This is a genomic window from Psychrobacter sp. 1176_08, assembly GCF_052850615.1.
This window is the reverse complement of record NZ_VXCU01000004.1, coordinates 115,343-173,013: the sequence shown is the minus strand read 5'-3', so window position 1 is coordinate 173,013 and position 57,671 is coordinate 115,343. Positions and strand designations below refer to the sequence as shown.

The following is a 57,671-nucleotide window of genomic DNA, read 5'->3' as shown; positions in this document are numbered from 1 at the left end:
GTACGAGTTTGTTCAGCGGCTGCATTATCGCTTTTATCTTCAGAGTCATTACGCTCATCTGCATTGCGTTTATTGTTCTGCTGATTGTTGTCTTGGCGATTACTGTCTTGACGATTGTTGCGATTACGGTCATTAGGACGTCTGTTGTCCTGCTGACGCTTATCTTGATTATCAGACTGTTTGTCATCGCCATTGTTTGAAGTTTGGCTACCAATATTGTCATTTACTTCAGTATTGGCGTCATCTGTCTGCTCTTTTCTTTGACGAGGCTTAGATGATCTGGACTTACGTGACTTACGTCTTCTTCTATCTTCGTTATTACTGTCGTCTGTATCACTGTCCGAAGTACGGCGAGCTTGCTGACGATTGGCATTGCTCTCTGATGATTCGGCATCTTTCTTTTGCGAGTCATTTTGCTGAGTGACTGGCGTACTGTTGGGGGCAGTGTTTAACGCATTACTATCTACTTGTCCAAACGAACCCAAGCTTTGTGCACCAGTATTAACCAATGCTTCAATCGCTTCTGCGGCATCTCGGCTACTGACACTAGGTGTCGTAGTAGCTTGCGGGGCTTGAGCAAACAGATTGGATAACCAAGCAACCGCTTGCGGCTGGGCGTTTGCAGGAGTATTAACAGGCTGCGGTGCTACGGGCGCAGGTGCAACATTTTGGCTGGGCTGCGGTGCCTGCGTAGCAGGAGCGTTGTTAGGATTTTTTTGGTTACGATGATCGTTGCTATAATTGGTGCTATGCTCAACGGTATCGCTTTGCTTATTAGCAGATTTGTTGTCTGCCGCCTGACGTGGCTGGCGCGTTGGCTGCTGTTCTGGACGCTCTTTTTCAGCCGTCTGCCAATCGACATTGTAGCCAAGATCACTGTGTTCTTGTTGTTGAGTATCCGTGATACGCTCATAGCTCGATGGGGCAAAACCATCACGGTTGAAGTGCAGCTTAAAGTTAGGAGACTCTAGATGTGCGTGTGGCAAAATCGTGATACGAGTACCGCTATCTTGTTCAAGATAAACCAAACTATCGCGCTTTTCATTCAATAAGAAGGCGGCGATGTCGGTGGGTACTTCTGCTTGCACTTCACCTTGACGCTCTTTTAATGCAATTTGCTCAATCTGGCGCATAATCGATAGCGACAATGAACGCAAATCACGAATCATACCGTTGCCATGGCAGCGTGGGCAGATATAACCCGTTGACTCTTCTAATGACGGACGCAAGCGCTGACGGCTCATCTCCATCAGACCAAATTTAGAGATATCACCAAACTGGACGCGCGCGCGGTCATATTTGGTGGCATCGACCAATCGTTTTTCGACTTCTTTTTGATGCTTGTTGTCATTCATGTCAATGAAGTCAATAACAATCAAACCACCCATGTCACGCAGACGTAGCTGGCGGGCAATTTCATCGGCGGCTTCTAGGTTAGTGTGGTAAGCCGTTTCGGCAACGTCTGAGCCTTTGGTCGATTTGGCTGAGTTGATATCGATAGATACCAAAGCTTCCGTTTGGTCGATAACAATTGAGCCGCCTGATGGCAGACGTACTTCACGCTGATAAGCGGTTTCGATTTGTTTTTCGATGTTAAAGCGCGAAAACATTGGCTCATAATCAGTATATTTTCGCAGTTTTTCTGCTTGTTTTGGCATCACTGCGTCAATGAAACCTGCCGCTTCGATATAAGCGTTTTCGTTATCGATCCAAATCTCAGCAATATCATCACGCAGATAATCACGGACAGCACGTGTGACCACGCCCGCTTCTTGGTGAACCAAGCGTGGTGATGGATATTTTTGGTTTTGTTCTTGAATGGCTTGCCAGATATTGAGTAGATGGTTCAAATCGTGCTGTAAGTCTTCTTGGGTTTTACCAATACCGGCGGTACGAATAATGACGCTCATACCTTTTGGTAGATCAAGATTGCTCAGCATACGCTTCATGTCTTCACGCAGTTTACCTGAGATTTGACGCGAGATACCACCGCCACGAGGGTTGTTTGGCATCAATACCAGATAGCGTCCCGCCAATGATACGTAAGTCGATAAGGCAGCGCCTTTGTTGCCACGCTCTTCTTTTTCCACTTGGACGATCAGCTCGTCGCCTTCTTTAATAAGTTTTTTGATGTTTTCATCACGTGGATTGCCGCTTAAATACTCAGCAGAAATTTCACGAATCGGTAAAAAGCCTTGGCGCTGTGAACCATATTCGACAAACACCGCTTCAAGCGATGGCTCGACACGAGTCACATGGCCTTTATAGATGTTGGATTTTTTTTGTTCACGAGTACGGTTTTCTAAGTCGAAATCGTACAGATGATTGCCTTTGCATAAGGCAACACGAATTTCTTCGTTTTGAGTAGCGTTGATCAAGATGCGTTTCATATTGGTATCCTATGAGTACGCACAACAACGATTCGACGGGCTTTTTAGCGGGTGACAAGTATGGCCAATGGTTACATTAGCGTTGACGGATTTTCATTAACAGTAGAACGTAAATGGTGGGTTTCATAAAACACATTGGTTTTTCAATGGCTTGTTTTTACCTAAAACTATTTGCATTGCTAATATTGTCAATGCGAATATAAATGCTATAGGGTGTAAGGCTATACATTTATACTCTATTATTGGTAGGCTTGGTCCAAATTTTAGTGCGTAAGCATACTTAAACTATCAGTGAGCTAAATCATCAGTAAGTTCTTATGGTCGCTAAGCGTGCACACTTTGTAAGAGTGAGCGGCTCAATTACTGACTTAAAAATACTGATACTGAAGCAGTATCGTGCTGTTGCAATTCATCCATCAAAGTCTAGCAATAATATCGCTGTGAGCAGAGCTGCTGTTAGAAGATCAATTGTATAAAATAGTCGTATCAGCAGTTATTCATGTAGGTAAAGCAATTGGTTACACTTTATTTATCGTTCTGTCATACATCACGTCAATAATATCTGGGGCGTTTTAACATTAAGTATCGCAGCTTCAGTGATCAGCGGGGCGTACTTGGCAAACAGAATACACAACCAAACTATCGGCATGGTGCTGTATTTACATCTTATTCATCGTTATCTGTTTGACCACCAATACTTAGGCAGCTATCGATATACTTCTCGATCCTAACGTTAAACCATCCATACTTGCTCAGCTTTGCTCGCGTAAGAGACCATCAGATAAGTAATTATTAAATAATAAATAGTTATCGGATAAAGTCGTTGTCGTGCGGGTTGTGAGTCAATATCGTGTCATTATCAGTCAATGAACAGGCATTTTGCCAAATTCAATCACATTGATTTTATGAGCACAAAGTTATGTAGTGTCACTATTTATTTTATAGCACTGACGATCTCGTGTAATTGATTACAATCAGTGCGGTTTCCTCAATTTATGGGGGCTTATCTATGAATATCTATCATTGATATCTGCAAATAAACAATGCGCCCTAAAATCAGATGAAACGTCCAATCTCTACAGGGTATATAGCGTATACCACTCTACTAACAAGTAGTAAAAATAGTCATAAACTATCTGAAACAACAATGATTATTGCTACAGCTTCTGCTTAATTGTCGCTCAACATGCTAAACTATAACAAATCTTTGCGTAAATACCTAACTAAAAATGACGAACTCAAAAATGACTGATGAAGCCCCCGCTCACGAAGCTCCTGCTATTTTCAATAGTAAAACACGCCCACAAAGCGCTGACGATGAGATCAGCAACTTTGGCAAGGTGAACTACCTTGAAGTCACACGCCATCAGCACGACCAGCGTTTGGATAACTTTTTGCTCAATCGCTTAAAAGGCTTGCCAAAATCACACATCTATAAAATGATTCGCTCTGATGAAGTGCGCGTTAATAATAAGCGTTGTAAAGCGCATGATCGAGTACAGCGTGAAGACGTGGTTCGTATTGCCCCTGTGGAGCTGGCAACGCGTGATAAGCCAATCATCAGCACCGAGTTTGCCAACAGCTTGCTGGCGCGTGTGGTTTATGAAGATGAAGGCATGATGGTTCTCAACAAACCTTCTGGCATTGCGGTGCATGGTGGTAGCGGTCTGGACTTTGGTGTCATCGAAGCCATGCGCGAAGTGACAGGTAAAAAATACCTAGAGCTGGTACATCGTATCGATAAAGATACCTCAGGGCTGCTCATGATTTCCAAAAAACGCTCAGCACTCAAAACGTTGCAGCAGCATTTGGTGGACAAAACCATTCAAAAGCATTATTTATGTCTGGCAAAAGGTCAGCCTGTGCTTAATGAGCAACGTATTGATGCACCATTGCTACGCTATACCCTTGCCAGTGGTGAGCGCCGTGTCAAAATTGATGCTCAAGATCCGCAAGCCAAAGAAAGCCAAACAGATATCATCGTCCATAATCGCTTTATGCTGGCAGGCCAACCTGTGAGCTTAATTGAAGCCAAGCCACTGACAGGTCGTACCCATCAAATCCGTGTGCATTTGGCCCATATCGGTCATGCGATCTTAGGAGATGATAAGTATAACGTACACGACAAATCAGGTGTCCACCGTCTGTGCTTACACGCGTGGCGCTTAGATATTCCAGGCTACGAAACCATCACAGCGCCATTGCCAGATGACATGGCAGACTGGTTGCCCGAGCAAACCAAATTGCCTGAGTAAGACTGAAACGTAGAAATCATTATCCAAAGATTGATTCTATTGAAAAATATCTTCTTAAACGTCACGATACCTTATTATTAATGCTTAATAATTTGCCGTGACGTTTTTGTATCTACTATTTATTACTGCTATTCGCTAAGGTCAATTCATGAGTAAGTCATCCATCGCCCATAATCGAGTACCTACTAAGACCAGCCTGTTACCAGACCCTCATCTTTTAGCAGATAAAACGCTGATTATTTTTGATTGGGATGGCACGTTGATGGATTCAATTGGCTTGATTGTTGAGTCTATGCATGTGGCAGGAGAAGCTCATGGATTTCAGACGACGGATAAAGAAGTACAAGATATTATTGGACTGAGCTTGATGAATGGTATTGAGATTTTATACCCTCAAGCGAATGACGCGCAAAAGCTCGCCATTCAACAAAGTTATGCGGAGTATTATATTCCCAATAGTCATCGCACGCCGTTCTTTACACCAATAAAAGATATGCTTCAGAGCTTACAACATCAGGGAAAAAGCCTTGCGGTCGCCACTGGCAAAAAAAGAAAAGGGCTGGATCGAGTATTGGATGCCTCTAACAGTCATCATTATTTTGTCATGACACGCTGTGCTGATGAAGCAGGATCAAAACCTGATCCGCAAATGCTGACCGACATTTTGAATGACACACAGCAGCCAATCGCCAATGCCGTTTTTATTGGTGATAGCATTTATGATATTCAGATGGCCACGCAGTTAGGAATGACCAGTATCGCAGTGAATTATGGTACAGCATCAAGTGCAGAGCTTGCCGCTCAGCAGCCGACTTATCAAGTGGATACGCCGCAGGCCTTGGTAGATCTATTATGTGGATAGTGCAAAAAGCTATAACTGTTCAATAAATACACCAATAAAAAAGGGTTTATCGCAAATAACGATAAACCCTTTTTTATGACAGACGGTGCTTAGTTAGCGCTTTTTTACTTATCGGTATCTTGTGCAACATTTAATAATTCATTGTCGCCATTTTCAGTCTCGTTTGGCTCACTAAGATCGGTCTCAATGAGTTTGTCATCGTTAAGCTGATAGTCATACCAGTTACCCATCACGCCTGCCAACTCATCCAAACCTTCTTTTCGTAAAGCAGAAAAGAGTTGAATGGTGCACTTTAATCCCAGTTTTTTGAGACGTTTACGGGTATTCAAAAGCGCGTTTTTAGATGCACCATATTTTAGCTTATCTGCTTTAGTGAGCAAGATATGTACAGGTAGTTCGCCATCTTTTGCCCAGTGCAGCATTTGCTCGTCAAAGAACTTGAGGGGATGACGAATATCAGTCATCAATACCAAACCTGCAAGACTTGAGCGTGATACCAAATATTCTTCTAGCTCCACCTGCCACTCTTTTTTCATCTCAAGTGGCACCGCAGCATATCCATAACCAGGTAAATCAACCAATCTTCTATCCGTACTGCCAATACTAAAGAAGTTAATCATCTGCGTACGCCCAGGTGTTTTGGAGGAGCGTGCCAGCTGGCGCTGATTGGTCAAGGCATTAATAGCCGAAGATTTTCCTGCGTTTGAGCGTCCTGCAAAAGCAACCTCTAATCCTATATCAGGGGGACAGAGGCGAAAGGTAGGCGCTGAGGTCATAAATTCTGTTTGCTGAATTTTTTGACGAGATTTGGTGTTGAACAACGCATGTTCTGCGGCAACATCTGTAAACGGGGTACTCATAAATGGCTCATTAATCTTTAAAAAATGGATACAGTCGTGAAATTTAGTCCGCTGGCTATTTTGATCGAACATGAGGCAGAAGAACTATATACAGTGATGAGAAATTATCCGAAAACTCTATGGTCTTATAAGCAATCAGACAGTCATCTCATATTATCGACTATTCTATACTATTACAGGTCTTACTGATTGAAATAACAATGATTAACATCATATAAATGTCATCGTAACAATAAGTCTCAACAGTCATTTCTAGAATTTATCGCTCGCTAAAACACGTTACCAAAGCCAAACTATATTTATCTAGGTTTATATGACATACATTGTTACAATGTTTATTAAGATATGTTTAGTTAACTATATTGAATGAATGCCGTTTAATAAAATGATTGATTAAACGAATGACGCACTAAATGGAGGTGTCCTATGTTCTCAATCACCACGCTTCTAAACCAAACTCATCGTCTTTTAATTGGTAGCGGCGCTGCCTTACTATTAGGGGGTGCGATGATGATCAGCGCTAGTGCGGCCGACATCGCTACTACCTATGATAACTCATGTGCCGCCTGTCATGATAGTGGGGCGCTAAATGCTATCAAAAAAGGGGATAGTGCCAAGTGGCAACAACTTATGAAACAAAAGAGTATGCCAGCCCTGATTAATTCAGTGAAAAATGGAATGACTCAAATGCCAGCTGGTGGTCTCTGTAACAATTGTAGCGATGATGATTATCGCAAGCTGATTGAATATATGAGCAAGTAATAAACTTATTGGTACCACCAAACCCTACAAAATAGGGAGGTAAGAACTCAGGCAGTGAATGCATTGTATATTTAGTGCTTGCTTTGATATGTCGTTGAAAAACTGATGAATGTAACGATTAAGTAGGCAAATACTACAAAGTCTTGCTATAATAATTAAAAATAAACCCTGATGTTAGTAAGTACTTTCAGACTGCTTGTGTCCAAGACCTTAAAATACATGTCTGCCTATTAAGAAAGGGGTAGCTTATACTAGGTATCTTATCAGTACAATCATTCTAAATAATGCTTACGCCGAGCTAGTAGGATTTGTATCAATGAAAAAGTTAATCGCTGCTGCCAGCTTATGCGTTGCAAGTTTCAGCGTACAAGCTGCTATTATTGTTCCTGAATACGATGTCAATGCTGGTAAGCAAGTTGCAGAAGCTGTTTGCGCGGCTTGTCATGGTGTCGACGGTGTCAGTGTGGTTCCTGCGCAGCCTAATTTAGGTGGTCAAAACGTAAAGTATCTTTATAAACAGTTGGTCAACTTTAAAGCAGGTTACCGTAAAAATGGTATCATGCAATCGCAAGTAGCAAACCTGTCTCAACAAGACTTGGCCAATGTCGCTGGTTACTATGCCAGTCAAGCGCCTTGGGGTGTGGGTTTTGGTAATCCTGCAACCAATCAAGAAGCAACCAAGCTTTTCTTGGGTGGCGATAAGTCGCGCGGTGTGATTGGTTGTGCAGGCTGTCATGGTCCAGATGCTGCTGGTAATGTGTGGGCTGCGTTCCCAAAACTTGGTGGTCAGCATGCTCAATATATCGCCACTCAGCTAAAACTATTCCGTGCCGCAGGTCGTGTGGATGATATTGATAGTGATGAGCAAAAACGTGTCAATGATGCTGCAAAAGAAGGCGAGATGGGCATGATGCAGACAGTGGCATCAAAACTGTCGGATCGTGACATTCGTGTCTTGTCAGACTACATCAGCGCTATTCACTAATTCATTGGTATCACTTACAGTACTTGGTGCTGACTTTTGATTTAAGTTGCGCGCCACTTGAGTACACATTGGTTATTATTTAGTTACTAAACCCCGATTTCGGGGTTTTTTTATAACTGTCCGTCCCCTATATTATAGAGACAATACCAAAGTAAAATCATATACAGGCGTTTGCCATTGCTCTGTGTGATTATACATTGTCGTTATTCCCTTTAGATCGTTTGGATTTATATTATGATGATCCGTTATGCTTCTTACTTTATTGCCGCATTGCTACCGTTACTACTATTCCGCTGGTTTGTGCCAGCATCAGTTGGCGAAATCGATTTTTGGCTGCTCTGGCTATTAGCCATGATAGTGGTATCACTGCCTGTCGTTTATGCCGAAATAGCATTGGCGTATCGAAGTGTTGATGCACCATTGGCAGGTATGCAAAAGCTTACTCGCGAAGCAGATGCCAGTCCAGTGTGGCGCAGTTTTGGTTGGTTGGCAGCGCTCGTGTCTATTGTTATCGCCGCCTTAGTAATATCTGGTGCTAGCACGGGTATATTGGCAGCACTGACGGAACTTAATAGCGTGCCTGATGTGCCAAGTTTTGCGTTAGCAGCAGGCTTGATTGTCATCACTGTGTTACTTAGCCTGCTAGGCGTTGCACCTTTACCTATTGGACTCGGGTTAATGGTGGTAGGACTGCTAATGGGTCTGACAAACGGCTTGCCCACGACTCACTTTGCTATGACTGGCATTAGTTTAAGCGAATGGGCACGTGCTGTCGCATTAGCATTGGTCAGTGTGGGCGCAGGTACCGGTTTATATTGGTTCGGTCAGAATCTGGTCGCCAAACAAGTAATCACAGCAAACACCCATAATGTGCAAAAGCGTGCGACCAGCGAGTATCGTGCTACCAAGTCGGTATTGCCGATTTGGATATTGCAATTGTTGGTTGGGGTAGTGGTGCTACTACTTAGTGGCATGGCAGTGCCGCCGATTGGGCAGCTTTTGTATTGGGGCGGCGTATTGTTTGTGGCCAGTTACTTGCTGCACTATAGTACTCAGCAGTTAGCGCATAAGTTTGGCCTAATGATCAGTTTGATGGCTACTTTTGTATTGGCATTGGTATTAGTAGTGGCTGTTCCGACCACGTGGCTAGTCGGTATTTTGGTCATTGTAAGTACCGTGGCAGTCTTATTGCTGTCAATCTTCGCAGGCTGGCAAATGAAAATCAGTCATTTACGTAAGTCATTGAACTTTGGTAATGAAGCATTTTATAACTTATGGCGGGTGGCGATACGTTTGGTCGTACCATTGGCTCTTTTATCAGCGCTAATAGGTTGGGTAATGCAGTGGTTGAGCTAACGGTGGACAGTCATGAGGCGGCAATAGGGTCTGATCAACAACCCATGCTAATGACCGTATATTTGGCATATGCCGAGGATGCAAAGCGTCAGCATTATCTGACTTTACCGGTGAGTCAAGGCAGCAGTTTGTATGACGCGCTCAAGCAGGCGGGCTGGCTAGTTAAGTTTCCAGAGCTTGCACGCTGGTGCCAAGAGGTTATGAACAATGCCATACCAACCGCAAAACAATGGCATGTTGGCGTCTATGCAAAAAAACAGCCGCTTAGTTATATATTGCAGCCGCTTGATCGTATTGAGGTATATCGTAGCTTAAGCGCTGATCCAATGTCTCAGCGCAAAAGCAAATCTCGTGGTTAATAGAACAGTCTTTAGAGTCAGTTTCTACTATTAAGAAATTGATAGCAATTAAGAAGCTGGCAGACTGTCAATACCTTCGATACGATTAACCAAACCGTTGTCATCGAAGTAAATAACCAAATGCTGGCTGGCATCTTTGACATCAGCGATACCTTTGCGGCGTCCTTCTGTACCAGCTTGATAGTCGTAAATATAGTCCCAACGCTTGGGTTCAAGTGTGTCCCTGATGGCTGGACTACCAAGAATATAGAGCACTTGGTTTTGGTTCATACCCACTTGTATTTTTTGTGCTTGGGTTTGAGTAATCGCCGTGCCTTGTGGCAAATCAATCTTATAAACACTCAATAATGAGCAGCCAGACATCGCAACAGCAGCGCTAAGCATACTGGTGATAGCAATCTTGCGTAATGCGCTGGTACGGCTTAATGGACGAAAATTTAATGTCTTTATCATGGTAAGATGACTCATAAGCAATGAATTAGGCGCGGCCAAAGTTGATTGAAGCTGATCTGACCGATAATCTTGGACAAATGATACGTCATTTACTTGCAATTTCCTACCACTTACGACATTATTTACCAAACACTACCTGAGTAGGTTTATTATTTATATTTTAAATTCATGGACTTGCATTCATATTCCAAAAAATAAGAGCTTGGCCATTTATTTATAAAAACTCAGTGAGTCCTTATTAAAAAATTTTATATTGAATAGAAAATAATCACTAACGATTGTTTATTTTATATTTTTGGATTTTTATTTGCTAAGACTGTCACAGTCAGAAGGAATATTATGGCTTCTTTTACCAATCAAGATTTACGTAAAGCCGGCTTAAAGGTTACGTTACCTCGTATCAAGATTTTAGAGTTGCTTGAAAGTGCTGAGTTGCATCACATGAGCGCAGAAGAAATTTATAAGGCGCTGATTGATCAAGGCGAGGATGTGGGCCTAGCGACTGTTTACAGAGTGTTAACGCAGTTTGAGCAAGCAGGAATCGTCGAGCGCCATAATTTTGAAAACAATTTATCTGTGTTTGAGATCACTCAAGAAGGTCATCACGATCATCTGGTTTGTGATGTTTGTGGCAAGATTATAGAATTTCATAACGAAGTAATCGAAGAAGAACAACTCAAAGTAGCAGAAAAACATGGTTTTAAACTGTCAGGCCATTCATTGGTATTATATGGCATTTGTAATAACCAAGAATGTCGAGATAGTGCCAAATAATCAGGCCTAGCTTGATTTTCTTAAGCCAAGCGTGAGCATTGCACTCAAACTAGAAAAAGCCTTTATTAATGATAATAAAGGCTTTTTTTGTGATGAAAGGTTTTGCTCTGTTGTGAGGAAGACAGGTTAAAAATATCTAAGTGATGTCTAACGATAAACTATCAGCGCCTTCGTCCAGATTCGCCATACCATTTTTACTACTTAGTTTGATTTTTAAGCGTAAGTCATTGGGAGAATCCGCATGAAGAATCGCTTCTTTGTATGTGATTTCTCCTTGCTCATATAAGTCAAACAAAGCTTGATCAAAGGTTTGCATGCCACTCTCACGCGAACGCGTCATGACATCTTTGATTTCATGAACCTCACCTTTACGAATATAGTCACTAATCAGTTGGGAGTTTAATAAAATCTCAATAGCAGCACGTCGCCCTTTACCGTCTGGAGTTGGAATGAGCTGCTGAGCAATAATGGCTTGTAGGTTTAGGGACAAATCCATAAATAGTTGATTGTGACGACTGGTTTCAAAAAAGTGAATAATACGGTCAATGGCTTGGTTGGCATTGTTTGCGTGTAATGTTGCAAATACCAGATGGCCTGTTTCGGCATATTGAATCGCATAGCTCATGACCTCTCGGTTGCGAATCTCACCAATTAAAATAACATCAGGCGCTTGGCGCAAAGTATTTTTCAGACCCGCTTCAAACGAGTGGGTATCGAGACCGACTTCACGTTGGGTGATGATACAGCCACGATGTTTGTGAACAAATTCAATCGGATCTTCAATGGTGATGATATGACCGTGAGAATTTTGATTGCGATGTCCGATCATAGCAGCAAGCGTAGTAGATTTGCCTGTACCAGTAGCACCAACCAACAAAATAATACCCCTTTTTTTCATTGCCAGCTCTTTTAGGGCAGGTGGTAGGCGTAGCTCTTCGACGGTTGGGATTTTATTTTCAATTTTTCGTAAAATCATTCCTGCCATATCACGCTGTATAAAAGCACTAACCCGAAAACGGGCTTGTTGAGCCTCATCAGAGATAGCAAACTGGCATTCATTGGTCTCTTCAAATTCTTTTTGCTGAGAAGGCGTCATTACCCCTTTGACCAGTCTCATGGTTTGATCAGCACTCAACGGTGTTTTACCTACTGGCAGGATTTTTCCATTTATTTTCATGGAAGGGGCCACATCAGCGGTAATAAAAAGATCAGAGCCATTTTTATTGATCATTAGCTGCAATAGTTTATCAATATCCATATCGTACCTGCACTCGATGTAAATCGATTAAAGAGAAGTCTAAAATTATGTGTTCAAAATCGCTAATAATGATCAGTGAGAATAAATATCCTACATTGCTAATGCTTCTATCAATAACGAAGGGCTGGCAATATAGGATCGATGATACTACAAAAATGCCTCAGGCTGTTTGGCATAAGGGCGAGCCACATCTTTACTGATGGTGCCTTTTCCTACTAAGTTCTTCAAGGTTTGATCAAGGGTAATCATGCCGTCACCTGCCCCAGTCTGAATCGCTGAATACATCTGAGCGATTTTATTTTCACGTATCAAGTTACGAATAGCAGGTGTGCCCAGCATGATTTCGTGTGCAGCAACACGCCCGCCTGTTTGACGACGTAGCAGCGTTTGTGAAATCACCGCTTGTAATGATTCAGATAACATGGCACGAATCATGTCTTTTTCTGCTGCAGGAAATACATCGATAACTCGGTCAATCGTCTTGGCGGCTGAGCTTGTGTGTAGTGTGCCGAATACTAAGTGACCAGTTTCTGCGGCCGTCAATGCCAAACGAATGGTTTCAAGGTCACGTAGCTCACCGACCAAAATAACATCTGGATCCTCACGTAGGGCAGATCGAAGTGCTGGCTCGAAGCCTAATGTATCGCGGTGAACCTCACGTTGGTTGATAAGACTTTTTTTGGATTCATGGACAAATTCAATGGGGTCTTCAATGGTTAAAATATGCTCTTTACGAGTTTCATTGATATAGTCAATCATGGCTGCTAGTGTGGTAGATTTGCCTGAACCTGTAGGGCCTGTCACCAATACGACACCACGCTTAAAATCTGAGACACGTTTAAACACATCGCCCATCCCCAAATCTTCCATGGTAAGAACTTTAGAGAGAATGGTCCGAAAAACAGCGCCAGCACCACGATTTTGATTAAAGGCGTTTACCCGAAAACGGGCTAAATTGGGAATCTCAAAAGAAAAATCTGTCTCAAAAAACTCTTCAAAATCGGCACGCTGCTTATCATTCATGATGTCATAAATAAGCTGATGCACCACTTGATGCGTCATTGAAGGCATATTGATTCTAGTCATCTCACCATCGGCGCGAATCATAGCCGGCATACCAGCTGAAATATGTAAATCTGATGCTTTATGCTTGACGGTGAAGCGAAGCAAATCTTCAATACTTAAAGGGTTTTTTTCAGCCATGATCAGATATTCCTATCAATGAAAGTGGGACAAAAAAGCATAGAATATACGGTTGCCAATCGATAGATGCGCTTTTAGAGCAAGGACTTCGATGAAGAGTAAGCGAGGAAATGAACGCTAGTAATTGGTTGTATTTGTTAATCCATGTAACAATATAATAACAAGACTATTGGCATTTAACCATCTACTACATCAACAAAATGCAAAATTAGTTATGCTTATAATTAAAGCGCTTTTTATTTAATATTTGATCAAATTATCCTTGTGAGCTTTATATGAAAAACGATGAAAATAATATAGATAGTCAAAGCCTCATTAATAATTGGCAGCAAGTCAGTGAACAGATGAGTCAAGCTTGTGATAAAGTCGAGAGACAAACCAAAGATGTTGTCCTATTGGCTGTCTCTAAAACCAAACCTGCTGAGATGATTGCGACATTGGCTCAGCAAGGACAAGCACATTTTGGCGAAAACTACTTACAAGAAGCGGTAGAAAAAATTAATAGCCTAAAAGCACAGCATGACTGTACCACTATTATTTGGCATTATATTGGCAGTATCCAGCGTAATAAAACTCGTGATATCGCTGAGCATTTCGATTGGGTACAAACGGTCGAACGTGACATTATTGCCAAGCGCTTAAATGATCAACGCCCAGCTGAGATGTCGCCATTGAATGTATTGATTCAGCTAAATATTGACAATGAAACGAGTAAGTCAGGGTGTTTGCCAGAGCAGCTACCTGATTTAATCAAGGCGATTAAAGACTATGAGCGATTAAAGCTTCGCGGCTTAATGATCATTCCTGCTAAGGCAGACACTGATGCATTTGCTCGAACCAAGCAGTTGTTTGATGAGATCAAACAGCGTCACCCAGAGCTGAGTGGCTGGGATACTTTGAGTATGGGAATGAGTGGGGACATGACAGAGGCAATCGCTAACGGTTCTACAATGGTACGCGTTGGAACTGCCATCTTCGGCGCAAGAAATCAGCTGTAAACCAAGATATTCCCACATAGTCTATAAATACTGGGCGTTTGCTGTTCTTGCAAACGCCTTTTTGCATCTATGATTTATCAAGGCTTATATATCGCTTTATTGTCTTGGTGCCTGAACGGTCCATAACTGAAGAAAAAAATGCTTTGTAGGGCATGACCAAGATGTACTTGGCTTGAGCGTTGCCATCGTATCCATTCAAGCACCAATATACAAAGTGTCAACCAGATGATGCCTGCGATATAACCGGCAATAATATCACTGGGAAAGTGGGCGCCCAAGTAAATTCGACTCGTACCGATAAGCAAAATGAGTAAACCCAATGCCAGAGAGGAGCCTATTTTTATGACTTTGTTTTGCTGGCTTCTTACTATCAAATAAATGAGGAATCCATAAAAAACCAGCGAGCCCATCGAGTGACCACTCGGAAAACTAAAACCAATCGCGTCGATTGCTTCGTTAATAGAAGGTCGCCCTCGCTCATAAATTTGCTTTAACAACCAAGTCAGCGCTCCAGTACCGCCGACGGCTATGATAAAAAAAAGCGTTGCCCATTTATCTCTGGCTTTGAACCAAAGTGATAAAATCACAACGACAGATAAGCTGGTTACAAACCAGACAGAGCCCATATGAGTGACCGAGGTATAAATAACATCAAGTGTTGAGGTTTGCAGTGTTTCAAAAAATCCAATGGCACTACTGTCAAACCTTTCGAGCTTATCTTCTAACACGTTTTCTGCCAATTGAGAAAACAGCCAAATAAGTAACAGGGCTATTCTCAAGCCTATGATCAAAACAATAGACAAAAAGCCTGCTTTTTTGATGTCTGCTTCCATAATATACGCGCCTTTTGATCAACCCATTTTTATGACAATAACCATAAAAAAGCGCTTACCTTAACATTTTCAGAGAGCGTCTCGCTTTACTCAATCATTATCAAATGTTGAAAAGATTGTATGTAGTGGTGAATACTCAATGTAGGGACAAATTCCACGTAACGAGAGTAGTTACTTTATTCAGGGTCTTCAAACTTGGTTACCAACATCTGAGTGATTTTGAGGTTATCAGTGGCGATAATCTCAAACCGATAATTGGCATACTCAATCGTGTCCGTTTTCTTTGGAATTTTACGTAGCATGTACATCATAAACCCGCTAATGGTCTCATAGTTCTGACTACGCGGTAAGCTGACAATGTCCAAGGCACGAACCACATCTTCAATCGGAGTCATACCGTCGATCAACCAAGAATTATCTGTACGTTGGACAATTGGCTGCTCCTCGGTAGTCACAAGCTCGCCCATAACGATGCTCATGACATCTTTGAGGGTAATGACGCCCACCACCAATCCATATTCATTGACGATAACCGCAAAGTCCGCCCCAGTAGATTTAAACATCTCTAGAACTTCGAACAAAGATAAGGTATCAGGAACAAATAGCGCGGGCTTGAGGAGCGCTTTATCGGTCAAGCTGACCTGTTGTTGGTTTAAAACCAACGCCAAAAAACTGCGTGACTCTACATAACCCAAGATTTGTTCTAAGTCATCTTCATAGCACACCAAAAATTTATTGTGTGGCTGCTCAATCATCACTTCAACAACGTCTTCGGTAGTGGTCTTGGTATCGAAATACACGATGTTTTCGCGCGGATTCATGACGGAGGTGACGGTGCGCTCTTGCATATCAAAGATGTTTTCGATGAGATGATGTTCCTGCTTCTTGATGACGCCTGCTTCTGCACCTGCATCCATTACGGCATAGATATCTTCTGGTGTCATATCATCTTGGCGTATGGTTGAGATACCCAAAAGCTTAAAAACGATATTTGCCGCACCGTCAAATACCCAAATCACAGGTTTAAAGAAAAAAATCAATAGCATCATGGGCCGTACAAGACGTACCGCGATGATTTCACCATTGGACATCGCAAAACGTCTGGGCATCAAGTCAGCAAGTAGGGAAAATAAACTGGTAATCAGAATAAATGATATGACAGACGCGACGGCTTCATTATCCAATAATTGCTCTAGATAAGGACTGATAGCAGATTCTCCGACTGCCCCTGCTGAAATCGCGACTGCATTGAGCACCACTTGTACGACGGTAATAAAACTGCCAGGATGTTCTTGCATTTTAAGCACATCAAAGGCACGAACATCGCCTTCTTTTGCCATGATTTGTAGTTTAATCTTACGAGCCGCCGCGATGGCAATCTCAGCAGCAGAAACAAAAGCACTTAAGGCTAGCAGTAAAATAAGAAAAATACTGGCAGTTAGCAGACTCATGACATACTCGGTAAAAAATGTGGGGGTTAAAAATAATAGTGAGAGAATTCATTAGAAGGAGACGTAAAGCATGGTTTATAACAAATTTGAAAGCATAAAAACGGAAAAAATAAGTATATAGAAACCAAAAAAGCTGGGAGAGCTCCCAGCCAATGGTAAAAAATCCAATTCTCTATAAAATGGTTAGGCCATCAGCACAGCACAACTTTTAAGAATTAAAAGTTGCGTGAGCAGAAGCGGTTAGCCTTTTATGGACCATTTATTGACCAGAGGATAACGGCGCTCACGGCCAAAGGCTTTGTGGCTAATCTTGGTGCCAATAGGTGATTGCAAACGTTTGTATTCGTTATGATCGACCATCTTGATCACTTTTGCGACCAATTCTGCATCAAAACCTTTATCGACGATGTCTTGATAACCCATGTCCTCGTCGATATAAGACATCAAAATACCATCCAATACATCATAGTCAGGCAAGCTGTCTTGATCTTTTTGATCTGGGCGTAGTTCGGCTGATGGTGGACGTGTGATGACACGCTCAGGGATGACAGGCGTATCTTCTAAACGGTTGCGATAGCTGGCTAACTTATAGACTTGGGTTTTGTACACGTCTTTTAAGACGTCAAAACCGCCCGCCATATCACCATATAGCGTCGAATAACCAACCGCCAATTCGGACTTGTTACCAGTCGTGATAACCAGATGACCGAACTTATTGGACAATGCCATTAGCACAACACCGCGTGCACGGGCTTGGATATTTTCTTCAGTGGTATCGGCAGGTGACTTATTAAATAGTGGCGCTAGGGTATGACGAATGCCTTCAACAGCATCAAAGATAGGACAAACCGTATAAGAAACATTTAAACGGCGGGCTTGCGCCTGCGCATCTTCTAAGCTGATTTGAGAGGTATACTCGTACGGCATCATGACCGCATATACTTTGTCAGCGCCTAAGGCGTCAACGGCGATACATAGCGTCAATGCCGAATCAATACCGCCTGATAACCCAACGATAATGCCAGAGAATCCTGAGTGATTGACATAGTCGCGCAGACCAACCACCAATGCCTGATACATCTCTGACTCACGACTCAAGGTCAAAGGTGCTTTAGGTTGATTGTTGAACTTGGCTGTTTTGACATCCAAAGTCGCCAATAACAGCTGATTCATAAAGCGCGGCGCTTCATGGGCAACGCTGCCATTAGCTTGTACGGCCATAGAGCCACCATCGAACACCAAGTCATCTTGGCCACCAACGGCGTTGACATACAAAATAGGTAAGTTGTTTTCGCGGCTACGTTTGGCTAGCATGGTTTTGCGGTTTTCTTGTTTTTCAATCTCAAAAGGGGAAGCGTTTAAGCTGACAATCAGATCAGCGCCTTGTTTTTTCAGATCAGAGATTGGACCTTTTTCCCACAAGTCTTCACAAATGAGAAGACCAATGGTGATGCCTTTATAGTCGAATAAAACTTGATTGCGACCTTTATCGAAGTAGCGACGCTCATCAAATACGCCATAATTTGGCAAAACTTGCTTGTGATAAAAACCCTTTTGATGACCATTGTGCAAAATGGCGGCAGAGTTAAAAGTGCCATGATGGTCCACATGTGGATAACCAACAATCATGACGATATCGTCGATATCACTTAAGTTTGATAAGGCGTTTTTGACACGGCCTGACAAGCTTGGGCGTAACAATAAATCTTGAGGAGGGTAGCCCAATAGCGCAAGCTCTGGGAAAACGATAACGTCTGCGCCTTGTTCGCGTGCTTGCAACGCAAGGGTACGCATTTTTTCGGTATTGGTCGCGATATCGCCAACTAAGAAGTGCGATTGCGCCAAGGCAAAGGTAACAGTCTCTTGTGGCCTGCTGGTCTCATTTGAAGTAGTGGTATTGGGATTATCAGTGTCTTTTGACATCGTTATTTTTCCTATCGATATAGTATTTAAAAACAGTATTTAAAATTTGGTCGGTCAGTGTTGATCTATAATAAAATCAAAGTCGCCCCGAAACTCACTCAAAATAACACTCTTTCATATTTAGTTCTAATATAGAACCTATATGATGAGTCTCAATCTTACTTAATCCGCTATACGATACCGATGCATAATATCTAAAATTATGGCATGACTCTAAAAATCAGATACGACAGTCTAGAGAAAGGTATTGAATAGGTTTTTGGTTTGAAAAATGCTATGTCTTTATAACCATCAAAATAAATGCGCTCAAATGAACGTAACTATGTTGAAAAGCTCAAGATAATACTCTTAGTATAACATCAATTGTCCTGACAAATAGAACGCGCCAGTGAATTACCTTTCAAGATATATGTTTCATGCATAAAGATAAAAGCGGTTTGGTATGCTTTGTTTTTATAGACTAAAAGTATGTATGACGTTTTGAATACTGTTGTCATGGTCTAGTAAGTTAAGATAGAGAAAGTTGTAAGTAAAAATTACAACATAGCGTTATAAAATGGTCTTTTTTTGCTGCATAATAAATTAGCTTAATAGCAATATTTTGACTTTATTTTAATAGCATTTGTAGACAGTGATAGCGTAGGGTATGCTGTTATTGAATGCCGATCAAACAGCGGTTTGCCGCTATATTACAACCCGTAACCCTCGTTAATGGACACAGTTTATAGATAAGCTCTGTAAATTGGCGTTCATCATATATTTATAAACTTGCCAGCAAGGCGATGATACGCCTTGCTACCTGCTCTTGGCTTATACGCTATGATTGAAAATTGGACAAAAGAGTTTATTATTCAGCGCTTGCTGGCTATTACTTTATTGGTTGTATTATTCGTATTGTGTTTTCAGGTCATACAATTTTTTATTGTACCGGCACTTTGGGCAGCCATTCTGGCATACGTGACTTTTCCGGTTTATAACTTTTTTTATGAAAAAGTGAAGCTCAGCCCCAATTTTAGCGCTGCCATTATGACGGTGAGTATATCTTTGATAATAGGTGTACCACTTGTGATTGGGGTGTTTATTCTTCAGCAAGAAGCCCTGAGCTTGATTAGTAATCTAGTATATCGTGTCAAAGTCGGCTATTTGGATGTACCCAATTCTATTAAAGATTTACCAGTTATTGGTCAACAAGTCAAAGATGTGCTGTGGCGAATCAACAAAAACCCTGAAGGAACACTTGAAGCTTTTCGAATGTGGGTGCAGTCCCATTTGTATTATGGCAAAGTCGCTTTAGATGTGGCGTTCAGTAGTCTTGCCAAGCTTGGTATGGCATTGATGACCTTGTTCTTTTTCTATCGCGATGGGACCAGTTTGATTCGTCAAATTCGTCAAGCGTTACGCAATATTATTGGTAATCGCATCGATGGTTATATTGATTCGGTGGGTACGACTACACGTGCTGTGGTATATGGTATTGGTTTGACTGCCTTAGCACAGGCACTATTGGCAGGTGTCGGTTATTACTTCGCTGGCGCGCCAAGTCCTATTTTATTGACCATTGTTACTTTTATTATTGCCTTGATTCCTTTTGGCACACCATTTGTGTGGGGCGGGGTGTCCATTTGGTTGCTGAGCAAAGGTTACACGGTAGAGGGAATTGGTTTGGCGCTGTGGGGCACTTTGGTGATTAGTTGGGTTGATAACTTAATCCGTCCTATAGTGATCAGTGGCGCGACCAAAATTCCTTTTATTATTATTTTCATTGGCGTATTGGGTGGTCTAACGGCCTTTGGCTTTGTTGGTTTATTTATCGGCCCTGTGGTCTTAGCCATTGGACTTGCGGTATGGCGTGAATGGATCTCGAACCACAAGAATGAGCTATTTGCGGCGCAAGAAAAGGTTCTGATTGATAGCCAGACTTTGCCTCCAGAAGAGAAAATAGAATGAGTATCGCAGTCGTTAATAATTGACTGCAAAAAAGTAACTTAGCAATTCTGAGACAATTTCTGGCAGCGTGATTTTAGATAAAAACTGTAAATCAAAACAGCCACAATAATGCTGCAACTATTATGAAGGGTAATATGGATACGACCACACCTATTACGATCATTGCCGATAGCAATATCGCAAGCTTAGATGAGTTTTTTAATGCTTCAACGCTTGGACAAGCAACTGGCCAAACTGTCAATATCATCACAGTGGCTGGACGGGATATCAATGCAGCTCTTTTAGCAGAGTTGCAGCCTGAGATCTTATTGATACGCTCGGTGACACCAGTGGGTGAGGCATTATTGGCTGCTAATAAAAGTGTACGATTTGTGGGCTCTGCCACCATCGGTACCGATCATGTCGATCAAGAGTATTTGATGACGCGCCAGATAACGTTTGCCAATGCGGCTGGCTGTAGCAAGCATTCTGTTGCGCAATATGTGTTGACGGCTATCTTGACTTTACGACCGCAGTATTGGCAACAGGCAATGACGCTTGGCATTATTGGGCTGGGTAATATTGGCAATACCTTGGCTGATTATGCCAGCGACTTAAGCTGGCAGGTGCTCGGTTATGATCCACTGCTACCACCTTCCGATATAAACAATGCCAGCCTAGAGCAAGTTCTGAGTCAGAGTGATATCGTCAGTCTGCATGTGCCATTGACCAGTCACAAAAATACAGATACTCAGCATACTAGCAACGGCAGCGACTATCCAACGCACCATCTAATCAATGCAGAGACATTAGCAATGATGCCTGTCCATACCATGTTAATTAATAGCGCGCGTGGTCCTGTCATTCAGGCAAGTGACCTTGAAGCAGATATCAAACGTACTAACAGACAAGTGGTGTTAGATGTGTTTGAGCATGAGCCACAAATTTCAGAGCGATTACTCTCTAAGCTTGCCATTGCTACGCCGCATATTGCTGGTTATACCGTAGAAGGTAAGCTGCGTGGTACACAAATTATTTATGATGCACTATGTGAGAAATTATCAGTCACACCGACTCAATCTATGCAGGCATTATTGCCGCTGAATATGTTCTTGTGGTCGGAGCTAAAGGCACATCCAGATAGATTGAGTAAGTTTTACGATATTAAGCAAGATGATTCGGCTCTAAGAGAAAAGGTAGTCGATGGTCAAGTAAACGGTGCTGACTTTGATCAGCTGAGACGTGATTATCATCTGCGCCGTGAGTGGCAGCCTTAAACATTCAATCACAATGTATACGGTCAGTCTAAAAACCATCATTCGAAAACGATTATTCGTCAGTTGTAGTAAATAATAATGAATCAAGCCAGCCATTCTTCGCACAGATCCAGCTACGCACCTACGATGTCACTTGCGGTGGCACAGCAACGCGCGCAGTTTATGAGTAGCATTCGTCAGTTTTTTCTTAAGCAGCAAGTGCTAGAAGTACAGACGCCGCTGCTTTCTCAAGCAGGTAATACAGATACGTTTTTACAATCAGTGGCGGCGCAAGTGACGTGTCAAGACAAGCCCAGCACGTACTATCTGCACACGTCACCTGAATTTGCCATGAAACGTTTGCTGGCGAGTTGGCAAGTACCTATCTATCAGATTTGTCCTGTATTTCGAGACAATGAAATTGGCACAAGGCACAATATAGAGTTCACCATGCTCGAATGGTATCAGCCAAATTATAGCTTGGCAGACATGGCGGCTGAGGTCGGCGAATTGTTAGAAGTGCTATACGGCTATCCTGTTGTGATGAATCACTATCGTTATGTTGATGCGTTTATGGATTTTGTTGGCATACATCCATTAACGGCAAGTCTGGCTGCGTTGCAAGCAGTCGCTGAAGACAAAGGACTGATGGGGTTTGATTTCAATAGTGAGCACAGTAATGACAGTGAGGCAGATCGTCGTCAAAGCTGGCTGGATTTGCTGTTTAGCCATGCGGTCGAACCACATTTGGGCCATGACTTACCCACGTTGATTATAGAGTATCCGCCTGCGACAGCGGCATTGGCCAAGACAGCACTGGATAAAGAGGGCAATGAGGTTGCCAAGCGTTTTGAGTTATACATCAATGGTATTGAAATCGCCAACGCGTATGACGAGCTGGCAGATGGTCAAGCATTAAGAGCGCGTTTCGAAAAAGACAATCAACTGCGAGAGCGACACAATTTGCCCGTCATGCCAATCGACGAACATTTGATTGCAGCCTCTGACAATCTTATACCTTGTAGCGGTATTGCGGTTGGTATAGACAGATTGTTTATGGTCATTGTAGGGGCCGGCAGTATAGAAGAGGTTATTTCTTTTCCTAGCAGATTGGCCTAATCTTATAGCTGAGTCTCACCCTATCAATCAATACTATATAAGATTTCGTACAAAAAAATGGTCACTTATCATTCAGTATAACTATTGCTGAATGACAAACGACCAGGTCTTATGGGTAATTTGCGCTCATCTTTTTTCGAGCACTCTGTTCATATCGGATTTATACCGTCGCGATGGCTTCGCTGATATCAATATCACCGTTATGCATGTTAAACGCTTGCTTGATGGTATTATCTGCGGTTAATACAGCAGCCAACGTTGTGGCGACATCTTCAATCGAGTTTTCACCAGCACTTTCATCAATGGCAATTTTACCTGTGCCTGCGCGTTCTTTTAGCGCTCCTGGCTGCACAATGGTGTAGTCAAGCGTGCTATTATTTACCAACCACTGATCTGCATAATGTTTGCAGATATAGTATTCTTTTAGGTTTGCAATACCGGGGCTATCCCATTTGCTGGTATCTAAAGAAAACGCTGCGCTAAGCATAATGTAACGTTTGATACCTTTATCTTGTGTTGCCTGAATGGTTTTGACAGCGCCATGCAAGTCGACTTCTAACACATCCTTACCACCAGAACCAGCCACAAAATACACTGCATCAATGTCTTGATCCATTTGGTCTTGAATGGCATCTTTTTCAGCCGTGATATCCAAATCAAGCTGACTATAATTGGCATCATCAAATAAAACTTCTTTTTGACGCGTAGTACCAACCACTTGATGATCATCTGCTAATAGTTGTTTTACCAGCTCAGTACCTACACGACCACTTGCACCAATCACTAAAATTTTCATAATCATTCCTATTCTTATATATGCGTTGTTTAAAAACTAAAACCAGCATAGCAAAAAAATTGGCACGCTTCGTTATGATGCGTGCCAATTGGATTGCGTTTGGTTAGTGAATGTATACGGTTTGCAAGAAAAGAAAATATTGATAAGAGTAGAACAAAAATGAATGAGAAGAAAAAATATCAGCGAATCAAGCGATTTAAGCCATCTGCGAAAGCTTTTTTGTCACGGTCGCCATAAGGTTTTTGCCCGCTCATCTCTTGTAGCTCTAAGACACCAGTACCGCGCATGGTATCCATAAAATCGCGCATATTAAGCTTTTGCTTGATATTATTTTTGTCGTAGATCATACCGCGTGTCGTCAACACTAAACCTCCTTTGTCTAAAATATCATTAGCTAAAGGAATATCGCTGGTAATCGCAAGATCGCCCGGTTGAATTTGTTCGACGATATAGTCGTCTGCTTTATCAAACCCTGATGGCACCACAGTCATAATAAGCAGCGGTGACTTACGTAGTTTGATTGGCTGATTGGCGACAAATATCGCCATGGTCTTGGTACGCTCAGCGGTCTTGATGATCAAGTCTTTGGCAATCAGAGGTACAGAATCTGCATCTACCCAAATCTGCATTATTTTTGAGCCTCATCTGATTGAGAGTTTTTAGTCTTAGTATCCATATGGTCTGAGGCTTCATCAGTGTCAGCAACAGTCAGATCATCTGCCATCTTTGCTTGATCATCAACGGCAACGATTTTTTTATCAAGCCCCACTTTATTGGGCAAGATGGCGACAAGTTGGGCTAAAGCGGGTTCTAAGTTTGCGACATCGTTGGGCATCAAGGTGATATGCGCAATTTTTCGATCGTCACGCTCTGCCTTATGATAACTGTGATAGTGAGCGCCATCAATCTTAAGAACTGCGCTGATATCAGGGTACTGTCCCAATACATTGAGCATGATTGCTGGGTGCACATTGTCTGTATCGCCCAGCGGTAGGTTAACCACTGCGCGAATGTGATTTTCAAATTGACTGGTGATAGCGCCTTCGATACTCCAATGTCCAGAATTGTGCACACGCGGAGCAATCTCGTTAGCGAGGACAGTATCATTGCCGCGCGCATCTTTGACAACGAAGAGCTCAAGTGCCATCACACCAACATAATCCAAATGATTCATGACGGTCGTGATCGCATCGGTGGCCTGCTTGAGCAAATGACTGGTGCCAACGGCAGGCGCTTGAGTTTTGGCTAAAATACCCTGATGATGATGGTTCTCGACCAAATCATAGCCACGTACCTGACCGTTTTGTCCTCGTGCCGCAATGATAGAAACCTCACGGCTAAAGTTAATAAAACCTTCCGCTATTAATGGTGCAGGTGTTGGCGTTAATGCGCCTTTGCCGCTGACGGCATCTTTGAGGTCTTGCCAAGCAGCTTTGATGTCGCTGTCTTCTTTGATGACAAACTGACCTTTACCGTCATAACCACCACGGCTCGTTTTCAGAACGATTGGCAATCCTAACGTTTGACAAGCTTGTTGTAGCTCAGCTTCAGAGTTGACGGCCATAAACGGGACGGTCGCGATATCGAGCTTCTGAAACATCTGCTTTTCTTTTAAGCGATCTTGGGCGATATCAAGCGCAATCAATGGGGGAAACATGCCTTGCTTGCTACCAGCCGTTGATAAGTTGGTCAGATGCTCAACAGTAGAGGTGGGTGTGTTTTCAAACTCTAGTGTGAAGACGTCTGCCGCTTCAATAAACGCGTCTAATTGTTCGCTGTGAAAAACGCGTCCATATAAACTGGCAGGGCAGTCGGCATTGTCTTCTAAAAACACGCACTGATACCCTAATGGAATGGCGGCTTCGGCAAGCATCATACCAAGCTGACCACCGCCTAAAATACCGATGGTACGAATGGTTTGGATAGTAGGGTAAGCGTTCGCTGTAGTCATGGCAGGCTCTTTAAATTAAAAATGAAAGGTATTTTTGGTGTGGCACAATTTAGAAATCAATCTAGTAAAATAGGAAAAGGTGCATCGTATGCACCTTATATTCAGTAAAGCTCAATTCAGACTTATCTAACCATATGTATACTATCAATATTATTTACTATCAAAATTATTCAAGGTGATGGGACAAGTAACAATAAGGTCTGACAACCATCAAGCATTTTATAGCGATGATCAATGATTGATGATCCCTGGTGTTGGGCTAGCAAGAATGGTATCGGTTTGAGTCGTGCGCAACGTATCAAGCTTAGTCGCTAGCGATTCATCGTGCAAGGCGAGCACTTGAATGGCAAGGAGAGCCGCATTATAAGCGCCAGCTGTGCCAATTGCTAACGTTCCAACAGCAACGCCTTTAGGCATCTGTACGATAGACAACAAACTGTCCCAACCGCTGAGCATAGAGGATTTTACCGGCACGCCAAACACAGGCAGTGGCGTTTGGCTGGCACACATACCCGGCAAATGAGCGGCGCCACCTGCACCAGCGATGATCACTTGTAAACCATGAGATTTTGCGTTTTTGGCATAATCAAATAATCGATCAGGCGTACGGTGTGCTGACACCACTTCACACTCAAAGGCAATATCAAAGTCTGCTAGCAACTGTGCTGCAGCGCTCATCGTAGCCCAATCAGATTGTGATCCCATGATAATGCCAACTTTTGGCTGACCAGTAGGAGAGGTGATAGGCCCGTTTGTTTCAGCAGCATTGGTGGTAGCCGATGTTGTGCTCATGCGTTAATATCCTCAAAAAGACCATCATACAAAAATTTTGCCGCTCTCGTAAAGCCAAGTTTCAAGTTTAATCAAAAAGCAAAAAGAATCGTGCCGATTTATGGGTTTTCATCAGTGGGCTTATCATGACGATGCTGTAAAAAATTACTGGGTTTTAAGGGCAGCGGCTGTTCAGTATCAAACTGATAACACGTCAGATAACCACTATCTATGGCTGCTGAATAATCGGTGCAGACCACTTGATGGCTGAGTGGTTCAGGCGTACCAGTCAGCCAATAGTGACCCACGAACACAGGTTTATGAGTTTTGATGGCAAAGTCGATGTTTTCGGCCAATGCATCGCTTGGAATTTGTGCCAAGGCAGAGGTAGGCGCGCGAGCAACTTCATAAAGCGTGCGTGTGTTCAGCTCATCAAGCCACCAACGCACTCGCACTCGCGTGCGCCTAGTACCTTCTTTATCTACCATTGCCATACCTTCGGGCAATGGCGTTTCCACCCCTTTTAGCACACGCTCAAGGGCGTCGAACGGCACACTAGGCTCGCTTGCAGTGGCTATCAGGCCTTGCGGTGTAAGACAATTATCTTCTGTCAAAAAAGGCTGTAATATGGCCATACTATCGACATCCCAGCAAGCATGTACAAAGCAAGCGTCATCGCTCTCAAGCCATAATGGAATCTCATAAAAACGCTGTAACCAATACTGATGTTTGTCTGAACCAAATGGTACTTCAGCTAAAAACGCTTCATGCTGGCGTTTATGCACGTCGCTATGTGAGCGTAAATATTGAGTAGAATCATTAGGGTCAAGCGTGGCAAAAGCCAAAGCATTGTATTCATGATTACCCATGACCGCATCAGCCACATCGGCATCCAGCATGGCAAACACAATCTCTAAAGTGGCCAACTGCTGTGGACCGCGATCAATTAAATCGCCAATGAATAGGGCGCGATGACCGATTGGTGGGACAAAATATTGCCCATTATGGCGATAGCCCAACTGTGTTAGTAAGCCCACTAACTTATCTGCATAACCGTGAATGTCACCAATAATGTCTATAATCATAATAAATCAGCAAATCTCAATGTAATATATTAAAGGTCAAAAAATCTTCATATGACAATTTAGAACGGTTTGCCAGTCAAACAAATGCTAACAAGGTAACGTTATTGACGTCCTGTCTAACATCGTTTTCACGGTTATCAAGACATTCAAAAAATAACTTATAAAAATTGCCTTAAAAACCAGGTGACAACAACGCGCTCAAAAAGTGAGGCAACACTCTTGGCTCTAAAATAATCGTCGCGATGATACCGAACGCACCGCCCCACATATGTGCCATGTGGTTAATGTTTGAACCACCGCGTTTATCAGCGTAAATACTATAAGCGACGTAAGCTACCGCAAACAATATCGCAGGGATAGGAATAACCGCAAATAGATAGATTTTTTCCCAAGGGGCCAACAAAATAAAAGCAAACAAGACTGCTGATACACCACCTGATGCGCCAAGGCTTAAGTAACTGGCATTGTTTTTATTTTTGATATAGCTTGGAATCATCGCAACGACAATCGCCAAGACATAAAATACCACAAAACCATAGCCAAACAAGAAGGACTGATATAAGCCTTCAATAGCACGACCAAAAAAGTATAAAGTAAACATATTGAACAGCAAATGCATACTGTCAGCATGGATAAAACCATGCGTCACAAAACGATCCCATTGACCATTATTTACCGCTGGTGGATAAAAAATAAGTCGATTGAATAGCGTCTTGTTTTGCCATGCCAGTAAGCTAACAATAACGGTAATAATAATGATAAGGGTCGTATGGTTAAACAAAGGATAATCCTTAGGCCTCGCCTGATGGGTGACAATGTTATATAAAGGTTATAAATGACAATGTTCAACGCCTAAGCGTTACGGCTGAGTGAAAAATAAACATAACCAATGACAAATTATTAAACGTTAAGTCTTAATAGTAAGTTCATACTAACAGTAGTTAGAATCTCGAAAAAATATATTGTGTGACAAAACGATGCATTTTTATGCTTTTATAGTGAATAATAGAGCAAGATGTTAAGTAACGTGAAAAATACCTCGTATCTTAGAGATAGTGGTGCATGAATAATAAAAGTGTCCCAAAGTATGACAGTAATAAATAAAATAAATACTTAATTTTTTATAAAGTTAAAAAAGGCCGACAGAGGCAATTGTTTATGAGTATTATCAATCAATTAGAAAAAACCGTTACACCTGCTATATTAGGTAACAGTGACGATAAAAATACGGTGGCTTATGTCGTTTTGCTTGAGCAGTTTTATGCTCTTTTGGTGGCGCGTTTGGCATTACCACAGGTTTACTCGCACATTATGCGTGCCGATGAGGGAGTAACGTCTGATATTTCGGTAGAAAGCCCACTGTTTGAACAGCTGTGGCAAGATCAAGCTGTACAGCGACTGATCATTCAAGAGTTGGCTGACACGCATCATATTGACTTACTGACGACCTCGCAGCTACTGATTAACGCAGCTCCCTTGGCTTATCGCGAGCTAAAAATATTGGCTGATGGACAGTTCTTGCCAGCTTTTTTACAGACAGAACAGACAGCGTTGCGTCAGTATTTGCCAATATGGTCGGCACCCGCGATTGCAGCACCTCAAATCTCTAATAGCGACTCATATCAAAAACGTGGCGTTGATGTGGCTACTGTACCAGTGAGCGAGGCTTCTTTGGCTGCGATAAAGGCGTCCAATATAGACCAAGAAGCAGTCGCCACTTCCACAGCATCTTATGTAGAAAGCGCAAGCTACTTAGAAGATGCGGATAAAGAACGTATCACCGACAACTTGGTAGCCAATATGGATGGCATTCATGTCAATCCATCAGCGCATCATTGGGGCGACAACAGCAGCATGAAGCGAGAAAAAGTACGCACTCGCAATCAACGCAATGACTTACTGGTACGGGTGTTTTTATTAATCATAGCCATTGCTGGTATCGGACTTGCCGCATGGGCATTACTGATTAAACCCAATAATACGCCACCTTTAGAACCAGTCGCCGCAGAGCCAGTGGTCGCCCCACCTGTAGAAGTGCCAGCCCAAGTAATGACACCCGTTGAGTTGATCGTTGGCGTAGACAACAGTGGGAGTTTATATACTTGTAGCGCAACGGTTGGCAACGAAGCATTGCAAGCGACATTGCAGCAGGCTCTGAATACCAGCTTTGGTGAGCAAGCTAGTACTTGTGAGTTGACCATCAAAGCAGGGGTAGCAACTGACATTGCCACGATTCCGCCACAAGTATTGCCGAATATCTTTACGACACTCAGGTCAACGCCATTTGCCCGTCTACAGCTACAAAATGATCGTCTTACATTAGAGGCCCCGGACAGTATGCTACTGCAAAAGATGGTCGCAGATATACAGTCTTTAGCGCCGACGATGCTGATTGATAGCACAGCTCCTTTACCCCTACCAAATAACAGCAGTGACGGTGCCGCTATCAATAATATGGCAGTTATGAACGGAGCCAATATGCAATTTGAAAACGGTGATATAGCGCCCAATAGTCAATTCAATAATAACTACAATGGCAGTGGGTCTGGAGAGTATCAAGCATCAGATGATAATACGGGTGATAGGGTAACGCCTGTGCTTCCTGCACCGAACAATGGAAGTTTTAATAATAATAACAATGTGCCTGCTGATATTCCTAGTAATATTCCCCGCAACACACCGACCAATACGACACCAAATAGATCATCAGGTCTTATCTCCCAAGAGGAAGCAGATGACATGGCAAATAGTGTTATCGTGGTAGAGCCAGCTCAGGTGAGGTGACCACAGTTTAAATAAAAAGCATCATCTCTAATGAATATTAGTGAGCAAAGCGCTTATAAAATTAAGCGGGCGGTGTGAGCGTTCTCTTATACCGTTCGTTTTTCTTTCCTGCCCTCTGTAGTTCTATCTATGTTAGCGATATTAAACTAAGGTCACCATAATCAGAAAATAAGCCTTCGCTGTATTAAGTGACAATAAGATAATGACTTATATTAGGTACTTCTTTTGGTTACGAGTCATAACTGAAACATTACTTAACGTATCATTTGTACAACAACGTGTTGATTGTGAATGTATGCTTAAAATTTTTATAATAACACTGGTTAAATGCAGTCATTAACAGTATGACCTGTTATGACTCGTCATTTTGTATCAGAATTTTTTATGAGCCGTTTATGGTTTGAATTATTTTTCACTACCGATTTTTTTGATATTAAAAGCTTCTAACTAACACTCAAATTATATTAATAATTAATGGAGAAAAAACATTATGGATATTATCAATCATCTGACAAGAACGGTAAGCCCAGCCGTATTAGGAGACGATCATAGTCCCGCTAAGCAAAATCTGCTTGAACAATTTTATGCGATTTTTGCAGCCCGTCTTGCTGACGCAAACACGTATAATCGCTTTGCTAATGAAAACATTGGACGTGATGACCAACAATTTTATGATCGCGTTTGGACAGAGGATACTCATCGTGATCAAATTGCTCGCGAATTAGCGACCAAACACGGTGTCGATCAGACGGCCGCTCGTGGTTTAGTGGCAATGGCAGCACCACTTGCTTTTCATGAAATCAAAAGCTTAGCAGGCAATACGCCAGTACCGCAATTTTTAAATGACAATCTTGACAGTTATCAGCATCATATACCGGCTTGGGCGAGCACGGTTCTGCCAGCGGGTATGTTGGCCGCCACACCAGCAGTTGCTGGCGAGCATATTTCTGATACCGTGAGCACAGCGCCTTTGCAGCGCGAAGAAGAGCAAAAGGGCAGCTTCTTAAAGGCTTTATTGCCAATTATTGGTTTGATTATTTTAGGGGCGCTAGCTTGGGCACTGCTTCGTGGTTGTCAAGAGAACCCTGAGCCTGTGGCAACGCCTGCTGTGACCGAGCAGCAAGCAGCTGACGGTGATGAGCAAGTAGCGGTGGCAGCAGATATTGAACCTGCTTCATTAAGTATTGCTACAGGTGAAAACAATGAATTATACGCTTGCCGCATGAATGTGGGCAATGAGACATTGCAGACCAATGTGATGAGTGCGTTGACCAGTGCATTTGGTGATGAAGCCAATAAATGCCGTGCTGATGTAGACGATAACTTTGCAGCGGATATGCCAGCAGCAGCACAGCTTGCTACTATTTTGCCTATCGTCAAAAACGTACCAAACGCTAGCATGATTATCAAAGGTGACAACATCACCGTCAATGCGCCAGATGCCGCCGCTCTAGAAAAACTAGTATCTGATCTACAAGCAGCCGCGCCAGCAATGACCGTACAAGCTGAAGGTCCGTTAGATTTGCAAGGTGAGATTGATGATAGCTTGGCTGCGGCTGATGCAGCGATGATGAATTTGGGCGAAAACCCAGATCCTCGTGATGTGGCTCGTGCATTGAGCATACAGGTCATTAATTTTGAAGTAGATGAAGCCGTTATCCCTGATGTGAATAAAGCGTTTCTTGACCGTGCTGCCAAAATCATGGCAGAAGTGCCAGATATGAACTTGGTGATTATTGGTCATACAGACAGTCAAGCGTCAGATGCTTATAACATGGAATTATCACGTGAGCGTGCTGATTCAGTCAAAGCATACTTAGTCTCTCAAGGCATTGATGAAAGTAAATTGTCTACGAAAGGTATGGGTGAGACCGATCCTATCGCTGACAACTCGACTGAACAAGGGCGTTTCCGCAATCGCCGTATTGAGTTTATGGTAAATGATCAAGATGTGAATGCCAATGAAGCCATGGCTACTGGCAGCGCTGCACTGGGTACAAATAATTCAATGGACCCTGACATGAACCCGCTTGATAACAATAATGATGATCTGCTACCAGATGGTGATGACGCCACCCAAGGTACAGCGTTAGATCCAACCAACTAAGCCTGCATTATTTAAGCTCTTGTATAAAACCTTTATCAATCACTAAAAAACCGCTCCTTATTCAGGAGCGGTTTTTATTTTGGCAAAAAATAAGTAATGAATGGAACATACTTGATAGACAAAACGATTATTTTTAATAAGATTTATTAAAGCGCTACTTATAATTGGTAGGGTCTATCGATTCAGCCGTGTTATCAGTTGCTGCCTTTGTCGAAGATTGTGTATCAAAGAAAGTTTGCGTAACATTCTGTTTTGCTTGTTCCCAATAATCGAACTGCTGGCAAGTCGAGATAAGATCACCTTGCCACATGGGTATTTTGCCACACATGGTTTTGATACGATTTTGATGAGGGTAAGACAGTTCTTGAGCAGCTGCTGCCGCTTCATGGGCTGCGACACGATCATTACAAACCAGGGCAATGTCGCACCCTGCCTCAATAGCCGCTTTGACACGAGCGCTGATATCACCGACTGCTTTTGCGCCAGCCATAGATAAGTCATCCGAAAAAATGACCCCTTCAAACTTAAGCTGATCGCGAAGAATGTCTTTTAGCCAAATTTTTGAGAAGCCAGCTGGCTTATTATCGACTTGCGAAAAAATTACGTGTGCGGGCATAACGGCATCTAGCCATGGCAACGTTTGCGCAAATGGCTGCATATCACTATCGATAATATCCGCTAAACTACGTGTGTCAATCGCTTCTGACACATGCGAATCAGGCGCAATAGCACCATGACCAGGAAAGTGTTTGCCTGTGGTTGCCATGCCGGCGGCTTTCATACCTCGCATAAACTGAGCTGCTAGTGCGGCGATAGCGGACGTCCCATGATGAAAGCTGCGATCTCCAATCACTTGGCTAATACCACCTCTGTCAAGTACTGGCGCAAAACTTAGGTCAATTCCCACCGCCATGACTTCGGTTGCCATGAGATAGCCACAGTCATAAGCACAGTTAAGGGCACGGTTTGGGTCTTGGTCAAATAAGTCTCCAAGTCTACCCATCGCTGGTAGTGGGGTAAAGCCTTCACGTAATCGTGCGACGCGGCCGCCTTCTTGATCAACCCCGATTAATATATCAGGATTGTGATAGCGGATGTCATCGCACAATGCGCGCACCTGTGCCGCATCAGCAACATTGCGGGCAAACAATATTACGCCCCCAACTTGTGCTTGTTTAATCAAGCTTACGTCCTCAGCAGTCAAGGCGGTACTATCGATATCAATCATTAAAACGCCATACATAGCCTAATCCTTATTGTGTTATATCGTGTCGTATTATATGTTTAATGGACAAAAGCGAATGCTAATCAAAGGCTGTCGCCATGTCACGATGACATTATTATGACAGTTATTGTGACCGTCGTATAATCCGATAACATCATCTACTAAAAGCGTGATATTAAGTCGAGGTAATTTTACGCAAAAATTATGAGAAAAATCGCTAGAATAAATATGATAGAAAGTTTGGTATGCGTAGACGTAGGGTGTAAGATTGCTTATACAGTTTGAGACAATTCGCTCCCTAGGCTCATGATAAGATTGAGTGATTTGTAGCGTCACATGGTAAGCTGCTAATGATAGCGATGAAGTGTTTCTACAGTATAGAAACTATAATGAGATAAAAAACCGATAGTTAATGGCAAACAAGCAATGGCGTGCAATGTAAAAAATAGGGTTGATAGGCAGAGATTGACCCAATAATTTTTGTTCCTGATACAACAGACAATATTAACTTAAAATAACTAGGTACATATATGAAAAAACAACCAGCGCAGTGGTTACTCAGTGCAGCGTCAGTGGGTGTGGCCGGTATTATACTTGCTCAAAGCTATGGCACCGCAGTAGCAGAAACCAATACTGAGGGTTTTGTACAGACACCAGAACAGAAAATCACCACTCGTCAGGTTGCAGCTTTGCTGGATCGAAGTCATTATCTCAATCAGCCATTAGATAGTAAGACTGGTAGCGAGATTTTGTCTATGTATATTGATAGCCTCGATACCAACCACACGTTATTTTTACAATCTGATGTGGATGAGTTTAAGAAAAAATACGGTGATGATTTTGGCGATCGTCTTAAGCGCGGTGATTTGTCTGCAGGGGTAGACGTTTTTGAGCGTTATCGCAAACGTTCAAACGAATATTTTACCATGGCAAGTAAAATGCTAAAGACGGATATCGATTTGACTGGTAATGAAACCATCGTGCTCGATCGTGAAAAACTGAATCATTTTAAAACCAAAAAAGAGCAGCGCGACTATTGGACGCGTCAGTTGAAATTTCAGTTGATGAGTATCACATTGGGCCAAGAAGATGAAAAGGCCAAAGAAAAAGTATTTTTGAGTAATCCAGATATCACGCGCGGACAGGATCTAGTACGTAACGATCAGCGTACGCCTAGTGAGATTTTGCAAAATCGTTTATCACGTCAGCAAGAGCAGTTCAAACGTCTCACCAATGATGAGATTATGGAAACCATCTTGAATACGGCAATGCTGACCTATGACCCGCACAGCAACTATTACGCGCCAGTACAAGCAAATGAATTGCAGATTCAGTCTAGCTTACAATTAGAAGGCATTGGTGTCTCCATTCGCCCTGACCGTAAAAACCCAGATTATACCCGTATTGTCACGTTAGTCGACGGCGGTCCAGCAGCCAAATCAGGTCAGATTAAGCCCAATGATTTGATCATTGGTATCGCCAAAGATGGCGAAAACATGACTGATGTGGTCGGCTGGTCAACACGTGAGATTGTCGGTTTGATTCGCGGCAAACGCGGTACATCAGTGACGATCAAGGTGCGTCAGCCTAATGCACCTGACGCTAGTGCTCGTAACGTGACCGTGGTTCGTGACATTATTCAACAAGAAGAATCTGGTGTCACTCATCGCGTGGTAGAAGTGCAGCGCCCCAATATTGATAAAACGCCAAAACGTATAGGCGTTCTTGAGATACCAAGTTTCTATTTAAATTATCGTGCTCGTCGCAATGGAGAAGATTATCGCAGCGTGAGTATCGATACCGAAAAAGCATTAAAGGCATTGAACGAAGAAAATATCGATGGTTTGGTTGTCGATTTGCGCAATAACCCAGGTGGTTCCTTGGATGAAGTTGCCAAGATGCTGGGCTTCTTTATTAAGAGTGGGCCAATGGTGCAAATCCGCGACAATCGCGGCAATGTGCAAGTCTATCGTGATGATGATGGTGGCGAGCAACTCTATGACGGTAAGATGACCGTGATTACCAATTTGGCTTCTGCCTCTGCCAGTGAGATATTTGCTGCTGCTATTCAAGACTATGGCCGTGGATTGGTTGTCGGTAGCACGACCACTGGTAAAGGCTCAGCTCAGATTCAGCTCGACAATCTAGCGCTGGGTTCAGCGACATTGACTCAGCGTAAATTCTACCGTGTCACTGGTGGTAGTACGCAAAATAAAGGGGTTGTGCCTGATGTTGAATTGGTCAATATCTACGATGATGCAACCTTTGGTGAGCGTGCGCAAAAAAATGCCCTACCTTGGGATACTATTAAGACGGCGCCCTACAAACCTGAAGGTAAGTTTACCGATACGACGCTTGCGACACTCAATCAGCAGTCTAAAATTCGTCAAGAGCAAAACCCACAGTTTGTGTATCTGTCCTCATTGAACGATATTCGCGATATGGAAGATGAGAAAAAACCCATTCTCCTTGATATTAATAGTCGCCGCGCTAAGATGAAATTGATTGAAAAGCGTTCGTTAGAAGCTGAAAACAAACGCCTTATCGCAACTGGCGAACGTCCATATACCAATTGGAATACCTATCAAGCGGCAATGGATGCAAAATTCGAAGAGCGTAGCCGAATGAAAGCTATTGAGCGTCCAGAATTGCCTGAAGATGAAGCCTTTATTAATGAAGCGGCTTATCTTATGTTGAGCGCCGACCCTGAAGCAACAGTGAGTCCCAAAGAGAAGCTATAGATAGCATTATTCAAATTCATGTAAGCATATGCTTACATGAATTGACGCTTCAACCTCTTACTAACCATGAGCCAATCTGCGATTATAAACGTACGGCATGATTGAACGGAACGGTTCATTGGTACTAGGGATTGGTATCTTAAAGGTCGCATCAGGGATAGATGGTTTAGTAATTAAGGATGATAAGGCTGGATGCCTGTTAGTTATAAGATATCTCGGGATTAGGTATTGTATAACGTTAACATGGATGGTTGATGATAAAAGCCGCATGATGCTCGTCATTATGCGGCTTTGTTATTTCTGAAAAAGCATAATTTGTATCAAACTGACATTATGTTAATGGCATGGGTTTAATAATGTTTCGCTTATCTTTAGTCCATAAAAAAGGCCAGTAGACTTAGCTACCGACCTTTTTAGATTAAATAACCTGCTCAATAAGAAAAAGTCATTTAATACCTCTACACGATATTCTAAGAGAACGAATCATTCCAAAAGAAAAAGTGCTCTAAAAAACATCAATACTCTAAACGAGATTAATGCCCTAGAAGAGATTAGTGCTCAACGCCACCTGCACCATGTACATGGCCATGGTTTAGTTCGTCTTCAGTTGCTGCACGTACTTCTTGAATTTCAACATCAAAAGTCAAACGCTTACCAGCCAATGGATGGTTGGCATCAACCGTTACTTCTTGATCGTTTACATCAGTAACTGTCACTAGCATGACTTGACCACCAGCTTCTGACTGGAATTGCATACCAGGCTGGATATCATCAACGCCTTGGAAGTTGTCACGTGGTACATGTTGTACCGCTTGTTCTTGATACTCGCCGTAACCATCAGCAGGCTCAACAACGGCGTTTACTTTTTCGCCAGCAGATTTGCCTTCTAGTTGTTGCTCAAGACCTGGAATGATGTTGCTATGGCCATGTAAATAAGCAAGTGGCTGACCTTCTGGTGACTGGTCAAGGATGTTGCCTTCGTCGTCTTTTAGAGTGTAATTGAATGTGACGGCGGTGTCTTTTGCGATAGTAGTCATAAATTATCCTAAATATATCTATGTAAAAAATTAAATACGGTTGCAATAAACCTAAAAAATCCAATCAGCAAGCCCAATAGGCACGTCATTAGTCAATTATCATCAGTTTATTTAAGTAACTTTAGCAGTTAGCATCTTTAATTGCGATGGGTCCCATAACTTTCAAGGCAAAAACAAGAAAAAATGCTATTTAATCTGAATAAATGGTTTATTTTCTCAAAATAGAGACAGTTTTTTCTTGTTTGACTGTTTGAAATCGCTGTTCACGGTTTGTCAGTTGCGTTTTTTGGTCAGTGCTTCTACCATGAAGATAAAAATAAGGACAAAAAATATGACTTCATTTAATTCTAAGGCTAAGCATCTATCAGTGGACACGGCTACTGATGTGACTAGCGCAAAAAACAATACAAAAGCTGATATTCGTTATCAATTCAACTTTGAGCGCTTTTTAGAGCATTTGGTTGATGTATCGCTGAGCTTTACCGCCCTGACAGCGCCCCCTAAGCTTTGGCTACCAGCATGGATACCGGGCAGTTATTTGATGCGCGAGTTCGCTCGAAATATCACCGCAGTTCAGTATCGTATTCTTGAGGGAGACAACACCTCTGACGCTTACCGAGCGCAAAAAACAGATAAAAACACATGGCAGCTACCACAAGTCAAAGTAGGGCAGACGGTAGTCGTGGACTATGAAGTCTACTGCTACGATTTATCGGTGCGAACTGCTTACGTCGATCAACAACGTCTCTACGGTAACTTCACCTCGTTGGCACTCGCAGTCGAGGGGCAGGAGCCATCGTCAATAAAGGCAAGCTTACTTGTGCCTGCCAAATTTTTGGTGGACAAAGAGGCCAATCGTGTACGCTTAGCGTGTGGTCTAACGTCGACCCATTTGAGCCTTGAGGAATCACAACATGACGGTCAACACAGCTATGGGTTACAAGTAGATAATTATCATGAGTTTATTGATTATCCGTTTGAGATTGCAGAGCAAGATACGTTTGACTTCATTGTTCATGATGATACCCATCAGACGCTACCACATCGATTTTTTCTCTCAGGTAAGCACCATGCCAATATGGGCAGGTTGCAGCAAGATGTGACTCAGATTTGTCAGACGTATCTAAACTGGCTCGGCGACGCGCCCTTTGACAATTATACTTTTATGACGTTTGCCAGCGGTCAGGATTATGGCGGCCTAGAGCATATTAATTCTACTAGCCTGATTACACCGCGCCGTGACTTACCAAGTATCGATGAACCAGCGATACCCAGTAGTGACTATCAACGGTTTTTAGGACTATGCAGCCATGAGTATTTTCATGCATGGTGGGTCAAGACCGTACGCCCCGATGTCATGCTAGAGGTGGATTTGCGCCGTGAAGCTTTTACGCCACTACTATGGGTCTTTGAAGGGTTCACGTCTTATATCGATGACTTTATGTTGCAAGCATCAGGGGTGGTCGATAAAGCAAGTTATCTTAAGCTGCTGGCTGAGCAAATCAACCGCTATTATCAAACTCCAGGTCGCGCTTATCAAAGCGTTGCAGAGTCGAGTTTTGATGCGTGGATTAAGCTTTACCGTAGCGATGAGAACACAGGCAATGCAGGTATCAGTTATTATAATAAAGGGGCGCTGGTTGCGTTGTGTTTGGATTTGATGCTGCTACAAAAGAGCGCTGGTCGCTACCGTTTATTTGACGTGGTCAAAGCTTTCTATAATCAAGCTAAGCAAAATGACAATAAACGCATCGGTATCAGTAGTGCTGATATGGGCGTGGTGATTGGTCAATTTATACCACTTGCAGATTGGGAAGATTTTGAGCGGCGCTATGTCAATGGCGTTGAAGAGCTACCCATTGAAGCCATGCTGAGAGAAAGTGGGGTCAAACTTCGTACCAATACCAAAGAGACCTCTGATAAACACGTGCCTTGGGGCATACGATGTACTGAAACACCAGCAGGTCTTAAGATCAATCGCGTACAGCGTGATAGTGCGGCTGCCAAAGCTGGCCTTTCAGCACATGACGTTATCGTTGCCATTGATGGCATCAAAGCCACCAGTAAGCAATTGGGATCACTCAATCAGGCAGATCGCGATGTCGAATGTCATCTGTTTCGTCGCGATGAGCTGATAGCGGTTAATGTACGACCTAAATCGGTGCAAGTCACCGATGACAAGGCTTTAACACCTTATAAGGTCAGTCTACATTTAAGTGAAGAGGGCGATGAGTCGTTACAGAATGTAGGGAGCTGGCAGACATGGTTAAATGTCATGGAGCGTCATCAAAGTTAAAGTATTTTTTTAATGACTGTCTACAATTAAGCCCAAAAACAAAAACCCCTGCTAACCAGTAACCGTTAGCAGGGGTTTGCTGTTGTAATTATCCAGTTTTCTAATGTTTTACAGTTAAGTGCAAAACAAATGCATTAACAACAAGGTTTTAAGCATTGGAGTGTTTAAGAAACGCTCGATTGTGCGCCTACTTCGGTTTTACTAAGCGCTTCGTTTTCGTTGGACTTAATGCTTTCACTCATGTCATCATTTTCACTAAGCTCATCGTTAGTACTTTCATTCGCCTCAATGTCTGCAATCCACTTTTGCATCAATTCAATCTCTGGTTGCTGAGCATTGATAACATCTTGTGCTAACTGACGCATTTCTTCATCAGTACCATATTTTAGCTGAATCTCGGCCATTTCTACTGCACCAATGTGATGGGGCAGCATACCGCGTACAAATGCCACGTCAGGCACAGGATCAGCAATACCCAATACCATTTTGCCGTTCAATATATCCATACTTCTCGCATAATCTTGCTGCATGGCCTCAGTATTGGGCTTAGGCTTGGATACATCAGGATGGCTGGCAAGCCATTTGTTTAAAATATCAACTTCAGCTTGCTCAGTGTCAATAATGTTCTGAGCCAGTTGACGCATGGCATCATCATTGCCATATTTCAGCTGAATTTTTGCCATGTCTATCGCGCCATGATGGTGGCCGAGCATTGATTTGGCAAAAGCGGTATCAGGGTCGTTGTAACCCATGCCGATTGTCATTTCATCATGCATTCTGGTCATGGCTCTTGTGTAATCTCTCAACACGTCCGTCATTTGGGTGTCGTTTACATCATCTTCGTTTTCTATCGATATCTCATCTTCGTTACTGGTTTCTGTAACATCAGGGACTGGCGGCGCGGTGATCTCTTCAGAAGCAGCTTCATTGTCTTTCGTTGTCGGCTGGCAGGCACTCAGTATGAGCCCAACAGAAAAGCTGGTAGCCAACAAGACAAAACGACGAGAAGCAATCATGACATATCCCTATTATAAAAATTTCAATGCTAATGGGTGAGATTGATTACACACAATCCATAAGGGTATAAATTCTAGCAGATGAACCTTACTGATTCGAGACTCTATGTTTAACAGGTCGTAATATATTTACTTAGTATCGCCATTTCGACGTAACATCGATATATTGAGAATATTAAAGGCAATGCGCGACTGGAATAAATTTTCCTTAGGTGCTGTTAAAACAACATAGGCTGCGAAAAATTTATCCCAGTCGTACGGTCTCATTTTTAAAGTAAATTGACTGTATTAAAGTGGTTTATTGATAGATAAATCATATTGATTGGCATGGGAAGTTGAAAAAGTCGCTAAACATGAGTCATTGAGCAATATGAATCAATCGATAAGCCCTAACTGCTGACAGCGCTCATTATTGAGATGAATACGCACAAACTCACCAACTGCCAAATCACCCAATTCAAATCCAGCGACCGACCAGCGAATCAAGCGTAAGCAAGGCAACCCAACATGTGCGGTCATGCGCCTTACTTGACGGTTTTTACCTTCATAAATAGTCAGCATCAGCCAAGAATCTGGCACACTTTTGCGTTCACGTATCGGTGGATTACGCTGCCAAAGTGGCATTGGTAATGTCTCTTCACTGACGTGTTTAACGTCGGCCGGCAAGGTTTTGCCATCTTTAAGAATGACGCCCCGTCTAAGCATATCAAGTTGCTCAGTAGTAGGAATGCCTTCAACTTGTACCAAATAGGTTTTACCCTGTTTACGTCCGGCATTGGCTTTTGGTGGATGAGTAATTGCTTTGTTCACTCGGCCATCATCGGTCAAAATCAATAAGCCTTCTGAAGTAGCATCCAGCCTACCTGCGACCCGTAAAGACTTATCCGTAAAATAGTGAGACAAAGTAGTGTGGTCGTTGTTGCTATCATTACGAAACTGACTTTGTACCCCATAAGGCTTATTGAATAAAATGAGACTAGAAGTCGACATAAAGTGATGTGTCCTAAAGATAAATCATGGGTGAATCAGCGTAGAGTACATCTGACCAAATGGCATTTGATATTAAAAATGAAGCCGAAAAGATCGGCTCTGAATTACTATAGTTTACATATTGGCCCATAAAAATAAGGCATCATCATTATGGCAGTGGTATCTATATGATCCATTCCCGCCTACAAGCGCTACGCTAGAAAACTGATGGTTCAGCCTTCTATTTTAGTACAATATTCAAGACAGTTTGTGCCTTTTTCTATATTGCTTATGCCAGAGTTAATCGATTTGATAAACAGTCAAATTATGAAAAGCTCGTGGTGACTATAATAGGCAATACCATATTGCAATGGTTTTACTCATCGATATTTTTAGCGAATGAGCGTTCTCATCACAATACAATTGCCCGCACTGGCAAAAAAGTACCAAATATGCTTGTGATACCTGATATACAACTAAGGAGATTTATCCATGGCCTATGATAAGGTTATCGTACCAAGAGACGGAGAAAAAATTACTGTAAACGCTGATTTGTCGTTAAATGTGCCCAACAATCCTATCATTCCATTTATCGAAGGGGATGGCATTGGGGTTGACATCACACCTGTCATGATAAAAGTAGTGAATGGGGCGGTAGACAAAGCTTATCACGGTAAAAGATCTATCATTTGGATGGAAGTATATTTGGGTGAAAAAGCGGCTAAGGTTTATGATGGTGAATATTTACCAAGTGAGACGCTAGAGGTTTTAAAAGACTATATCATCAGTATCAAAGGTCCATTGACCACCCCAGTTGGCGGTGGCTTTCGTTCATTAAACGTGGCAGTACGTCAGGAGCTTGACTTGTATGTGTGCCAGCGTCCAGTGCGCTGGTTTGAAGGAGTGCCAAGTCCCGTTCGTCAACCCGAACTGACTGATATGGTGATTTTCCGCGAAAACGCAGAAGATATCTATGCAGGTATTGAGTGGGAAGCCGGTAGCGATGAGGCCAAAAAGGTCATTAATTTCTTAGAAAAAGAGATGGGTGTGACCAAAATCCGTTTTTCAGAGGATTGCGGTATTGGCATAAAGCCTGTATCAAAAGAAGGCTCACAGCGTCTCGTACACAAAGCCATTCAGCATGCTATCGATAATGACCTACCAAGTGTGACCTTAGTGCACAAAGGTAATATTATGAAATTCACCGAAGGCGCATTTAAAGAGTGGGGTTATGAGGTAGCGGCAGAGAGCTTTGGTGCAGCACTGTTGGACGGTGGCCCTTGGATGACCCTAACTAATCCGAAAACGGGTAATGACATCGTTATCAAAGATGTCATCGCTGATGCGTTTTTACAGCAAATCTTGATGCGCCCTGCTGACTACTCCGTGGTGGCAACCTTAAATTTAAACGGCGATTATATTTCTGATGCGCTAGCGGCGCAAGTGGGCGGTATTGGTATCGCGCCAGGTGCCAACAAGGGCAGCGCTGTCTCTGTCTACGAAGCGACTCATGGTACAGCGCCTAAATATGCCGGGCAAGATAAAGTCAATCCCGGCTCATTGATTTTATCGGCTGAGATGATGCTACGCGATATGGGATGGACGGAAGCGGCTGATCTCATTATTAATGGTATCCAAGGCGCGATTGCACAAAAGACAGTGACTTATGATTTTGAGCGCTTAATGCCAAAGGCGACCTTACTCAGTACGTCTGAATTTGGTGACGCGGTGATTAAGCATATGGACGCTTAATCCATCAGAGAGCTGAACAAGCGGTTACCAGATGCTAGACAGTCTAAGCAAACCACTAAAAAAGCCATCTGCCCTTAGGTGGATGGCTTTTTTACGATAGGAGTTATGTAGACAGGTTGGTTTAAAAATAGAGTGCACAAAAAAACACCCCTCAGATTTAGAATCTTCGGGGTGCCTTTTATTGATTCTGACTGATGCTTGGATAAAAGCTTTTAAGTACCTATCACTTAACCCAAGCTCAGCACATGATCAAAATGTTGTTATTCTGAAGCGCTTACAAAGAAAGCTCTTACAAAGAAGCCAATGCTTCATTAAATAACGTGCTTGGACGCATGATTTGTTCAGCCAGTTTTTCATCCGCCATGTAGTAGCCTTTGATATCTACAGATTTGTTCTGCGCATTATTCAATTCTTTAACAATCGCTGCTTCATTAGCTTCAAGCTTTTGAGCCAACTCTGAGAATTGTGCTTTTAGCTCAGCATCTTGGTCTTGTGCGGCCAGCTCTTCTGCCCAGTACATTGCCAAATAGAAATGACTACCGCGGTTGTCAAGCTCACCCGTTTTACGTGATGGTGACTTGTCATTTAACAACAGTTTTTCGGTCGCTCTATCAAGCGTGTCTGCCAAGATTTGCGCTTTTGCATTGTTGTCATTTTTGGCCAAATGCTCCAAAGAGACTGCCAACGCTAAAAACTCACCCAATGAATCCCAGCGTAAGTGGTTTTCCTCAATAAGCTGTTGGACATGCTTTGGTGCAGAACCACCAGCGCCTGTTTCAAACAAACCACCGCCCATCATGAGTGGAACGACAGACAGCATTTTGGCACTTGTTCCTAGTTCTAGGATTGGGAATAAGTCAGTAAGGTAATCGCGTAAAATGTTACCGGTCGCAGAAATCGTGTCAAGACCACGAGCAACACGCTCTAAAGTGTAACGCATAGCGCGAACCTGAGACATGATTTCGATATGTAGACCTTCGGTGTCATACTCTTTTAGATACGTTTTTACCTTTTTGATCAGCTCGTTTTCATGTGGACGGTATGGGTCCAACCAGAAAATAACAGGGGTGTTAGAGTCGCGCGCACGGCTAACAGCAAGTTTTACCCAATCTTGAATAGGATCGTCTTTGGTCTGACACATACGCCAGATATCGCCTTCTTCCACACGCTGCTCAAGCAATACTTCGTCGGTATCAATATCAACGATACGTGCGATGCCATTATCGCTAGACTCAAACGTCTTATCATGTGAGCCGTACTCTTCTGCTTTTTGAGCCATCAAACCAACGTTCGGTACAGTACCCATGGTGGTTGGATCAAAGTTACCATGCCATTTACAGAAATTGATCATTTCTTGATAAATGCGGGCAAAGGTAGATTCTGGCATGACCGCTTTACAATCATACATTTTGCCATCAGCGCCCCACATTTTACCGCCTGCACGGATCATGGCTGGCATAGATGCGTCAACAATGACGTCACTTGGCGAATGGAAGTTGGTGATGCCTTTGGCTGAATCAACCATCGCAAGACGTGGACGATGCTCTTGACAAGCATGCAAATCGTTTTCGATTTCTTCACGTTTGCTGGCTGGTAGCTCAGCGATTTTTTCGTACAAGCTGGCCATACCGTTATTGACGTTGATACCCAACTCTTCAAACAATGCCGCGTGCTTTTTGAAAGCGTCTTTATAGTAGATTCTAACCGCATGACCAAACACGATAGGATGCGATACTTTCATCATGGTGGCTTTTACATGCAATGAAAACAAGATACCCGCTTCGCGGCAGTCTTCCATTTCTTGTTCATAAAAATCAAGCAGCGCTTTTTTGCTCATGAACATAAGATCTATAACTTCTTTGTCAAGCAAAGCGATTTTTGGCTTTAATACTTTGGTCTCGCCAGCGTCAGTCACCAACTCCATACGTACGGTGCGTGCCTTGTCTAGGGTTATAGACTGCTCACCGTCATAAAAATCGCCACTGTGCATATGCGATACGTGCGTGCTTGACCACTGTTTCCACTCACCCATAGAATGCGGATGCTTGCGAGCGTAGTTTTTTACGGCTTTTGGCGCACGGCGGTCTGAGTTACCTTCACGTAAAACAGGGTTGACTGAACTGCCCAAACTTTTGCCATAACGCTTACGAATCTCTTGTTCTTCTTCCGTTTTGGGATCATCTGGGAAGTCAGGAATGGCATAGCCTTTGCTTTGTAGTTCTTTGATAGCAGCGCGTAGCTGTTGTACAGAGGCACTGATGTTAGGTAGCTTGATGATGTTGGTGTTTGGATCTTGCGTCAGACGACCAAGCTCAGCCAAGTTGTCCGGAACACGTTGCTCTTCCGTTAAGTAATCAGGGAATTCAGCCAATACACGTGCGGCAACAGAGATATCACTGGTTTCGACAGAAACGCCTGCCGTTTGTGTGAATGCTTTAACAATAGGTAAAAATGATAAGGTTGCAAGCGCTGGGGCTTCGTCAGTTTTTGTATAAATAATTTTTGACATTTTAGTAGTGTCTTCCTTTAGGCTAGAGTTAAAAATAAAATAAAGCGCAAATATGATGTTGAATATGTTTTAACAAATACTATATTTCAACAAATACTATGCATGGTGAACGACGTGATTAAGTTCATCATATCTGGCTTCTCAAAATTTTTTGAAACTGCTGAACACGTCTCTTTTTAATTTTCACTAAACTTGTGCTTTGAGACTGCATGCTACTACTGGGCCGTTAATCCACTATAAATCATCTTTGCTGTCAATCTCATATAGTGAACTAAGTATACTGTTTTCGCTCATATCCTATGTGTTTGAATTATATTAAGCTAATAACAACCTTATTCTACCAGCCATCCGCTTCAATATCATCTTTTCCATACAACTCCTGCCTTTTTGTCTGACGAAAAAGGCGGTATGGCTAAGAGAATTTTTTTGAAGTTTTTAAATGATAACGCTTATAAAAGGTAAGGGCAGTTAGCCCAGCACAACGTGGTTTTAATGGCGTCCCTTCTATTTTAGAGCGGTTAGATTGACTTTTTATTAACCGCTAAACGAAGTATTATTGAGCACCCACATCATTATAATAAATGATCATAATAAAAAACCACCTATATAGCTGTAGGTGACTTTTTGTTGATGCGGTCATCAATTTTGCAAATTGTGACAGCAAATAGGTAAAAATTTGCTAGGCTAGATGACTGATCGATAGAATATCGGCAAACATAGAGTAAGCAAAAGTATGAATTTAAAATACGCATTGATAAATGACACCAGTTGGCAAGACCAAGCAGATTGGCAGACACCAGATACACCTTTTATGTCTTTTGCTTTTTGGCAAGCACTCAGCGATACGGGGGCGATAGGTGAGCAGGCTGGCTGGTTGCCCATATTTATTTTGGTTTATCGTGATACAGACAGCTTGGTAGATATGGCAATAGATGAGTCTGTAGAGAGTGACCGTCATGATATTGATCAAAGTCCTACCACACCGATTGCTGTATTGCCCGTATTCATAAAAGGTCATCACCGTGGCGAGTTTGTGTTTGATCATTCATGGGCGGAGGCCTATGCGCGCTACGGGGTGGATTATTATCCTCGGCTGGTGACAAGCGTGCCTTATACCCCGATTACAGGTCAGCGTTTTTGGTTGGCAAAAGGGGAAACCTTAGATCATGATATTCTTAAGACCGCCATCGCAGGCGTCGATGATATTGCGCAGCAAGTGGGCGCGTCAAGCTGGCATGGATTGTTTGTCACATCAGAGATGGCGGATGTCGCAACTGCTTCCATGCCGACAGGTCTGGATGTAGAGCTTGCGATCGCGGCACAAGAAAATGGTATAGAACCTGTGCCTATTGAGATGCCGATACTAGAGCGACAAGGGTGTCAGTTTTTGTGGCAAAATAAGGACTTACTCAGAGACAGTCAGCCTTTTGCAGATTTTGATGCGTTTTTGATGACCTTAAAAGCCAAAAAGCGCAAGACCATCCGCGCTGAGCGCCGTAAGGTGTCTGAGCAAGGTATTGTCTGTCAACGTAAATGCGGCGATGAGATTAGCGATGAAGATTGGAAAGCCTTTTATCATTGTTATGTCATGACATATGCCGTGCGCGGTCAACAGCCGTATTTGACCATAGATTTTTTTATGGCATTGGCGCAAAATATGTCTGAGCATTTGATGCTAGCACAAGCGCTAAACGACCACGGCGAAATTATTGCCAGCAGTTTGTTCTTATATGATGATCCTAACAGTGACAGTACTGGTCATAGGCCCACCTTATATGGCCGTTATTGGGGCGCACTTGGTGAGTACGATAGCTTGCACTTTGAGTTGTGCTACTATCAAGGTATTGAGTTTGCCATCGAAAAAAACCTGACGTATTTTGATCCAGGTACTCAAGGCGAGCATAAACTGATTCGTGGTTTTATTCCAACGATGACGCACTCCTTACATCGCATTTATGATGCGCGTTTTGTCCCAGCGATTAGTAATTTTTGTACGCAGGATCGACAGCACATGGCACAGTATCGTCAACAAGCGTTTGAAGCCTTGCCATTTAACGCTGATAATATGCCTGACTTTGATACCAATCGTTTTTGATGCTCAGAACTATATTTGCCTCTATTCTACTATTTTCTAACTAGCTAACGACTATGCCCAGTAAGCCTTTTTCTTGTTCAAATCTTCTTTCTCCGCCTACCGAGCTATTGCCATGGTTAACGGTCGATGGCTCGTTGACTGCCGTGCTAGAAATCAAAGCAGGGCAGCCGCTGCGTGTAGAGCGCACTTTTGAAGGGTATCGGTCAATGTCGTTGATACAAAAACGACAGCTAGGTGTACAAGGCGCGATGCTGGGTCGCCCTATGCTGGCTTGGGTGCGTGAAGTAGAGCTGTATGGCAATGATGAGCAGCCATGGGTAAAAGCGCAAAGTATTTTCCCCATTCCTAGTCTGACAGGTCGGGCACGTCGCCTACAACAACTTAAAGGTACACCTATCGGCTACGTATTATTTAAGCGCAGTCGTACTTTGCCAAACCAACGCTTTATCCAACAGACAAGTGAGGGCTGGCAGCGGCAGACGCGATATGATTGGTATGGTCGAAAATTAATGATTAGCGAAATATTTTTGCCTGCGTTTACATCTAGTGAAACGTAAAAAAATTTTATGGCTATATAAACATAAAAAACCGTAGGGTAAGGGATGTATAGTGAGTAAATCCTTTATTCTATTGGCTATTTATCTGTATTATATCGCCATTTAATTTGCTCATCTTAAGGTGAGCTTTTTTGCGCTCTTCACACAAATTTTCATGTTACACTTACGCTTTCGCGATGATGTCGATGCAAATGTATATCGATTTTATTGACGGATCGGTCAAGTTAATGGCAGGTCAATTGCCTGCGTTTATTCTTATTTTAATCATTGCTGATAGACTTATTCACAATTATGGTCATACCATAAACAGCATGCAAAAACAGAGTGTGCAGAAGTATCAAGCATACTTCGGACGACGTTAACGCAGTAGTTGTCTTATTGTGGGCAGGCTATAAGCTTTTTTTTAATGATACTTCCAACGACAGTCACTACTTAGGACATTACTATGTTTAAAGATATTTCTATCAAAGCGTTTGATCCCGTACTTGCTGAAGCGATGGCTGCAGAAAGCGTTCGTCAAGAAAATCATATCGAATTGATTGCCTCTGAAAACTACTGCTCACAAGCAGTGATGGAAGCACAAGGCACTGATCTAACCAACAAATACGCTGAAGGCTATCCTGGTAAGCGTTACTACGGTGGTTGTGAGCATGTCGACGTGATTGAGCAATTGGCCATTGATCGTGCAAAAGAGTTGTTCGGTGCCGAATACGTGAACGTCCAGCCACATTCAGGTAGTCAAGCAAACTCTGCAGTATTCTTAGCATTGCTTGAAGCCAACGATACAGTACTTGGCATGAGCCTAGACGCAGGCGGTCACTTGACGCATGGCGCGCACATCAACTTCTCAGGTCTGAACTACAATGCAGTACAGTACGGATTGGTAGAAGGCACAGGTCTTATCGACTATGATCAAGTAGATGCGCTAGCACGTGAACACAAGCCAAAAATGATCATTGCTGGTTTTTCAGCGTATTCACAAGTGGTTGATTGGCAGCGTTTCCGTGACATCGCTGACGAAGTCGGCGCTTACCTACTAGTAGATATGGCGCACGTTGCTGGTCTGGTCGCTGGTGGCGTATACCCAAGCCCAGTACCTTTCGCTGATGTCGTGACTACTACAACGCATAAAACCCTACGTGGTCCGCGTTCAGGTCTGATCTTGGCTCGTGATGAAGTGTTGGCTAAGAAGCTAAATTCAGCGGTATTCCCAGGCAACCAAGGTGGCCCATTGATGCATGTTATCGCTGCAAAAGCGGTTTGCTTCAAAGAAGCGCTAGAAGATAACTTCAAAACGTATCAGCAGCAAGTGGTTAAAAACGCGCAAGCTATGGCAAAAGTCATCCAAGATCGTGGTTATGAAATCATCTCTGGCGGTACTGAAAACCATCTGATGCTAATCAGCCTAGTTAAGCAAGAAATGACGGGTAAAGAAGCGGACAAATGGCTTGGCGATGCACACATCACGGTCAATAAAAACGCCGTACCAAACGATCCAAAATCTCCATTTGTGACGTCTGGTATTCGTATTGGTACGCCAGCGATTACCACTCGTGGCTTCAACGAAGCGCAAGCGGGTGATTTAGCAGGTTGGATCTGTGACGTACTAGATAGCCGTGGTGATGAAGCTGTGGCGACTGAAGTACGCGGTAAAGTAGAAGCAATCTGTAAAGAGTTGCCAGTGTACGAAAAAAACCAGTAAGCGTTAATCGGCTTTAACTCGCACTGTATCAAATAAAAAACCGCTTAGCGTTTGCTAGGCGGTTTTTAGTTTATTCATAAAAGGATAATTTGATGGGCTTACGTATTCATACTTTGTACCATGTTGATTTTGAAGAACTTAGCTATATTAAACAGTGGGCAGACAGTCAAAATCATAGCATTACTGTGACTAGATTTTATGAAAATGATCCGATACCAGCTCAAGACAGTTTTGATTGGTTGGTGATTATGGGTGGCCCAATGAGCATTCATGATGACGCAGAGTTTGCGTGGCTTGCTGATGAGAAACACTTCATTCATCAAAGTATTGACGCAGGGAAAACGGTGATCGGTGTTTGCTTAGGAGCACAGTTGATCGCAGACAGTTTGGGAGCACAAGTTGCGCCATCAGGCATAAAAGAGGTGGGTTGGCTACCCATTCAATTGACCGAACAAGGCTTGAAGCATCCTTTACTAACAGACCTACCAAAAGATGAATTCACTGTATTTCATTGGCATGGTGATGGCTTTGATTGTCCCAAAGGCGCGACGCCAATCGCAACGTCACATGCTTGGGCAAATCAAGGTTTTATTTATCAAACACCCAAGCACAAAGAGTTAGGGACGTGGGTGCTTGGCTGGCAATGTCATTTTGAAGTTACCGAAAACAGTATGGTAGATATGGTGGCGCACGGACAGGACTATATACAAGATGCCATAATTGATTATCCTGACTCTGTTCAATCAGGTAATGAGATAATAGCGTTGGGTGATAAGTATATTAAAGATAACAACGCATGGCTTTCAACAATGCTAAACAACTTGGCAAGATGACGCTAATGAGTTGTGAAGAGAGAGTTCTTAGTCTAAAAGCATGGGAAGCATGACAGAAAAGTAAGTGACTTAAGATTGAAAAACAAAAAAACCGCTCAGCGTTTGCTAGGCGGTTTTTTTTGGATACTTTCATATTAAGTCGATTAAAACCCTAACCCCCAAGCTGACTTAAGCCTAACGCCATAATCAGACCAATAGCGGCACTAATACCCGCCCAATGATTGTCGCGTTTAAACGCTGTCGGAAATACTTCGGTCGCCAGTGAGGCAATAACAGCGCCAGCCGCAAAGCAATTGATGGCACTTAGTATGCTTTTATCGACGTCCGCAAGCAGCATTTTACCTAAGATAGCAGCAAGTGATAATAAGATCGCTGCTCCAATCCAAAGCATTAATATTTTCTTATGACTGTTACCAGCTTTACGCATCTCTTTTGCGCCACCTGCGGCTTCTGGAAGGTTGGACAGCAAAATAGAACCAGCCAAAGCAGCGACTTGCATCACGTTTCCACTAATGAGTGATACGCCTAGCGCTAAGTTTTCAGGCACACCATCGAGCGTAATGGCAGCCAGTAAGCCTGCGCCACCTTTAGAGTTTAGTTTTTCATCAATCAAGTAATCAACGCCTGCAAACACCAAAGCGCCCAGTAAAGTAAAAGCCGCTGTGAGCCAGATACCACTATCAGTAAGGGAGGGCTGTACCAGCTCTATCACGACCGATATCATCAGCGCACCGCCAGCGATTGCTAATAAATTGCCTTCTAACCAAGCTGGCAGGTGACCATACAAACCCCAAAGCGCTCCTACGATAAGCGCGCCTGAGACCACGACAATAATTGCAAACATCAACATAATTGGCCCTTATTTTTTAGCTACAATATTGATAACGCTTAATCGTTTTTCTGTCATTATAATTTGAGTAATGACGATAGAACGGATCATCTCTAATCGGTTTGATTAAAGGTTTGTGCAAAACAAAACCCCAATCATCTATGAGATAATTGGGGCTTATTATGTATCACGAAAGCGGATACAAAGTCAGGTGATTTTACATGAAAGGCAACTTCGTAAATATCTGCAATACCGTGGCATTGACGATATCAACGAAGAAAGCACCAACCATCGGCACAATCAGAAACGCTTTAGGTGAGGGCAAATAACGGTCAGTAACGGCCTGCATATTGGCAATCGCCGTTGGTGTCGCGCCCATACCAAACCCACAATGTCCTGCTGACAAGACAGCCGCATCATAATCTTTGCCCATGACTTTGAAGGTGATAAAGTAGACATAAATAATCATGATAACTGTTTGTACGAGCAAGATTACCAGTACAGGGCCTGCCAAATCAGTCAACTGCCACAGTTTTAAAGACAATAGCGCCATGGCCAAAAACAGACTCAAAGAAGCATTACCGAACACATCAATAGAGCGATCAAACATATCAAAATTGAACACAGTCGTTAAGACATTGCGAATAATAACACCACCTGCCAGTGCCCAAACGAAGGTAGGCAGCTCAAACCATGTGCCTTCAGCCACAAGTGTCATAACTTCAGCAAAAGCCAACGCGCCTGCAAACAACGCCAATGTCTCAATGGTAGAAGAGGCAGTGATAAAGCGCATACTATCAGGTCTTTCAAAAATCTCTTTATTACTGTGTGCTGAGTCTTCATCGTGCTTGGTACTATAAAGTGATTGCGCGTTCGCAACCTTTTCGATGTCGCTAGGATTTGGATTAGCAGGGGTTGGTTTTAGACCAAGGTTTTGAATCAAACGCTTTGCTACTGGTCCACCGATAATACCACCAGCGACCAGACCATAAGTGGCCACTGCGATACCAAGCGTCGTTGCGCCAACCACGCCATATTCTTGTTCTAAAGTAATGCCCCATGCACCAGCCGTACCATGACCACCCGTCAGAGCGATAGAACCTGTTACCAATCCAAGTAACGGATCAAGACCCAGTACGCTTGCCATAGCGACACCAACGATGTCTTGCAATACAATGAAGACCGACACTACAATCGTAAAGATCAATAACGGTGTTCCACCTGCTTTTAATCGACTAAAATCAGCACTCAAACCGATAGAAGCAAAGAACATCAGCATCGTCGCTGTCTGTAAGCCTTGATGAAAGTTAAAACTGTATCCCCAAACGATATTGAGAACATAAACCACAATGGCTGCAACCAAACCACCAGCGACCGGTTCTGGAATGTTGAAGTCTTCTAGGAACTTAATTCTTCTTACTAAAACGCGCCCAAGTAGTAGCACTAAGGTGGCCAGTATCAGCGTGTAATAGCCGTTTAAGGTAATTTCCATATGTTAATCCTTTCTATACAAATGAATTAACCCGCATTCGGGATAAATATGGCTTTATCTCGAATTCAGGTTGATATGATGATTCGCAGTTAAGCCGTTTTTGTCAGATTAAACGTTGTCCGCGGCTGGCATAATAACCCACAATTGCGGCTTACCAAAATCTCTGTAAGCATCTTCAATGATGCGCTTAAAAGTATTAAAATCTTCAGTATTGATTGTTTCTACCGTTGCTAGATTCAGCGTTAGGTAAGACACATAGCTGTCTGTTAGGCAGTCCCACGCGCTATCCCAATTGGGCGAAAAGTAGCTAGGAAAGTCACAAGCATGAGCCAAATTTGTTAATAAAGTGGTTTTATCTAATGTCTTGTTTACAGGTATGTTAACAGCCTGTGCCAAAATGCTAGCACTTAGTGCTGTACCTTTTTGGTTAATGTGGTTTTGATCAAGAAAATTTTGACTAACATAATAAATGGCTTGGCTCATTTTATTGTACCTGTAATCTGCGAAAGCTCTCATAGTGGTCAACAGTCAGATAGTAGACAGTCGGAGGATAGCCACCAGTGACGATACGCCGCGCACCGCGATGTGACAAGCCAGGGGTAGGGACGGTGTATTCCCGATAATAGCCTTGCGACTGTGCGGGTAGTTTGCCTTCGCGATTATAAAAGGTTGTGCCGTCTTTTTGCGGATACGGAAATGGGCCGCCTTGCTGAATCAGCGTAAGGGTTTTGTCTACTTGCGCATCACCCGTGACATTAAGAGTAGACGCTTGGGCCGAGGTTTCAGGGAATGATTGTGATACCGTAGGTTTAGCGCTATCAGTAAAGAGAGATGATGTTAAGTCCCCAAAGACATACACGGCAACCGCGATAACCGCCATGATAATAAATAAAGTAGATACAACGCTCTTTTTGGGTTGCTCATGGCGGCGAGTGCTTAGATCATCTTGAGAGTAATGCTTGCCTTGAAAGTACTGATTTCGGGCATTAGGGCTGAATGCATGCTGAGGAGGGGCGACGTCAATATCCTCTAGTATACTTAAGGAAGAGGAGGTGACTTCTGTGGCACTTAACTGGTTTTTCGCATTGCGTTCACTATTGAAGTATACCTGTTGACCAATAGAGATAGGATGCGATAAGCGCACATTACTCACGTGAAAAAATACGTCTTCATTTTGGTTGTCTACCTCGATAAATCCATAGCCTTTTTCTTGATACCAGCGCTTAATTTTGCCACTCTGCATGGGCCCCGTTTCCTATAAAATCGTCTATGACGATGCAAAAAATAATAATAGCACTGTCAAATATATCGAGCGCTAATAAAAAAACGCCAGCGATTGGGCTGACGTTTTTTTATCGATTATACTGTAAATTAAACGCTATATGGTAGGTTACTAGCCAAATAACAGCGGCAATAGATTAAGCCCGTGTCTCACCATGACCGTAAACAATCCATTTTTGTGATGTGAGACCTTCAAGACCAACAGGGCCACGAGCATGGATTTTGTCAGTTGAAATGCCAATTTCTGCACCCAATCCGTACTCAAAACCATCAGCGAAACGGCTAGAAGCATTGATCATCACGCTTGCAGAATCCACTTCACGAATGAAGCGCTGAGACTTAGTATAGTTGTCAGTAATAATGACATCCGTATGATGACTGCCGTGAGTGTTGATGTGCTCAATGGCCTCATCAATACCTGATACGACTTTGACAGCCAAGATAGGCGCTAAGTATTCCGTGTCCCAATCTTCGGCAGTCGCTGCCGATAGGTGACCTTTTAAGGCGGCATTGTCATTTAAAATGGCTTGGGATTTGTCGTCAAGGCGCAGTTGCATGGCATCATCAGCCGCAATAATCGCTTCAGCAATTTTTGGCAATAGGTCATCGGCAACTGACGCATCAACCAACAGCGTCTCCATGGTGTTACAAGTACCATAGCGGTGCGTTTTTGCATTGACGCTAACCTTGATAGCGATTTGGGCATCTGCATCACTATCGATGAAGGTATGGCAATTGCCATCTAAATGCTTGATGACAGGTACACGCGCATCACGGCTGATACGTTCAATCAGACCTTTACCACCACGTGGTACGATGACGTCGACATAATCAGTCATGGTAATCAACTCACCAACCGCCGCGCGGTCGGTCGTTTGCAAGACTTGCACAATGTGCTCAGATAACCCAACTTTTTGTAGGCCTTCCAAGATACACTTGGCAATCGCTTGGTTTGATTCAAACGCTTCTGAACCGCCTCGTAAAATAATGGCGTTGCCCGATTTTAGTGCCAGTGATGCTGCCTCTAACGTCACATTAGGACGCGACTCATAGATCATACCAACCACGCCAAGTGGCACGCGCATTTTTCCCAAATGAATTCCTGATGGCTGATAAGTCATGTCAGTAACTTCACCAATAGGGTCTGGTAATGCCGCCACATCCTTTAAACCTTGGAGCATGCCATCAAAACGCGCGTCGTTTAGCTCAAGACGATCAAGTAACGCAGCATCTAAATCGTTGCTTTGACCTTTATCCATATCAATTTTATTGGCAGATAAGATATCTTGTTTCGCCTCTTTTAACACATCGTGAATCGCCATTAGCGCTGAGTTTTTGTCACCCGTATTGGCAGCAGCGAGCGCACGTGAAGCAGCTCGGGCCTGTTTGCCAACAGATTGCATATAAGTGGTCACGTCTGTGGTATTCGCTTGGCTCATAAATTATTTTCCTTATATAGTGATTGGTATTTTGAATATAAAAAAGTGCCCAAAGGCAAAAATGTAACAAAAAGAAGATTCGGATACCTATAAGACATTATGCTATTTAACATAGAGGAGATTGGCACGATAGTAAAGATGGTTTTGTGAACAACCGCCTCTCATGGGAGGTAATTATTCTCCTTTTTACACTTATCTTATCCGTTTTGTCTTTGACTTCCCTATGATGTCACAATATAGGCAATATCCGTTGCATCGTTACGAGCCTTAACAGAACTGAGGTGTAACTACTAAGGTAGCCTTGAATAATCATGAGTATAGTTAGGAACTAATACAACGAGCGAAAGCTATTAATCGCTACTCGTAAAGTAATTAACAATGAAATATCAGTGATAAGTATCAATGATTACGAATGGAGAATAAAAATGGTTATTAAAAATAGCAGTAGCAAAAAAAGCTGGTTAACGGTTGGACTGGTCGCAGCAGCCTTAACCTTAGGCGCTTGTGGTAAAAAAGACGAGGCGCCAATGGAAACAGACTCATCTGTTGATGCTCAAACCACAGTAGAAGATGAAGCCACTGGCGTTGCGACAGCAAGTGATGATGTGGCTGTTGCTAGTGCCAATGAGGGCAGCACAGATGATGTGGCCGTGGCAAGCGCCAACGATGAAGTCACCGTAGGTGCTGATGACAAAGAAATGCTCGATGGCACTGAAGATTCAGAGCATGTTTCGACCTACTAAGCCATCGCTCAGATAACGTCACGTCTAGTAGATTTAAATGATAAAATGAAGCTCAAAGCTGTCAATACAGTTTGGGCTTTTTTGTTTTGGTCGTTTAAGGAGGCATATGTGTTTCGTTGACTGACCGAGCTTACACAAGATTTGCCTTTTTACCGCTGAATAAGAGACAATATGACATTTTACTTTTTGTCTTATCAGTCATAGCGGTATCACCATAATACTACGGTTGACAGTTATACTATATAAGACAAATCTGTATACGACATATCTGTCTCTTTTTTATTGACGTTTTCATTCATATTTATTGGAAGTCTGCTAAACCATGCTTGATACTGCAAAAAATCCGACTCGGCCTATCGCCTTAGATTTACAAGACGTCCATAAAAGCTACGGCTCACTCGCAGTGCTAAAAGGGGTGTCACTCACTGCATACGATGGTGATGTTATCTCTATTTTGGGCTCATCTGGCTCAGGCAAATCCACTTTGCTGCGCTGCATCAATTTGCTCGAAAAGCCGAATCAAGGTCGTATTATTATCGGTAATGACGAGCTGATTTTGAAACCTGCCAAATCAGGCGAATTGCAAGCAGCAGACATAAAACAGTTAGAGAGCTTGCGTGCTCGGGTCGGGTTTGTCT

46 protein-coding genes (2 of these 46 running past the window's edge) are annotated in these 57,671 nt (G+C 42.8%); 22 read left to right on the top strand and 24 right to left on the bottom strand.

Features of this window, described 5'->3' with window-relative positions; genetic code table 11:
• Positions 1 to 2,390, bottom strand: the 5' portion of a protein-coding gene (locus FW759_RS06700) for an Rne/Rng family ribonuclease (protein WP_446442516.1). It extends 1,837 nt beyond the left edge of the window; 2,390 of the gene's 4,227 nt are visible here — the first part of the coding sequence; its start codon is at positions 2,388 to 2,390; its stop codon lies off the left edge, out of view.
• 1,244 nt (positions 2,391 to 3,634) lie between these two features.
• Here FW759_RS06700 and FW759_RS06695 point away from each other — a divergent pair.
• A complete protein-coding gene (locus FW759_RS06695; protein WP_443505485.1) occupies positions 3,635 to 4,645 on the top strand; it encodes an RluA family pseudouridine synthase in 1,011 nt (336 codons plus the stop codon).
• Between the two features lie 148 nt (positions 4,646 to 4,793).
• Entirely contained in the window at positions 4,794 to 5,507 is a 714-nt protein-coding gene (locus FW759_RS06690) for an HAD-IA family hydrolase (protein WP_446442515.1), read from the top strand.
• A 104-nt stretch (positions 5,508 to 5,611) separates the two neighbouring features.
• Here FW759_RS06690 and yihA read toward each other — a convergent pair whose 3' ends face one another.
• On the bottom strand, positions 5,612 to 6,367 hold the full coding sequence (gene yihA / locus FW759_RS06685) for a ribosome biogenesis GTP-binding protein YihA/YsxC (protein WP_084387219.1): 756 nt from the start codon (positions 6,365 to 6,367) through the stop codon (positions 5,612 to 5,614).
• Between the two features lie 426 nt (positions 6,368 to 6,793).
• Here yihA and FW759_RS06680 point away from each other — a divergent pair, with 426 nt between their 5' ends.
• From FW759_RS06680 to FW759_RS06665, 4 genes are all read left to right on the top strand, one after another.
• Positions 6,794 to 7,129 carry a c-type cytochrome gene (locus tag FW759_RS06680; RefSeq protein ID WP_446442514.1) on the top strand — a complete coding sequence of 112 codons (336 nt, stop codon included), beginning with the start codon at positions 6,794 to 6,796 and terminating at the stop codon, positions 7,127 to 7,129.
• Positions 7,130 to 7,445: 316 nt separating this feature from the next.
• Positions 7,446 to 8,114, top strand: coding sequence for a c-type cytochrome (locus tag FW759_RS06675; protein ID WP_062843730.1), 669 nt, complete (start codon positions 7,446 to 7,448; stop codon positions 8,112 to 8,114).
• A gap of 234 nt (positions 8,115 to 8,348) precedes the next feature.
• The gene (locus FW759_RS06670; protein ID WP_446442513.1) at positions 8,349 to 9,470 is read left to right on the top strand and encodes a hypothetical protein; all 1,122 of its coding nucleotides are present in this window, start codon (positions 8,349 to 8,351) and stop codon (positions 9,468 to 9,470) included.
• Positions 9,458 to 9,829, top strand: a complete 372-nt coding sequence (locus tag FW759_RS06665; RefSeq protein ID WP_446442512.1) for an RnfH family protein — start codon at positions 9,458 to 9,460, stop codon at positions 9,827 to 9,829. The genes FW759_RS06670 and FW759_RS06665 overlap by 13 nt, the downstream gene beginning before the upstream one ends.
• A gap of 48 nt (positions 9,830 to 9,877) precedes the next feature.
• On the opposite strand, the gene FW759_RS06660 is transcribed toward FW759_RS06665, so the two are convergent.
• Complete coding sequence (locus FW759_RS06660; RefSeq protein ID WP_062845808.1) at positions 9,878 to 10,297, bottom strand: outer membrane protein assembly factor BamE; 420 nt, start codon at positions 10,295 to 10,297, stop codon at positions 9,878 to 9,880.
• 324 nt (positions 10,298 to 10,621) lie between these two features.
• Between FW759_RS06660 and fur the strand changes: the two genes are divergently transcribed.
• Positions 10,622 to 11,056, top strand: coding sequence for a ferric iron uptake transcriptional regulator (gene fur / locus FW759_RS06655; RefSeq protein WP_062843732.1), 435 nt, complete (start codon positions 10,622 to 10,624; stop codon positions 11,054 to 11,056).
• A 136-nt stretch (positions 11,057 to 11,192) separates the two neighbouring features.
• On the opposite strand, the gene FW759_RS06650 is transcribed toward fur, so the two are convergent.
• The gene (locus FW759_RS06650) at positions 11,193 to 12,314 is read right to left on the bottom strand and encodes a PilT/PilU family type 4a pilus ATPase (RefSeq protein ID WP_095569168.1); all 1,122 of its coding nucleotides are present in this window, start codon (positions 12,312 to 12,314) and stop codon (positions 11,193 to 11,195) included.
• Between the two features lie 147 nt (positions 12,315 to 12,461).
• The gene (locus tag FW759_RS06645; RefSeq protein ID WP_446442511.1) at positions 12,462 to 13,517 is read right to left on the bottom strand and encodes a type IV pilus twitching motility protein PilT; all 1,056 of its coding nucleotides are present in this window, start codon (positions 13,515 to 13,517) and stop codon (positions 12,462 to 12,464) included.
• A 275-nt stretch (positions 13,518 to 13,792) separates the two neighbouring features.
• Here FW759_RS06645 and FW759_RS06640 point away from each other — a divergent pair, with 275 nt between their 5' ends.
• On the top strand, positions 13,793 to 14,515 hold the full coding sequence (locus FW759_RS06640; protein WP_446442510.1) for a YggS family pyridoxal phosphate-dependent enzyme: 723 nt from the start codon (positions 13,793 to 13,795) through the stop codon (positions 14,513 to 14,515).
• Positions 14,516 to 14,592: 77 nt separating this feature from the next.
• Here the strand turns inward: FW759_RS06640 and FW759_RS06635 are convergent, their stop codons facing one another.
• The 3 genes from FW759_RS06635 to FW759_RS06625 form a co-directional block, all read right to left on the bottom strand.
• Entirely contained in the window at positions 14,593 to 15,348 is a 756-nt protein-coding gene (locus FW759_RS06635; RefSeq protein WP_446442509.1) for a phosphatase PAP2 family protein, read from the bottom strand.
• 176 nt (positions 15,349 to 15,524) lie between these two features.
• Complete coding sequence (locus tag FW759_RS06630) at positions 15,525 to 16,799, bottom strand: hemolysin family protein (protein ID WP_446442508.1); 1,275 nt, start codon at positions 16,797 to 16,799, stop codon at positions 15,525 to 15,527.
• A 240-nt stretch (positions 16,800 to 17,039) separates the two neighbouring features.
• Entirely contained in the window at positions 17,040 to 18,722 is a 1,683-nt protein-coding gene (locus FW759_RS06625; RefSeq protein ID WP_446442507.1) for an NAD+ synthase, read from the bottom strand.
• Between the two features lie 819 nt (positions 18,723 to 19,541).
• Between FW759_RS06625 and FW759_RS06620 the strand changes: the two genes are divergently transcribed.
• The 3 genes from FW759_RS06620 to epmA all read left to right on the top strand — a co-directional run bounded on the left by FW759_RS06620 (position 19,542) and on the right by epmA (position 23,023).
• The gene (locus FW759_RS06620) at positions 19,542 to 20,669 is read left to right on the top strand and encodes an AI-2E family transporter (protein ID WP_062843738.1); all 1,128 of its coding nucleotides are present in this window, start codon (positions 19,542 to 19,544) and stop codon (positions 20,667 to 20,669) included.
• Positions 20,670 to 20,803: 134 nt separating this feature from the next.
• Positions 20,804 to 21,925 carry a 4-phosphoerythronate dehydrogenase gene (locus FW759_RS06615; RefSeq protein WP_446442506.1) on the top strand — a complete coding sequence of 374 codons (1,122 nt, stop codon included), beginning with the start codon at positions 20,804 to 20,806 and terminating at the stop codon, positions 21,923 to 21,925.
• 78 nt (positions 21,926 to 22,003) lie between these two features.
• Positions 22,004 to 23,023, top strand: a complete 1,020-nt coding sequence (gene epmA / locus FW759_RS06610; RefSeq protein WP_446442505.1) for an EF-P lysine aminoacylase EpmA — start codon at positions 22,004 to 22,006, stop codon at positions 23,021 to 23,023.
• Positions 23,024 to 23,183: 160 nt separating this feature from the next.
• Here the strand turns inward: epmA and FW759_RS06605 are convergent, their stop codons facing one another.
• The 6 genes from FW759_RS06605 to FW759_RS06580 all read right to left on the bottom strand — a co-directional run bounded on the left by FW759_RS06605 (position 23,184) and on the right by FW759_RS06580 (position 28,407).
• Positions 23,184 to 23,819, bottom strand: coding sequence for an NAD(P)H-binding protein (locus tag FW759_RS06605; protein ID WP_095569162.1), 636 nt, complete (start codon positions 23,817 to 23,819; stop codon positions 23,184 to 23,186).
• A 179-nt stretch (positions 23,820 to 23,998) separates the two neighbouring features.
• Positions 23,999 to 24,448 (bottom strand): YaiI/YqxD family protein, encoded by a 450-nt coding sequence (locus FW759_RS06600; RefSeq protein ID WP_446442504.1) that lies wholly within the window; start codon positions 24,446 to 24,448, stop codon positions 23,999 to 24,001.
• Positions 24,448 to 25,770 (bottom strand): 5-(carboxyamino)imidazole ribonucleotide synthase, encoded by a 1,323-nt coding sequence (locus FW759_RS06595; RefSeq protein WP_446442503.1) that lies wholly within the window; start codon positions 25,768 to 25,770, stop codon positions 24,448 to 24,450. The genes FW759_RS06600 and FW759_RS06595 overlap by 1 nt, the downstream gene beginning before the upstream one ends.
• 231 nt (positions 25,771 to 26,001) lie before the next feature.
• Positions 26,002 to 26,562, bottom strand: coding sequence for a 5-(carboxyamino)imidazole ribonucleotide mutase (gene purE / locus FW759_RS06590; protein ID WP_095569159.1), 561 nt, complete (start codon positions 26,560 to 26,562; stop codon positions 26,002 to 26,004).
• Between the two features lie 98 nt (positions 26,563 to 26,660).
• The gene (locus FW759_RS06585; protein ID WP_446442502.1) at positions 26,661 to 27,626 is read right to left on the bottom strand and encodes a metallophosphoesterase; all 966 of its coding nucleotides are present in this window, start codon (positions 27,624 to 27,626) and stop codon (positions 26,661 to 26,663) included.
• 172 nt (positions 27,627 to 27,798) lie between these two features.
• Complete coding sequence (locus FW759_RS06580) at positions 27,799 to 28,407, bottom strand: rhomboid family intramembrane serine protease (RefSeq protein WP_353670882.1); 609 nt, start codon at positions 28,405 to 28,407, stop codon at positions 27,799 to 27,801.
• Between the two features lie 377 nt (positions 28,408 to 28,784).
• Between FW759_RS06580 and FW759_RS06575 the strand changes: the two genes are divergently transcribed.
• Positions 28,785 to 30,410, top strand: coding sequence for a hypothetical protein (locus FW759_RS06575; RefSeq protein WP_446442501.1), 1,626 nt, complete (start codon positions 28,785 to 28,787; stop codon positions 30,408 to 30,410).
• 490 nt (positions 30,411 to 30,900) lie between these two features.
• A complete protein-coding gene (locus FW759_RS06570) occupies positions 30,901 to 32,517 on the top strand; it encodes an OmpA family protein (RefSeq protein WP_446442500.1) in 1,617 nt (538 codons plus the stop codon).
• A 154-nt stretch (positions 32,518 to 32,671) separates the two neighbouring features.
• On the opposite strand, the gene nagZ is transcribed toward FW759_RS06570, so the two are convergent.
• Positions 32,672 to 33,760, bottom strand: coding sequence for a beta-N-acetylhexosaminidase (gene nagZ / locus FW759_RS06565; RefSeq protein ID WP_446442499.1), 1,089 nt, complete (start codon positions 33,758 to 33,760; stop codon positions 32,672 to 32,674).
• Between the two features lie 512 nt (positions 33,761 to 34,272).
• Here nagZ and FW759_RS06560 point away from each other — a divergent pair.
• The gene (locus tag FW759_RS06560) at positions 34,273 to 36,483 is read left to right on the top strand and encodes a carboxy terminal-processing peptidase (protein WP_062843749.1); all 2,211 of its coding nucleotides are present in this window, start codon (positions 34,273 to 34,275) and stop codon (positions 36,481 to 36,483) included.
• Between the two features lie 551 nt (positions 36,484 to 37,034).
• On the opposite strand, the gene FW759_RS06555 is transcribed toward FW759_RS06560, so the two are convergent.
• Positions 37,035 to 37,520, bottom strand: a complete 486-nt coding sequence (locus FW759_RS06555) for an FKBP-type peptidyl-prolyl cis-trans isomerase (RefSeq protein ID WP_062843751.1) — start codon at positions 37,518 to 37,520, stop codon at positions 37,035 to 37,037.
• A gap of 331 nt (positions 37,521 to 37,851) precedes the next feature.
• Here FW759_RS06555 and FW759_RS06550 point away from each other — a divergent pair, with 331 nt between their 5' ends.
• Positions 37,852 to 39,816, top strand: a complete 1,965-nt coding sequence (locus FW759_RS06550; RefSeq protein ID WP_446442498.1) for a M61 family metallopeptidase — start codon at positions 37,852 to 37,854, stop codon at positions 39,814 to 39,816.
• 164 nt (positions 39,817 to 39,980) lie between these two features.
• Here the strand turns inward: FW759_RS06550 and copM are convergent, their stop codons facing one another.
• Positions 39,981 to 40,832 (bottom strand): CopM family metallochaperone, encoded by an 852-nt coding sequence (gene copM / locus FW759_RS06545; protein WP_446442497.1) that lies wholly within the window; start codon positions 40,830 to 40,832, stop codon positions 39,981 to 39,983.
• Between the two features lie 375 nt (positions 40,833 to 41,207).
• Positions 41,208 to 41,822 (bottom strand): pseudouridine synthase, encoded by a 615-nt coding sequence (locus FW759_RS06540; protein ID WP_062843754.1) that lies wholly within the window; start codon positions 41,820 to 41,822, stop codon positions 41,208 to 41,210.
• 471 nt (positions 41,823 to 42,293) lie between these two features.
• On the opposite strand from FW759_RS06540, the gene icd reads away from it, so the two are divergent.
• Positions 42,294 to 43,553: an NADP-dependent isocitrate dehydrogenase gene (gene icd, locus FW759_RS06535; protein WP_446442496.1), complete on the top strand. Its 1,260-nt coding sequence runs from the start codon at positions 42,294 to 42,296 to the stop codon at positions 43,551 to 43,553.
• A gap of 289 nt (positions 43,554 to 43,842) precedes the next feature.
• Here the strand turns inward: icd and FW759_RS06530 are convergent, their stop codons facing one another.
• A complete protein-coding gene (locus tag FW759_RS06530) occupies positions 43,843 to 46,062 on the bottom strand; it encodes an NADP-dependent isocitrate dehydrogenase (RefSeq protein WP_443529137.1) in 2,220 nt (739 codons plus the stop codon).
• A gap of 733 nt (positions 46,063 to 46,795) precedes the next feature.
• On the opposite strand from FW759_RS06530, the gene FW759_RS06525 reads away from it, so the two are divergent.
• The 4 genes from FW759_RS06525 to FW759_RS06510 all read left to right on the top strand — a co-directional run bounded on the left by FW759_RS06525 (position 46,796) and on the right by FW759_RS06510 (position 51,249).
• Positions 46,796 to 48,157 (top strand): GNAT family N-acetyltransferase, encoded by a 1,362-nt coding sequence (locus FW759_RS06525; RefSeq protein ID WP_446442495.1) that lies wholly within the window; start codon positions 46,796 to 46,798, stop codon positions 48,155 to 48,157.
• Positions 48,158 to 48,210: 53 nt separating this feature from the next.
• Positions 48,211 to 48,714: a chorismate--pyruvate lyase family protein gene (locus tag FW759_RS06520; RefSeq protein WP_446442494.1), complete on the top strand. Its 504-nt coding sequence runs from the start codon at positions 48,211 to 48,213 to the stop codon at positions 48,712 to 48,714.
• Positions 48,715 to 49,159: 445 nt separating this feature from the next.
• Entirely contained in the window at positions 49,160 to 50,416 is a 1,257-nt protein-coding gene (gene glyA / locus FW759_RS06515) for a serine hydroxymethyltransferase (RefSeq protein WP_062843760.1), read from the top strand.
• A 92-nt stretch (positions 50,417 to 50,508) separates the two neighbouring features.
• Positions 50,509 to 51,249 carry a type 1 glutamine amidotransferase gene (locus FW759_RS06510; protein ID WP_446442493.1) on the top strand — a complete coding sequence of 247 codons (741 nt, stop codon included), beginning with the start codon at positions 50,509 to 50,511 and terminating at the stop codon, positions 51,247 to 51,249.
• 151 nt (positions 51,250 to 51,400) lie between these two features.
• Here the strand turns inward: FW759_RS06510 and FW759_RS06505 are convergent, their stop codons facing one another.
• The 5 genes from FW759_RS06505 to FW759_RS06485 form a co-directional block, all read right to left on the bottom strand.
• On the bottom strand, positions 51,401 to 52,099 hold the full coding sequence (locus FW759_RS06505; protein WP_446442492.1) for a ZIP family metal transporter: 699 nt from the start codon (positions 52,097 to 52,099) through the stop codon (positions 51,401 to 51,403).
• A 196-nt stretch (positions 52,100 to 52,295) separates the two neighbouring features.
• On the bottom strand, positions 52,296 to 53,570 hold the full coding sequence (gltS, locus tag FW759_RS06500) for a sodium/glutamate symporter (RefSeq protein WP_062843763.1): 1,275 nt from the start codon (positions 53,568 to 53,570) through the stop codon (positions 52,296 to 52,298).
• 108 nt (positions 53,571 to 53,678) lie between these two features.
• Positions 53,679 to 54,053 carry a barstar family protein gene (locus FW759_RS06495; RefSeq protein WP_446442491.1) on the bottom strand — a complete coding sequence of 125 codons (375 nt, stop codon included), beginning with the start codon at positions 54,051 to 54,053 and terminating at the stop codon, positions 53,679 to 53,681.
• Between the two features lies 1 nt (position 54,054).
• Positions 54,055 to 54,813 carry a ribonuclease domain-containing protein gene (locus FW759_RS06490; RefSeq protein WP_446442490.1) on the bottom strand — a complete coding sequence of 253 codons (759 nt, stop codon included), beginning with the start codon at positions 54,811 to 54,813 and terminating at the stop codon, positions 54,055 to 54,057.
• A gap of 175 nt (positions 54,814 to 54,988) precedes the next feature.
• Positions 54,989 to 56,290 (bottom strand): glutamate-5-semialdehyde dehydrogenase, encoded by a 1,302-nt coding sequence (locus FW759_RS06485; protein ID WP_095569139.1) that lies wholly within the window; start codon positions 56,288 to 56,290, stop codon positions 54,989 to 54,991.
• 425 nt (positions 56,291 to 56,715) lie between these two features.
• Between FW759_RS06485 and FW759_RS06480 the strand changes: the two genes are divergently transcribed.
• Both FW759_RS06480 and FW759_RS06475 read left to right on the top strand, forming a co-directional pair.
• Positions 56,716 to 57,033, top strand: a complete 318-nt coding sequence (locus FW759_RS06480) for a hypothetical protein (protein WP_443509307.1) — start codon at positions 56,716 to 56,718, stop codon at positions 57,031 to 57,033.
• A gap of 322 nt (positions 57,034 to 57,355) precedes the next feature.
• Positions 57,356 to 57,671, top strand: the 5' end (the start) of a protein-coding gene (locus tag FW759_RS06475; protein WP_446442489.1) for an ABC transporter ATP-binding protein. 482 nt of this gene lie beyond the right edge of the window; only the first 316 of its 798 coding nucleotides appear in the window; its start codon is at positions 57,356 to 57,358; the stop codon falls past the right edge of the window.

What these genes read in the sequence shown, in the direction of transcription:
- FW759_RS06695 (WP_443505485.1), top strand. Translation starts at nt 3,635, where the DNA reads ATGACTGATGAAGCCCCCGCTCACGAAGCTCCTGCTATTTTCAATAGT.
- FW759_RS06690 (WP_446442515.1), top strand. Translation starts at nt 4,794, where the DNA reads ATGAGTAAGTCATCCATCGCCCATAATCGAGTACCTACTAAGACCAGC.
- yihA (WP_084387219.1), bottom strand. Translation starts at nt 6,367, where the DNA reads ATGAGTACCCCGTTTACAGATGTTGCCGCAGAACATGCGTTGTTCAAC.
- FW759_RS06680 (WP_446442514.1), top strand. Translation starts at nt 6,794, where the DNA reads ATGTTCTCAATCACCACGCTTCTAAACCAAACTCATCGTCTTTTAATT.
- FW759_RS06675 (WP_062843730.1), top strand. Translation starts at nt 7,446, where the DNA reads ATGAAAAAGTTAATCGCTGCTGCCAGCTTATGCGTTGCAAGTTTCAGC.
- FW759_RS06670 (WP_446442513.1), top strand. Translation starts at nt 8,349, where the DNA reads ATGATGATCCGTTATGCTTCTTACTTTATTGCCGCATTGCTACCGTTA.
- FW759_RS06660 (WP_062845808.1), bottom strand. Translation starts at nt 10,297, where the DNA reads ATGAGTCATCTTACCATGATAAAGACATTAAATTTTCGTCCATTAAGC.
- fur (WP_062843732.1), top strand. Translation starts at nt 10,622, where the DNA reads ATGGCTTCTTTTACCAATCAAGATTTACGTAAAGCCGGCTTAAAGGTT.
- FW759_RS06650 (WP_095569168.1), bottom strand. Translation starts at nt 12,314, where the DNA reads ATGGATATTGATAAACTATTGCAGCTAATGATCAATAAAAATGGCTCT.
- FW759_RS06645 (WP_446442511.1), bottom strand. Translation starts at nt 13,517, where the DNA reads ATGGCTGAAAAAAACCCTTTAAGTATTGAAGATTTGCTTCGCTTCACC.
- FW759_RS06640 (WP_446442510.1), top strand. Translation starts at nt 13,793, where the DNA reads ATGAAAAACGATGAAAATAATATAGATAGTCAAAGCCTCATTAATAAT.
- FW759_RS06635 (WP_446442509.1), bottom strand. Translation starts at nt 15,348, where the DNA reads ATGGAAGCAGACATCAAAAAAGCAGGCTTTTTGTCTATTGTTTTGATC.
- FW759_RS06630 (WP_446442508.1), bottom strand. Translation starts at nt 16,799, where the DNA reads ATGAGTCTGCTAACTGCCAGTATTTTTCTTATTTTACTGCTAGCCTTA.
- FW759_RS06625 (WP_446442507.1), bottom strand. Translation starts at nt 18,722, where the DNA reads ATGTCAAAAGACACTGATAATCCCAATACCACTACTTCAAATGAGACC.
- FW759_RS06620 (WP_062843738.1), top strand. Translation starts at nt 19,542, where the DNA reads ATGATTGAAAATTGGACAAAAGAGTTTATTATTCAGCGCTTGCTGGCT.
- FW759_RS06615 (WP_446442506.1), top strand. Translation starts at nt 20,804, where the DNA reads ATGGATACGACCACACCTATTACGATCATTGCCGATAGCAATATCGCA.
- epmA (WP_446442505.1), top strand. Translation starts at nt 22,004, where the DNA reads ATGAATCAAGCCAGCCATTCTTCGCACAGATCCAGCTACGCACCTACG.
- FW759_RS06605 (WP_095569162.1), bottom strand. Translation starts at nt 23,819, where the DNA reads ATGAAAATTTTAGTGATTGGTGCAAGTGGTCGTGTAGGTACTGAGCTG.
- FW759_RS06600 (WP_446442504.1), bottom strand. Translation starts at nt 24,448, where the DNA reads ATGCAGATTTGGGTAGATGCAGATTCTGTACCTCTGATTGCCAAAGAC.
- FW759_RS06595 (WP_446442503.1), bottom strand. Translation starts at nt 25,770, where the DNA reads ATGACTACAGCGAACGCTTACCCTACTATCCAAACCATTCGTACCATC.
- purE (WP_095569159.1), bottom strand. Translation starts at nt 26,562, where the DNA reads ATGAGCACAACATCGGCTACCACCAATGCTGCTGAAACAAACGGGCCT.
- FW759_RS06585 (WP_446442502.1), bottom strand. Translation starts at nt 27,626, where the DNA reads ATGATTATAGACATTATTGGTGACATTCACGGTTATGCAGATAAGTTA.
- FW759_RS06575 (WP_446442501.1), top strand. Translation starts at nt 28,785, where the DNA reads ATGAGTATTATCAATCAATTAGAAAAAACCGTTACACCTGCTATATTA.
- FW759_RS06570 (WP_446442500.1), top strand. Translation starts at nt 30,901, where the DNA reads ATGGATATTATCAATCATCTGACAAGAACGGTAAGCCCAGCCGTATTA.
- nagZ (WP_446442499.1), bottom strand. Translation starts at nt 33,760, where the DNA reads ATGTATGGCGTTTTAATGATTGATATCGATAGTACCGCCTTGACTGCT.
- FW759_RS06560 (WP_062843749.1), top strand. Translation starts at nt 34,273, where the DNA reads ATGAAAAAACAACCAGCGCAGTGGTTACTCAGTGCAGCGTCAGTGGGT.
- FW759_RS06555 (WP_062843751.1), bottom strand. Translation starts at nt 37,520, where the DNA reads ATGACTACTATCGCAAAAGACACCGCCGTCACATTCAATTACACTCTA.
- FW759_RS06550 (WP_446442498.1), top strand. Translation starts at nt 37,852, where the DNA reads ATGACTTCATTTAATTCTAAGGCTAAGCATCTATCAGTGGACACGGCT.
- copM (WP_446442497.1), bottom strand. Translation starts at nt 40,832, where the DNA reads ATGATTGCTTCTCGTCGTTTTGTCTTGTTGGCTACCAGCTTTTCTGTT.
- FW759_RS06540 (WP_062843754.1), bottom strand. Translation starts at nt 41,822, where the DNA reads ATGTCGACTTCTAGTCTCATTTTATTCAATAAGCCTTATGGGGTACAA.
- icd (WP_446442496.1), top strand. Translation starts at nt 42,294, where the DNA reads ATGGCCTATGATAAGGTTATCGTACCAAGAGACGGAGAAAAAATTACT.
- FW759_RS06530 (WP_443529137.1), bottom strand. Translation starts at nt 46,062, where the DNA reads ATGTCAAAAATTATTTATACAAAAACTGACGAAGCCCCAGCGCTTGCA.
- FW759_RS06525 (WP_446442495.1), top strand. Translation starts at nt 46,796, where the DNA reads ATGAATTTAAAATACGCATTGATAAATGACACCAGTTGGCAAGACCAA.
- FW759_RS06520 (WP_446442494.1), top strand. Translation starts at nt 48,211, where the DNA reads ATGCCCAGTAAGCCTTTTTCTTGTTCAAATCTTCTTTCTCCGCCTACC.
- glyA (WP_062843760.1), top strand. Translation starts at nt 49,160, where the DNA reads ATGTTTAAAGATATTTCTATCAAAGCGTTTGATCCCGTACTTGCTGAA.
- FW759_RS06510 (WP_446442493.1), top strand. Translation starts at nt 50,509, where the DNA reads ATGGGCTTACGTATTCATACTTTGTACCATGTTGATTTTGAAGAACTT.
- FW759_RS06505 (WP_446442492.1), bottom strand. Translation starts at nt 52,099, where the DNA reads ATGTTGATGTTTGCAATTATTGTCGTGGTCTCAGGCGCGCTTATCGTA.
- gltS (WP_062843763.1), bottom strand. Translation starts at nt 53,570, where the DNA reads ATGGAAATTACCTTAAACGGCTATTACACGCTGATACTGGCCACCTTA.
- FW759_RS06495 (WP_446442491.1), bottom strand. Translation starts at nt 54,053, where the DNA reads ATGAGCCAAGCCATTTATTATGTTAGTCAAAATTTTCTTGATCAAAAC.
- FW759_RS06490 (WP_446442490.1), bottom strand. Translation starts at nt 54,813, where the DNA reads ATGCAGAGTGGCAAAATTAAGCGCTGGTATCAAGAAAAAGGCTATGGA.
- FW759_RS06485 (WP_095569139.1), bottom strand. Translation starts at nt 56,290, where the DNA reads ATGAGCCAAGCGAATACCACAGACGTGACCACTTATATGCAATCTGTT.
- FW759_RS06480 (WP_443509307.1), top strand. Translation starts at nt 56,716, where the DNA reads ATGGTTATTAAAAATAGCAGTAGCAAAAAAAGCTGGTTAACGGTTGGA.